Raw genomic sequence first — 57,144 nt, 5'->3', positions numbered from 1 at the left:
GGGAAGTTCGGCGCCGGAGGCCTGCTGTTCCTGGTACCAGCGGGGGCCGTCCAGATACTCCTTGAGGTCGGCGGAGGCCTCGGCCAGGCGGCCCAGGTACTCCTCGTCCCGGCCCAGTTCGGCCAGGCGTCCGGCGGTCAGGGAGCCGAGCAGCCGTACGGGGTCGGCGTCCGCGGGCCGCCACGCCTCGGGGTCGGCGGACCGGAACAGCTCGCGGGTCTCGGTGTGCCACGACCAGCGCAGGTTGCGCGCGAGGTCGTGGAGGGGTCGGAGGGGTTCGGGGAGGACAGGACGCACGGTGAATCGACGAATGGCCTTCACGTACTCCACCTTTACAGGGGACTTGCGCATCCGAGGGGACGCACCACGGTGTGCGTCCTTTCCGTCACCCCTGACGGTAGCGGCCGTCCGTGGCGGCCTGCCACGGCGCGCGGACGGCTCACCGGAGCCGAGGACGGCCCGCGCGCGCCGCCCACATGAGCCCCACGCGCACTGCGCACCCTCTTCCACCTCATCCTTCACCTGCGGGTTTGGCCGATTTCCTTCCCGTACGCAGCCTTGTGGACCTTCCTGACACAGGGAAGGCTGCCGTGTGGCGCCGCAGAGCGGGTATCCGGAACCTGTGAGGGCGCTTCGGTCTCCCGTACGCCGTGGGGCGCACGCCGGGCGCCACCGGACCCTGACCCGTACCTGACCGAGCGGTTACGACCGAGTAGTTAACACGGCGCCGGATTTCCCGGGAGCGAACGTGGGGAAGGCTTTCCCGGTGCGCCCCAGGTTTCTTCCCGGCACCTCCCTCTACGCAGCACGACCCGGCCCGCACACCCTCCCCGGCGCATCCGAAACATGCGCGAAACCCCCGCGACCCATCCATTCGAGTGCCATTCGAGTGAACGCGGACAGGAGCGGCCATGCCCACAGCCCGTCAGCCGACAGCTGAGCAGCTACAAAGGACAGATTCCCATCTTCGCGGCACGCGCGGTCGGTCCTCCGCGTCCGTGCCGTCACTCCCGCACACCGAGCTCCTCCAGCCCCCAGGTGATTTCATGATCGGTCGTATTCCCGTCCTGGACGTCCGTCCCCTCGTCGACTGCGGCAGACGGCCGGCGAAGGCGGTCGTCGGTGAGACCTTCCAGGTCACCGCCACCGTCTTCCGCGAAGGCCATGACGCGGTGGCGGCCAATGTCGTCCTGCGCGATCCGAGCGGACGGGTGGGACCGTGGACCCCGATGCGTGAGCTGGCGCCGGGCACCGACCGGTGGGGCGCGGAGATCACGCCGGACTCCGAAGGCCGCTGGACGTACACCGTGGAGGCGTGGAGCGATCCGGTCGCCACCTGGCGCCACCACGCGGCGATCAAGATCCCGGCGGGCATCGACACGGATCTGGTGCTGGCGGAGGGCGCGGCGCTGCTGGAGCGGGCCGCGGCCGGCGTACCGAAGAAGAACGGCCGCGAGGCGGTGCTCGCCGCCGTGGACGCGCTGCGCGACGCCGGGCACTCACCGGCCGCACGGCTGGCCGCCGCCTGGACCCCGGCCGCCGAGGCCGTCCTCGGCCGGCACCCGCTGCGTGAACTGGTCACCCGCGCCAAGCCGCTTGCGGTGCGTGTGGAGCGCGAGCGGGCGCTGTACGGCTCCTGGTACGAGCTGTTCCCGCGCTCGGAAGGCGCGAAGCGGGTGCCGGTGGATCCGGCCGACACCTCGCCGGACGCCGAGACCCGGCTGGCCAGCGGCACGTTCCGGACGGCGGCCGAGCGGCTGCCGGCGGTCGCCGCCATGGGGTTCGATGTCGTGTACCTGCCTCCGATCCATCCGATCGGGACGACCCACCGCAAGGGCCCGAACAACACGCTGACGCCCGGTGAGCACGATCCGGGCGTGCCGTGGGCGATCGGTTCGCCGGACGGCGGCCACGACGCGATCCATCCGGAGCTGGGCACGCTGAAGGACTTCGACCACTTCGTCGAGGTGGCCCGCAACCTGCGGATGGAGATCGCGCTGGACTTCGCGCTCCAGTGCTCGCCGGACCATCCATGGGTCAAGGACCACCCGGACTGGTTCCACCACCGGTCCGACGGCTCGATCGCGTACGCCGAGAATCCGCCGAAGAAGTACCAGGACATCTATCCGATCGCCTTCGACAAGGACATGCGCGGTCTGGTGGCGGAGACGTCACGGATCCTGCGCTTCTGGATGGACCACGGCGTACGTATCTTCCGCGTCGACAACCCGCACACCAAGCCGGTGGTGTTCTGGGAGAAGGTGATCGCGGAGATCAACGGCACCGACCCCGATGTCATCTTCCTGGCGGAGGCGTTCACCCGCCCGGCGATGATGCACACGCTGGGCGCGGTCGGGTTCCAGCAGTCGTACACGTACTTCACCTGGCGGAACACCAAGCAGGAGCTGACCGAGTACGTCACGGAGCTGTCCGGCGAGACCGCCTCGTACATGCGACCCAACTTCTTCGTGAACACTCCGGACATCCTGCCGGGCTACCTCCAGCACGGCGGCCGCCCGGCCTTCGAGGCCCGGGCCGTACTCGCCGCCACCCTCTCCCCGGCCTGGGGCGTCTATGCGGGATTCGAGCTGTGCGAGAACACTCCGGCCAAGCCGGGGAGCGAGGAGTACCTGCACTCGGAGAAGTACGAACTGCGCCCGAGGGACTGGGAGTCGGCGGAGCGCGAGGGCCGCACGCTGACGCCCCTGATCACCTCGCTGAACCGGATCCGACGTCGCAACCCCGCGCTCCAGCAGCTGCGCGAGGTCCACTTCCACCACGCCGACAACGACTCGCTGATCGTCTACAGCAAGCGTTCCGGTTCGAACACCGTTCTGGTGGTCGTGAACCTCGACCCTCACCACACCCAGGAGGCCACGGTCTCGTTGGACATGGAGCGGCTCGGCCTCCAGGGGCATGAGCGCGTACCGGTGCGCGACGAGCTCACCGGCGACACCTATCACTGGGGCAGGGCCTTCTATGTGCGCCTGGAGCCGGGCATCACGCCCGCGCACATCGCCGTCCTGCGACCGTCCCCGCCGACCGGAGGGTCACCCACACCATGATCGTCAATGAGCCTGTCCACGACACGTTCGAGGACACACCCGCCAAGGACCGTGATCCCGACTGGTTCAAGCGCGCCGTCTTCTACGAGGTGCTCGTCCGGTCCTTCCAGGACTCCAACGGCGACGGAATCGGCGACCTCAAGGGCATCACCGCCAAGCTGGACTACCTCCAGTGGCTCGGTGTCGACTGCCTCTGGCTGCCGCCGTTCTTCAAGTCGCCGCTGCGCGACGGCGGTTACGACGTCTCCGACTACACCGCCGTGCTGCCGGAGTTCGGCGACCTCGCCGACTTCGTGGAGTTCGTGGACGCCTCGCACCAACGGGGCATGCGCGTCATCATCGACTTCGTCATGAACCACACGAGCGACCAGCACGAGTGGTTCCAGCAGTCCCGCACCGACCCGGACGGGCCGTACGGCGACTACTACGTCTGGGCCGACGACGACAAGCAGTTCCAGGACGCCCGGATCATCTTCGTCGACACCGAGACGTCCAACTGGACCTTCGACCCGGTCCGCAAGCAGTACTACTGGCACCGCTTCTTCTCGCACCAGCCGGACCTCAACTACGAGAACCCGGCGGTCCAGGAGGAGATCCTCGCGGCCCTGCGGTTCTGGCTGGACCTCGGCATCGACGGCTTCCGGGTCGACGCGGTGCCCTACCTCTACCAGCGCGAGGGCACCAACTGCGAGAACCTCCCCGAGACCCACCACTTCCTGAAGCGGGTCCGCAAGGAGATCGACGCCAACTACCCGGACACCGTGCTCCTCGCCGAGGCCAACCAGTGGCCGGAGGACGTCGTCGACTACTTCGGCGACTACGAGGCCGGCGGCGACGAGTGCCACATGGCGTTCCACTTCCCGGTCATGCCGCGCATCTTCATGGCCGTGCGCCGCGAGAGCCGCTACCCGGTCTCCGAAATCCTGGCGAAGACCCCGGCGATCCCGAAGAACTGCCAGTGGGGCATCTTCCTGCGCAACCATGACGAGCTGACCCTCGAAATGGTCACGGACGAAGAGCGCGACTACATGTACGCGGAGTACGCCAAGGACCCGCGGATGCGCGCCAACATCGGCATCCGCCGGCGCCTGGCCCCGCTGCTGGACAACGACCGCAACCAGATCGAGCTGTTCACCGCGCTGCTGCTGTCGCTGCCCGGCTCCCCGATCCTCTACTACGGGGACGAGATCGGGATGGGCGACAACATCTGGCTGGGCGACCGGGACGCGGTCCGCACGCCGATGCAGTGGACGCCCGACCGCAACGCCGGGTTCTCCTCCAGCGACCCGGGACGGCTCTACCTGCCCACGATCATGGACCCGGTCTACGGCTACCAGGTCACCAACGTGGAAGCGTCGATGGCCTCGCCGTCCTCGCTGCTGCACTGGACGCGGCGGATGATCGAGATCCGCAAGCAGAATCCGGCCTTCGGGCTCGGCGAGTACACCGAGCTGCCGTCCTCCAACCCGGCGGTGCTGGCGTTCACCCGCGAGTACAAGGACGACCTCGTCCTGTGCGTGCACAACTTCTCGCGGTTCGCGCAGCCGACGGAACTCGACCTGCGATCGTTCAACGGACGTCATCCGGTGGAATTGATCGGCGGGGTACGCTTCCCGGCCATCGGCCAGTGGCCCTACCTGCTGACACTGGCCGGACACGGCTTCTACTGGTTCCGGCTGCGCAAGGACGCGCCGCCGGCCTGATGCGTTCGCGACCCGTGCGGGACGGTTTCCGCCGTCCCGCACGGGGCACCCGTCCGGTACCGGGCCCTCCCGGCCCAGCGCTCCACGGTTCGGCCGTTCGAGTCCGTAAGCACCTTCCTCTCCCGACACGTCCCGCACAGCCGGACAGCCATTGCCGCAATCCGGGACACTCTTCGCATCCTGTGTGCCCGGGGAAAGGACGCGATGCCATGTCGGAGGCTGCATCCACTCACGTCGCCCTGGCGAAGAGCACGAGGAACAGCGCAACCCCCAGCAGTACGGTGGACGGCGCTCTGCTGCCGTCCCTCGCTCCCCTGCTCCATGAATGGCTGCCCCGGCAGCGATGGTTCGCCGGAAAGGGCCGGCCGGTCACCGGCTTCGTCCTGGTCGCGGCCACCGAGATGCTGCCGCTGGACGGCAGCGCCGGACCCGGCCTGCTCCATCTGCTGGTCCGGGCCCAGCAGCCGTCGCCGCCGGACCGCCCGGCGGACGACTGCTACCAGATCCTCATCGGCGTACGGAGTTCGCTGCCGACCACGCTCGCCGGAGCGCTGATCGGCCGGGTGGAGCACGGACCGCTGGCCGGGCGGACCGTCTACGACGCGCTGCACGACCCGCGCCTGGCGGACCTTCTGCTGGAACGGTTCCGCGTATCGGGAACCCTCGGCGCTCTCCGCTTCGAGCGGACCGCCGCGATCCCGGCCGGGCTGCCGCCACGGGTGCTGGACGCCGAGCAGTCCAACACCTCGCTCGTCTACGGCGATGCGTACATCCTCAAGATCTTCCGCCGGGTCTTCCCGGGCACCAACCCGGATCTGGAGCTGCCGCTCGCCCTGGCCCGCGAAGGATGCGAACGAGTGCCGGCACCGGTCGCCTGGTTCGAGGCCCCCGGCCCGGAACCGCTCACGCTCGGTGTCCTCCAGCCGTTCCTGCACGGCGCCCGGGACGGCTGGCAGCTCGCGCTGACCGCGCTCACGGCGGGCCGCGACTTCGTGCCGGAGGCGCGGGCGCTGGGCCGGGCCACCGCCGAGGTGCACACCGCGCTCGCCGCGGCCCTGCCCACTCCGCCGCTGCACGGGACGCAGACCCGGCAGCTGATCGCGCAGATGACCCAGCGTCTGGAGGCCGCCGCGCAGGCGGTACCCGCTCTCGCTCCGTACGTCCCGGCCCTGCGCACCGCGTTCGACGCCGTCACGGCGCTCGGACACCGGGGCGGCGGGTGGGCGCGGCAGCGGGTGCACGGCGATCTCCACCTCGGCCAGGCGCTCCGCTCGCCGGACGGCTTCTGGTCGCTGATCGACTTCGAAGGCGAACCGGCCCGCCCGCTGGACGAGCGCCGCCGCCCGTCACCGCCGGTCCGCGATGTGGCGGGCATGCTGCGCTCCTTCGACTACGCGGCCCGCTCGCACCGCCCGTGGAACCCGGAGTGGGCGGCGCGCTGCCGGGCCGCCTACTGCGAGGGGTACGCGCTCGCCTCGGGCGCCGATCCGCGCGGCGAGCCGGAGCTGCTGCGCGCCCATGAGACCGACAAGGCGGTGTACGAGGTGGTGTACGAGGCCCGGCACCGTCCCGACTGGCTGCCGGTCCCGATGGCCGCCATCCAGCGCCTGGCCCAGTCCGCAGCGGCCTGAGCCGTACTCCCCTTCCCCTCCCTCTTCTCTCCCCTCCGACCTCTCCGAGGAGGCAGTCCCTGTGACCGCCCGCAAGCCGTCCCGCAAGGGATCCCGTAAGACCGCCGAAGCCGCCGCCCCTGAAGCCGTGAGCGTGGAGACCGCGCCCGCGCCCGTCCCGGTGGAAGCCGTCGAGCCCGCCGCGACGACGACCGAGCCCGCACCTGAACCCGCGCCCGCCAAGCGCGCCCGGCCCCGCCGTACGGACGCCGTCCCGACGCTGCCCCGGCAGGCCGGCGACGCGAGCGCCCGTCCCGCACCGGCTCTGGACCTCGCCGACCGCGGCCGGCTGCTGGCCGGTGACCACCACGACCCGCACTCCGTGCTCGGCGCCCGTCCGATCCCGGGCGGCGTGCTGGTCCGCGCGCTGCGCCCGTTCGCCCGCTCGGTGACGGTGCTGGCCGAGGACGTGCGGGCCGAACTGCACGACGACGGGGACGGGTTCTTCTCCGGCGTGCTGCCGGTGAAGGAGGTCTCGGCCTACCGCCTCCAGGTCGCGTACGACGACAACACCATCGAGGTGGACGACCCGTACCGCTTCTGGCCCTCGCTCGGCGACCTCGACCTCCACCTGATCGCGGAGGGCCGCCACGAGGAGCTGTGGCGGGCGCTCGGTTCGGAGCCGATGGTCCACCAGGGCGTGGCCGGGACCCGGTTCACGGTGTGGGCGCCGAACGCGCGCGGTGTACGGGTGAGCGGTGACTTCACCTACTGGGACGGCACGGGCACGCCGATGCGTTCGCTCGGGTCGACCGGCGTGTGGGAGCTGTTCCTGCCCGGCGTCGGCGAAGGCGCGCTCTACAAGTACGACATCTGCCGCCCGGACGGCTCGCACACGGTCCGGGCCGACCCGATGGCCCGCCGCACCGAGGTCCCGCCCGCGACCGCCTCCATCGTCACCGCCTCGCACCACGAGTGGCGGGATGCGGACTGGATGGCGCACCGAGGCGACCGCCCGGTCCACGAGGCGCCGTTCTCCGTGTACGAGGTCCATCTGGCTTCCTGGCGACCGGGCCTGACCTACCGTCAACTGGCCGATCAGCTCCCCTCGTACGTCAAGGACCTCGGCTTCACGCACGTCGAGCTGATGCCGGTCTCCGAGCACCCCTTCGGCGGCTCCTGGGGCTACCAGGTCACCGGCTTCTACGCGCCGACCTCCCGGATGGGCACGCCGGACGACTTCCGGTACCTGGTGGACGCGCTCCACCAGGCCGGTATCGGCGTCATCATGGACTGGGTGCCGGCCCACTTCCCGCGCGACGACTGGGCGTTGGCCGAGTTCGACGGACGTCCGCTCTACGAGCACGCCGACCCGCAGCGCGCCGCGCACCCGGACTGGGGGACGCTGGAGTTCGACTACGGGCGCACGGAGGTACGTAACTTCCTGGTCGCCAACGCCACGTACTGGTGCGAGGAGTTCCACATCGACGGGCTGCGGGTCGACGCCGTCGCCTCGATGCTCTACCTCGACTACTCCCGCGAGGACGGCCAGTGGTCGCCCAACGACCAGGGCGGGCGCGAGAACTGGGACGCGGTCGCCTTCCTCCAGGAGATGAACGCGACCGTCTACCGCCGTAATCCGGGCGTCGTCACGATCGCCGAGGAGTCCACCGCCTGGGACGGCGTCACCCGGCCCACCGACAGCGGCGGCCTGGGCTTCGGGCTGAAGTGGAACATGGGCTGGATGCACGACTCGCTGCTGTACGTGGCGAAGGAGCCGGTGCACCGCAAGTACCACCACAACGAGATGACGTTCTCGATGGTGTACGCGTACAGCGAGAACTACGTGCTGCCGATCTCGCACGACGAGGTGGTGCACGGCAAGCAGGCGCTGGTGGCGAAGATGCCCGGCGACTGGTGGCAGCAGCGCGCCAACCACCGCGCCTACCTGGGTTTCATGTGGGCCCATCCGGGCAAGCAACTCCTCTTCATGGGACAGGAGTTCGCGCAAGGCGCGGAGTGGTCCGAGGGCCACGGCCCGGACTGGTGGCTGCTGGACCCGACGTACGAGGCCTCCAACGACCACCGCGGTGTGCGGAACCTGGTCGGCGACCTGAACGCGGTGTACGGCGCGGTGCCCGCGCTGTGGCAGCGCGACACGGTGCCGGAGGGGTTCAGCTGGGTGGACGGCGGCGCGGCCGAGGACAACGTCTTCGCCTTCCTCCGCTACGACGCGGACGGCCAGCCGCTGCTCGCGGTCTCGCACTTCTCGCCGGTGGTCCGGCGCGACTACCGCCTCGGCGTGCCGGAGACCGGGACGGAGGGCTGGGTGGAGGTCCTCAACACGGACGCGGACCGGTACGGCGGCAGCGACGTACGCAACGAGGACCCGCTGAAGGCCGAGGCGGTCCCGGCACACGGCCGCCCGTCCAGCATCTCGCTGACGCTGCCGCCGCTGGCGACGGTGTGGTTCCGGCCGGCGTGAGGGCCTGAGCCCGGCCGGCCGCCCACGAGGGCCCCGTTCCGCGTCGGGGGCGATGCGGAACGGGGCCTCGTCTGTGGCCGCCGCTCGCGCGGGGGCCGGGCAAGGACACCCGTACCGGGGGATACGGGTGTCCTTGGTGGGGGGTGTCGCAGTGGCTTGGACGCGTCCGTCAGACCCTGGTGGGCTCGGCTGCCGTCTCGCGCGGTTCGGGGACGTCGGTGGAGGCGGCCGGGCCGCCGTGGTCGTCGTCGACCAGGGTCCGCTCGTCGAACGGGATCCGGCCGGCGAGGACCTGGCCCACGCGCTCCTTGTCGATCTCCTTGGTCCAGTGGCCGACCAGGACCGTGGCGACCGCGTTGCCCGCGAAGTTGGTCAGCGCGCGGGCCTCGCTCATGAAGCGGTCGATGCCGACGATCAGGCCGACGCCGTCGACGAGTTCGGGCCGGTGGGACTGGAGGCCGCCTGCCAGGGTCGCGAGGCCGGCGCCGGTCACGCCCGCCGCGCCCTTCGAGGCGATGACCATGAAGACGAGGAGCGAGATCTGCTCGCTCGCGCTCAGCGGGTCGCCCATCGCGTTGGCGATGAAGAGCGAGGACATCGTGAGGTAGATCGCGGTGCCGTCGAGGTTGAAGGAGTAGCCGGTCGGCACGGTGATGCCGACGACCGGCTTGCTGACGCCGAGGTGCTCCATCTTCGCGATGAGCCGCGGCAGCGCGGACTCGGAGGAGGAGGTGGAGAGGATCAGCAGGAACTCGCGGCCCAGGTACTTCAGCAGCGAGAGCAGGTTGACTCCGGCCACCAGGCGCAGGATCGCGCCGAGCACCACGAAGACGAAGAGACCGCAGGTGACGTAGAAGCCGATCATGATGATGGCCAGGGACTTCAGCGCGTCGAGACCGGTCTCGCCGACCACCGCCGCGATCGCGCCGAACGCGCCGACCGGCGCCGCCCACATGATCATGGCGAGGATGCGGAAGACCAGCCGCTGGATGTGCGTGATGCCGCGGATGATCGGCTCGCCGGCCGAGCCCATCGCCTGGAGCGCGAAGCCCGCGAGCAGCGCGACCAGCAGGGTCTGCAGCACCTCACCCGCCGTGAAGGCGGAGACGATGGTGGTCGGGATGATGCCGAGCAGGAAGTCCACGGTGGACTCGCCGGCGCCGGACGCCTGCTTCTCACCGGCGGCGCGGGCCGCCTCGGTGATGTGGAGGGTGGAGCCGGGCTCCAGGAAGTTGCCGACCAGCAGGCCGATGGCGAGCGCGACGGTCGACATGACCAGGAAGTAGCCGAGCGCCAGACCGCCGACCGCGCCGACCTTGGCCGCCTTGCGGACCGAACCGACGCCCAGCACGATCGTGCAGAAGATGATCGGCGAGATCATCATCTTGATCAGGTTCACGAAGCCGGCGCCGATGGGCTTGAGCTCGACGGCCACCCCGGGGGCCGCGAAGCCCACCAGGATGCCGAGCGCCACGGCGGCGATCACGGCGATGTACAGGTAGTGGGTACGGTCCCGTTTTTTGGCTGCCACGGCCATCGTGGGGCTCCTCGGCTCGGTCAGGGGTGTGCACCCCCGTCCCTGGGGGCTCCGGTGACTATCCACCGCCCTGTGACCCCGGTCACCCTTGCGTTCATATCGTTCACGGGCGCTTTCGAGCCACTGGGTCCAGGTGTTCCGGCGAGGCAGACTGTGGGGCATGCGCCTCCCCCGTACCCGTCCTCGCAGCCTGGCCGGCCAGCTCTTCGCGATGCAGGTCGTGCTGATCGCCGCCGTGGTGGCCGGATGCGCGGTCTTCGCCTACGTCTCCGGCTCCGCGCAGGCCGAGCAGACCGCGGCCCGGCAGGTGCGGGCGGCGGCGCTGGCGGTGGCCGATTCTCCTTCCGTACGGGAGGCCATCCGCACTCCGGACCCCTCCGCCGTACTCCAGCCGTACGCGGAACAGGTGCGCCGGGACACCGGAATCGCCTTCGTCACGATCATGGACACCGAGCGGAAGCGGTGGACGCACCCGGACGCTTCGCTGATCGGCGAGACCTTTCTCGGCCACACCGAGGAGGCGCTCGCCGGAGAGACCTTCACCGAGACGTACACGGGCACGCTCGGCCCGTCGATACGCGTGGTCACCCCGGTCCGCGACGGCGCGGAGATCGTCGGCCTGGTCAGCGCGGGCATCACGGTTGACCGGGTCTCCTCGCAGGTACGCGAACAGCTCGGCGCGCTCGCGCTGGCGGCGGGCGGGGCGCTGGCGCTCGGCGGGATCGGTACGTACGTGATCAACGCGCGGCTGCGGCGCCACACGCACGGGATGAACGCGGCCGAGCTGAGCCGGCTGCACGACTACCACCAGGCCACGTTGCACGCGGTGCGCGAGGGGCTGGTGATGCTGGACGGACAGCGGCGGATCGCGCTGATCAACGACGCCGGGCGCGAGCTGCTCGGGATCGACCCGGAGACGGAGGCGCTGGGCCGGACCGTGGACGAGCTGGCGCTGCCGGCGCCGCTGACGGGGGCGCTGCTGGCGTCGGAGGCGCGGGTGGACGAGCTGCATCTGACGGCGGAGCGTGTGGTGGTGGTCAACACCCGTCCGGTGGTGGGCGGTGAGCGGCGCGGCACGGTGGTGACCCTGCGGGACCACACGGAGCTCCAGGCGCTCACCGGTGAGCTGGACTCCGAGCGCGGCTTCACGCAGGCCCTGCGCTCGCAGGCCCACGAGGCGGCGAACCGGCTGCACACGGTGGTGTCGCTGATCGAGCTGGGCCGGGTGGAGGAGGCGGTGGAGTTCGCCACGGCGGAGCTGGAGCTGGCGCAGGTGCTGACCGACCGGGTGGTGGGCGCGGTCGAGGAGCCGGTGCTGGCCGCGCTGCTGCTCGGCAAGGCGGCCCAGGCGAACGAGCGCGGCGTGGAACTGGAGCTGGCCGAGGACAGCCTGATCGACGACGGAGCGCTGCCCGCCTCGCTGGCCCAGCGCGATCTGGTGACGATCCTCGGCAATCTGATCGACAACGCGGTGGAGGCGGCATCGGAAGGGGATTCGGTGGTGGCCGTGCCGGCGCCTCGTGCGGCTGCGCCGGGTGGTGGCGGACGGGCCCGGGTCACCGTGACCGCGCTCGCCGACGACCGGGAGCTGCTGCTGCGGGTCTCGGACAGCGGCGCGGGCATCGGGCCGGAGGAGGCGGACGAGGTGTTCCGGCGCGGCTGGTCGACGCACGGTTCCGGGCGCGGGCTCGGCCTCGCGCTGGTGCGGCAGGCGGCCCACCGCAACGGCGGGTCGGTGGAGCTGGACCGGGCGCCGGAGGGCGGCGCGCGGTTCACCGTACGGCTGCCGCTCCGGGACCGTAAGGCCACGGAGGTGACCGCGTGATCCGGGTCCTGGTGGTGGAGGACGATCCGGTGGCCGCCGACGCGCACCAGATGTACGTGGAGCGGGTCGCCGGCTTCACCGTGGCCGCCGTGGCCCACACGCGTGCGGAGGCCGTACGGGTCCTGGAGCGCACGCCGGTCGACCTGCTCCTGCTCGACCTGTACCTGCCCGACGGCCACGGGCTCGGGCTGCTGCGCTCGCTGCGGGCCGCCGGGCACGGCGCGGACGTGATCGCGGTGACCTCGGCGCGGGACCTCGCGGTGGTGCGGGAAGGCGTGTCGCTGGGGGTCGTCCAGTACGTCCTGAAGCCGTTCACCTACCCGACGCTGCGGGACCGGCTGACGCGGTACGCGGAGTTCCGGGGCGCGGCGGGTGAGGCGAGCGGACAGGAGGAGGTGGACCGGGCGCTCGGCGCGCTGCGGGTCAGCGAGCCGGCCGCGCTGCCGAAGGGGCTCAGCGGGCCGACCCTGGAGGCGGTGACCCGGGTCCTGCGGGAGTCGGCGGAAGGCGTGACGGCGGCGGCCGCCGGCGAGCGGCTCGGGATCTCGCGGATCACCGCGCGCCGCTATCTGGAGCACCTGGTGACCGTCGGCAGCGCGGCGCGCCGTCCACATTATGGGCAGGTCGGCCGACCGGAGCTCCACTACCGCTGGCTGGCCGGCGGCCGCTGAGGCCGACCGCCGGAAACAAACCGCAAGCGCTTGCCGCAAGGGCGCACGGAGACAGTGGCGGTGAAATACCGGCGGTAGGGAAAGCGCTGGTGGGACCCATGATTGCGTACCGCCCGCCCGGTTCGCGCTAGGAGGTTCCTACGAAGCGTGTTCTGTACAGAACAGACCGTAGCCAGGACGGAAATGGACTCCTACGGTGGGGCCGTGCACCCCACCCCGCCCTTCAACGCCCCCGCCGCGCGCCGTCTCCGCGAGGCACTGGGCATGGCTCCCGGACATGTCGCCTACGGCCTCGCCGCCCAGTACGGGCTCCGGGTACCCGCCGAGACCGTCGTCGCCTGGGAGCGCGGCCTGGCGACGCCCGGCGAACGCGAACTGACCGCCTTGGCCGGCGTCCTGTGGTGCGCCCCTGGCGAGCTGCTGGCCGCCGCCTCCACTCTGCGCGAGCACCGGATGAGCCGGGAGCTCTCGGTGGACGACCTGGCGCGGCAGCTCGGGATGACCGGAGCCTCGTACCTGCGGATGGAGGAGACGGGGCGCTGGAAGGGGAACGAGCGCCAGTCCGCCGCGCTGTGCCGGGCGCTCGGTCTGTCACCGGCCCAGTTCCTCACGGCGACCGGCCGCGACGAGGAGCTGGCCGAGCTGCTGACGAGTGCGGTCACCACGCGCTGGCAGGCGTACGTGCGCCCGGTGGCGAAGGTCGTCCCGCTGGACCGCGCGAAGATCCAGGACGTGCTGGAGCAGCTGCACGCCGACTACCAGGCGCTGATGGTCTCCACGCTGAGCTGGAGCAGCACGGGCCAGGAACGGTCCGGGGCGACGGGCGACGCGGGACGGGCGTTCCTGGCCCGGGTGGTGGACCAGTTCTGGCGGACGGCCGGGGTGTGAGCCGCGTGCGCGGTCGTACGGCCGGAGTGTGAACCGCGTACGTACGCGTCCGGACGTACAGGTCTAGAACACCGACTCCGCCTCGTACATCCGGTCCAGCGGCACCGTCTTCAGCTGCGTGACCGCGTCCGCGAGCGGCACCATGGCGATGTCGTTGCCGCGCAGGGCGGTCATCCGGCCGAAGTCGCCGCGGTGCACCGCCTCCACCGCGTTCCAGCCGAAGCGGGTGGCGAGGACGCGGTCGTACGCGGTGGGCGTGCCGCCGCGCTGGACGTGGCCGAGAATGACCGGTCGGGCCTCCTTGCCGAGCCGGGTCTCCAGCTCGACGGCGAGACGGTTGCCGATGCCCTGGAAGCGCTCGTGGCCGAACTGGTCGATCGCGCCCTTCGCGTACGGCATCGAGCCCTCGGCCGGGTGCGCGCCCTCGGCGACGCAGATGACCGCGAACTTCTTGCCGCGCGCGAACCGCTCCTCGACCATCTTGACCAGGTCGTCGACCTGGAAGGGACGCTCGGGCAGGCAGATGCCGTGGGCGCCGCCGGCCATCCCGGACTCCAGCGCGATCCAGCCCGCGTGGCGGCCCATGACCTCGACGACCATCACCCGTTGATGGGACTCGGCGGTCGTCTTGAGACGGTCTATGGCCTCCGTCGCGACGCCGACGGCCGTGTCGAAGCCGAAGGTCCGGTCGGTGGCGGAGATGTCGTTGTCGATGGTCTTCGGGACGCCGACCACCGGCATGCCCGCGTCGGAGAGCATCCGGGCCGCCGTCAGCGTGCCTTCGCCGCCGATCGGGATGAGCGCGTCCAGGTCGTAACGGCGGGCCAGTTCCTCGCAGTTCTCGGCGGCCTCGCGCAGCCGGTCACGCTCCAGGCGGGCCGAGCCGAGGATGGTGCCGCCACGGGCGAGGATGCCGCTGACCGCGTTGAGGTCGAGCGGCCGGACATGGCCGTCGAGCAGCCCCTTGAAGCCGTCCTCGAAGCCGATGACCTCGTCGCCGTGGCCCACGACGGCCCGGTGGACGACCGACCGGATCACTGCGTTCAGGCCGGGGCAGTCGCCGCCCGCGGTGAGAATGCCGATGCGCATCGAGGTGTGTCTCCTGCTCGTTAGTCGCGCTGTTCCAGGAGGCCGACCGAGGCGGCCCCCCTGCCCTGAACCAGCTCGATTGTCCCACGACCGGCACGGACCCCGCGCTTTCGGCCGGGCCGGGGCAAGGATCCGGCAGCGGGTAGGAGGTGTTCGGAGGCCGAAATCCTCCGGCGGGCGGTATAGCGGCCCGCGCAGGTATCGTCAAGAGGCAATGCAGGCCAACGGCCGCACCCCTCGGAGCGCCGGGGACAGCGCGGGGAGGATCCCCACGTCCTGGACGGACCGCGGGTCGCGGCACCGCACAACGACGGGAGAGCACGCGTGGCGCGCAGCGTGTACGTGACCGGGATCGACCGGGGGGACGGCCGGCAGGTCGTCGAGCTCGGAGTCATGGAGCTACTGACGCGTCAGGTGGACCGGGTCGGTGTCTTCCGTCCGCTGGTCCACGACGGGCCCGACCGCCTCTACGAGCTGCTGCGGGCCCGCTACCGGCTCTCGCAGAGCCCCGCATCCGTCTACGGCCTGGACTACCACGAGGCCTCCGCCGTGCAGGCGGAGAAGGGGACCGACGAGCTGGTCTCACTGCTGGTGGACCGCTTCCACCAGGTGGCCCGCGAGTACGAGGTGGTCCTCGTCCTCGGCAGCGACTTCGCCGCCACCCAGCTGCCGGACGAGCTGGCACTGAACGCGCGCCTGGCCAACGAGTTCGGCGCCTCGGTGATCGCGGTCGTCGGCGGCAAGGGCCAGACGGCGGAGTCCGTGCGCGCCGAGACCCGTAACGCCTACCGCGCCTACGCCGGCCTCGGCTGCGACGTGCTGGCGATGGTGGTGAACCGGGTCGCGCCGGAGGACCGGTCGGTGATAGCGGAGCGGCTGGCGGCCCGGCTGCCGGTGCCCGTCTCCGTGCTGCCGGACGACCCGGCGCTCTCCGCTCCGACGGTCGCGCAGATCACCGCCGCGCTGGACGGCACGGTGCTGCTCGGCGACGACTCCGGACTGGCGCGGGACGCGCTGGACTTCGTCTTCGGCGGTGCGATGCTGCCGAACCTGCTGAACGCGCTGACGCCCGGCTGCCTGGTGGTGACGCCCGGCGACCGGTCCGACCTGGTGGTGGGTTCGCTGGCCGCGCACAGCGCCGGGACGCCGCCCATCGCCGGCATCCTGCTGACCCTGAACGAGCGGCCCGGCGAGGAGATACTCACGCTGGCCGCACGCCTCGCACCCGGGACCCCGGTCGTCTCGGTGGCCGGCGGCTCGTTCCCGACGGCGGCCGAACTCTTCACGCTGGAAGGGAAGTTGAACGCGACCACGCCTCGTAAGGCGGAGACCGCGCTCGGCCTCTTCGAGCGGCACGTGGACACCGGCGCGCTCCTCGAGCGGATCTCGGTGGCGCGCAGCGGCCGGGTCACGCCGATGATGTTCGAGCACGAGCTGCTGGAGCAGGCCCGCTCCGACCGCAAGCGCGTGGTCCTGCCCGAAGGCACCGAGGAGCGCGTGCTGCGCGCGGCGGACGTGCTGCTGCGCCGGGACGTCTGCGACCTCACACTCCTCGGCAACGTGGACACGATCCGCAAGAAGGCCGCCGACCTCGGCATCGACCTCGCCGAGACCCAGATCATCGACCCGCACACCTCCGAACTGCGCCAGGCCTTCGCCGAGCGGTACGCCGAACTGCGCGCGCACCGCGGAGTGACGGTGGAACTGGCGTACGACGTGGTGTCCGACGTCAACTACTTCGGCACGCTGATGGTGCAGGAGGGCCTGGCCGACGGGATGGTGTCGGGCTCGGTGCACTCCACGGCCGCCACCATCCGTCCGGCCTTCGAGATCATCAAGACCAAGCCGGACGCCTCGATCGTCTCGTCCGTCTTCTTCATGTGCCTGGCCGACAAGGTGCTCGTGTACGGCGACTGCGCGGTCAACCCGGACCCGAACGCCGAGCAGCTCGCGGACATCGCGGTGCAGTCGGCGGTGACGGCGGCCCGCTTCGGCGTCGAGCCCCGGATCGCGATGCTCTCGTACTCCACCGGCACCTCCGGCTCCGGCGCGGATGTCGACAAGGTGCGCGAGGCGACCGAGCGGGTACGGGCCGAGCGGCCGGAGCTGCGGGTGGAGGGGCCGATCCAGTACGACGCGGCCGTCGAGCCCTCCGTCGCGGCGACGAAACTGCCGGAGTCGGAGGTGGCCGGCCAGGCCACCGTCCTGATCTTCCCGGACCTGAACACCGGCAACAACACCTACAAGGCCGTGCAGCGCTCGGCGGGCGCGGTGGCGGTCGGCCCGGTGCTCCAGGGGCTGCGCAAGCCGGTCAACGACCTGTCGCGCGGCGCGCTCGTCCAGGACATCGTCAACACGGTGGCGATCACGGCGATCCAGGCGCAGAGCGAGGAGCGCCCCGCATGACGACTTCCTCCATCCCCCAGCACGAAGGTACGGCCTCTGTGGAACCGCATCGCGTCCTCGTCCTCAACTCCGGCTCGTCCTCGGTGAAGTACCAGCTGCTCGACATGCGCGACCGCTCGCGGCTCGCCTCCGGCCTGGTCGAGCGGATCGGCGAGGAGACCTCCCGCCTGGTGCACACGCCGCTGGCCGGCGGCGGCGCCGAGCCCCGGGAGCGTACGGGCAAGATCGCCGACCACGACGCGGCGCTCAAGGCGGCGGCCGAGGAGCTGGCGGCGGACGGCCTCGGCCTGGACTCCCCCGAACTCGCCGCGATCGGCCACCGGGTGGTGCACGGCGGGCTGAAGTTCTCCGCGCCGACGGTGGTCACCGACGAGGTGCTGAAGGAGATCGAACGCCTGGTCCCGGTGGCTCCGCTGCACAACCCGGCGAACATCACCGGCATCCGTACGGCGCAGGCGCTGCGGCCGGACCTGCCGCAGGTGGCGGTCTTCGACACGGCGTTCCACACGACGATGCCGGAGGCGGCCGCGCGGTACGCGATCGACGTGGAGACCGCCGACGCGCACCGGATCCGCCGCTACGGCTTCCACGGCACCTCGCACGCGTACGTCTCGCGCAGGACGGCCGAGCTGCTGGGCAAGGCGCCGGAGGACGTCAACGTCATCGTGCTGCACCTGGGCAACGGCGCCTCCGCCTCGGCGGTCGCGGGCGGGCGGTGCGTGGAGACGTCCATGGGGCTGACCCCCCTGGAAGGGCTCGTGATGGGTACGCGCTCCGGGGACATCGATCCGGCGGTCGTCTTCCACCTGAAGCGGGTGGCGGGCATGTCGACGGACGAGGTCGATGTCCTGCTGAACAAGAAGAGCGGGCTGGTCGGGCTCTGCGGCGACAACGACATGCGGGAGATCCGCCGCCGGATCGAGGAGGGCGACGAGCAGGCCGCGCTCGCCTTCGACATCTACATCCACCGGCTGAAGAAGTACATCGGCGCGTACGCGGCGGTGCTCGGCCGGGTGGACGCGGTGGCGTTCACGGCGGGGGTCGGGGAGAACTCGGCTCCGGTGCGGGAGGCTGCCATCGCGGGTCTGGAGGAGTTCGGTCTCGCGGTGGACGCCGGGCTCAACGCCGTACGGTCCGGTGAGCCGCGGCTGATCTCGCCGGAGTACGCACGGGTGGCGGTCGCCGTGGTGCCGACGGACGAGGAGCTGGAGATCGCCGACCAGACGTTCGCGCTCGTCGAAGGGCCGTAGTCCACGGTTCGGACAGGTCGACAACTGAGCACCCCCGCGCCCCTTTGTATCTTCCACCAGACGGAATATTCCGCAGCGAAACAAACCGATAGGATCCGCCTCATGCGCCGTTCCAAAATCGTCTGCACCCTCGGTCCCGCCGTCGACTCCCATGAGCAGCTCGTCGCTCTGATCGAGGCCGGCATGAGCGTGGCCCGTTTCAACTTCAGTCACGGCTCCCACGAGGAACACCAGGGCCGTTACGACCGTGTCCGCAAGGCGGCCGCCGAAACCGGCCGCGCGGTGGGCGTGCTCGCCGACCTCCAGGGCCCGAAGATCCGGCTGGCGAAGTTCGCCGAGGGACCGGTCGAGCTGGTCCGCGGGGACGAGTTCACCATCACCTCCGAGGACGTCCCGGGCGACAAGTCGATCTGCGGCACGACCTACAAGGGTCTGCCCGGCGACGTCACCAAGGGCGACCCGATCCTGATCAACGACGGCAACGTCGAGCTGAAGGTCGTCGAGGTCGTCGGCCCCCGGGTCAAGACCATCGTCATCGAAGGCGGTGTCATCTCCGACCACAAGGGCATCAACCTGCCCGGCGCGGCGGTGAACGTCCCGGCCCTCTCCGAGAAGGACATCGAGGACCTGCGCTTCGCTCTGCGGATGGGCTGCGACCTGGTCGCCCTCTCCTTCGTGCGGGACGCCGACGACGTCAAGGACGTCCACAAGGTGATGGACGAGGAGGGCCGTCGGGTCCCCGTCATCGCCAAGGTGGAGAAGCCGCAGGCGGTCGAGCACATGGAGGGCGTCGTCATGGCGTTCGACGGTGTGATGGTGGCCCGTGGCGACCTGGCGGTGGAGTACCCGCTGGAGAAGGTCCCGATGGTGCAGAAGCGCCTCATCGAGCTGTGCCGCCGCAACGCCAAGCCGGTGATCGTGGCGACCCAGATGATGGAGTCGATGATCACCAACTCCCGCCCGACCCGCGCCGAGGCGTCCGATGTCGCCAACGCGATCCTGGACGGCGCGGACGCGGTCATGCTGTCGGCCGAGTCGTCGGTGGGCGCGTATCCGATCGAGACGGTCAAGACGATGTCGAAGATCGTCTGCGCCGCCGAGGAGGAGCTGCTCTCCAAGGGCCTCCAGCCGCTGGTCCCCGGCAAGAAGCCCCGTACGCAGGGCGGCTCGGTGGCCCGCGCGGCCTGCGAGATCGCGGACTTCCTGGACGGCAAGGCGCTGGTCGCCTTCACCCAGTCCGGCGACACCGCCCGCCGCCTCTCCCGCTACCGCGTGGCCCAGCCGATCCTGGCCTTCACCACGGACGAGTCCACCCGCAACCAGCTCGCGCTGAGCTGGGGCGTCGAGTCGCACGTGGTCCCGCACGCGGACAACACCGACGCGATGGTCGACCTGGTCGACGCGGAGCTGCTGAAGCTGAACCGCTACAACAACGGCGACACGATGGTCATCACGGCCGGCTCGCCTCCCGGCATCCCGGGCACCACGAACATGGTCCGGGTGCACCACCTGGGTGGCGAGGAGAGCTAGTTCGCCTTCGTCGTACGACCGTGGGCCGTACCCCTGGCATCAGGGGTACGGCCCACGGCTCTGTGCGGCTCCCGGACGGGATCAGGTGGCGGCGGGCCAGCTGCGGCCGCCGTCCAGGTAGTTCTGCAGGCCCGGGACCCTGAGCGAGCCGCCGAACTGGCCTGCCTGGACGACCTTCACCTTGGTGAAGAAGGCGAAGGGCACGTTCAGCGGTGGCGGAGTCCGCGGGTTGAAGGTGATCGGGATGAGGCCGAAGAGGTTGCCCTTCAGCTCCTCCGTGTACATCGTCACCGTGCCGTTGCGGATGGTCGACGTGGAGCCCGGCCGCGACTTCACATGGCCCGTCGTGCCCGCCGGTCCGACGGTGAGCTGGTGGAGGTCCTTGATGTCGATGGAGCTCGCGGTGAACTTGAGCACCTTCTTGATCGAGCCGTCCGCCCTCTTCACCTCGACGATGCCTTTGTAGTCCAGGCCGTTGAGCGTGAGCAGCGAGGACTCCAGGACCCACGGATCGGCCGGGAGCAGCGGGATGCCGGGCTCCAGGGTCGCGGCGGCGAGGGCCTCCGGGTCGGGCTCGGGGCAGGGGAAGCGCGGCTTGGCGCCGTCCGGGATGTCCTCGTCCTTCTTGGGGTCGAGTCCCTTGACGTCGTCGTCCAGCTCCTTGACGTCCTTGCCGGCCTTCTCGGCGGCTTCGCGGATCGCGTCGGCCGTCTTGTCGGAGGCGTCCTTGGCTGGATCCTTCGACGGGTCCTTCGGCGCTTCCTTCTCCGGGGCCTTCGGCTTGTCGGCCGGCTTCGGGGACTCGGCCGTGGGGCTCGGGGACGGGCTCGCCGTCTCCTCGGGCTTCTCCTCCGCCTTGTCCTTGCCCTTGTCCGGGTCGAAGAGGTCCTTGAGCGCGTCGCCCAGGCCCAGCGGGTCGAGCGGGTTCTTCGACTTGGTGGGCGTCGGAGTGGGGCTCGGCTCGTCGGCGGGCTTCTCGTCGGCCGTGTCCGGCTTCTGACCCGCGTCCGGCTTCTCGCCGGCCGCCGGGTCCTCGGTGGCCGTACCGCTCTCCGCCGGCTTCGGGGTCGCGCCGTCGTCCTCGCCCGGCTTCTCGCTCTGGTCCGGCTCGTCCGTGGGCGTCGCCGACGGGGTCGGGGTGGCCTTCGGGGACTCGGACGGGGAAGCGGACTCACCGGGCTCGTCGGACCGGGTGACGCACGGGCCCGGGGCGAAGGGGATGTCGGGGTTGCCGTCGGCCATGGCGAGCTTGGGCGTGAGGCCCATGCCGACGAAGACGGCGGTCGGCATCGCGGCGAGCGCGAAGGCCTTCTTGCCGCTCGGCATGTGCAACTTGGTCAGCAGCGACTTCTTGGGGGCCGCGTGGCGGGGCCCTTTGCGTACCGGGAGAACCTCGTCAGCGTGCGCATGCGGCCGCTGTTGCTCGTCACCCCGCACGGTGTGTCCCTCCGTCATGGCCGAAAGCCGCGTCGTGGTCACCCACCTGCTGCTGCGGAACGGTCGCGCCGTGCAGGACGCTCTCCGAGTGCCGCTCGTCCATCGGCAGGGCGGCGGGGACGTCCTGCGGGGCCTCCTCGTCGGCCTTCGGCTCGCCCGGCGCCCAGGAAACGGACAGGGCTCCGCCGATGAGTGCGAGGACGAATCCGATCACGAAGCCGCCGATGTTGGCGACGGGTATGGAGATCAGCGCGAGCAGAATGGCAGCGACCCCGGCGAAGACCCGGACGATGCTGTGGAACCACATCGTCAGGCCCAGCGTGATCAGCAGGACCCCGATGATGAGGGACCCGGCGCCGGCGGTCGTGGACATCGCCAGCGTCATGTTGCCGAGGTGGAGATCGGCGTACGGGAAGTAGGCGATGGGGACACCGCCCAGCATGGTGAACAGACCCGCCCAGAACGGCCGGTTACCCCGCCAGGTACGGAATCCCCGCCGGTAGACGGTGAGGTTGTGCTCGTTCTGCCCTGTGGACTCGGGGCTCATGGAAAACAGCTCCCTGGAACCGGTACTGCGGTGAGAAGAGAAAGGGTGGGCGGCCGGAAGGCTCGCGCGGAGCGTCCCGGCCACCCGGGCGAGCGCTTAGAAGCACTCCTTGACACGGTTGTGCAGCCTCAGCTTCAGGTCACTGAGCTTGAAGGTTCCGGCCGTGGTCGCCCACGCCGTCTGCTTGACCCCGGTCAGGACCGCCGAGTCGGCGCGCTGCGCGAAGCCCTCCGCCTTGGCCTCGGTGCCGGGCTGGACGCCGATGCTCCCCGGCTTGCCCTCCTTCTTCAGAGAGCCCGCCGCGACACCGATGTCGATGTTCTCGAAGTACGCGTCGGCATCGAGCTGGCTCACGTCGAGGTAGAGGTTGGTCGCCACGACCGGGTTCTTCGGATTCGTCCCGGCCGTCAGCTCCAGGCTGACATTGCCGAGGAACGGCACCTTCGGGGTGACCACCGACTGGCACATGTTGGTGATCTCGGCGTAGCTGAAGCCCGAGACCGCGACCGCGTGTGCGGCCTTCTCGCCCTCAAGGTCCTTGCCGACGGCGACGCTGCCGTACTGGACGAAGTCCTTGCCGTCCAGCTTGTCGGTGCTGACCTTGAAGCTCTGGCCGGACACGCTGAAGGACGCGGCAAGGGCGCCCTGCGCGAGACCGACACCCACCGCCGCCGTCGCGACGACGCTGGGCACCATGACCAGAGCGAAACGCTTCCATCTCGTCCCACCGCGAACCTGGGAACTCATAACTTGCTCCTTCTTCTCGGACGTACATCTCCGGGCGGGTGGGAAACCCGTCCTGGGATGGGAGAAGTGCTACGTCCTCGGGAAGGAGAGCGCCCGCGGGCGGAGGCATGGACCGCATCCGCCGCACCGGCGTTCACCCCCGAGCGACAACCACTGGCTGCACGGTGTGTACAGCCGGTCGGACAGGCCCCGTCTGTCGGCGGGAACCCCCCTGTCCACAGCCGGCGGCCACTGCCGCCGACCCACTCGGTGGGGACCCAACAGGCCCTCCCGCACCGGCTGGAGGCCGGGCCGAAGGTATGGGACCGAGCGTGGCCGATCGTGGTGCATTCGGCGCCGTGACACAAGGGGGGTCGTTACTTGCCAGTAACGACCTGATAACCGTGGCGCGACGGGACGACATCATGCGGCCACACAGGGTGGCACGAAAGGGACATCCAAACAGCGGGAAACTTGACGGAAACAGGACAGATCAATCTCTATGACTTACTGCCAGTAACACTTGGTTCCATTGTCAAGTTTTGGTAAAGCAGCGGTGACTCTTAGCGTTCGGACGGCAAAACGGCCGCGATACCCGGAGGGCATCACGGCCGTCTTGTCACATCGGAACAATCGGCTCGCGACCGGAGAAGTTCAGCTCGCCGTCAGAACAGCACGCGCGCCAGCGCGGTGCGGGCGGCGGTGACCCTGGGGTCGTCCGGGCCGATCACCTCGAAGAGCTCCAGCAGCCGCAGCCGGGCGGTGTTCCGGTCGTCGCCGGTGTTGCGGCGGACCGCTTCGACGAGCCGGCCGAAGGCGTCCTCGACATGGCCGCCGACCAGATCCAGATCGGCGGCGGCGACCTGTGCGGCCACATCGCCCGGGTTGTCCGCCGCGGCCTTGCGGACCGCGTTCGGGTCCATCGTCTGGACGCGGGCCAGCAGCTCCGCCTGGGCCAGGCCCAGCTTGGCCTCCGGGTTGCCCGGGTCGTCGGTGAGCACGTTCTTGTACGCCTGCACGGCGCCGCCGAAGTCATTGGCGTCGAGAGCGGAGGCGGCGGCCTCCAGCAGGTGGTCGTACGGGCCGGCCGGCACCTCGGCCGGGACGGCGTCCGGCGAGGCGTCCGGGTCGACGGCGATCCCGGTGAGACCGAACCGCTCCTCGCCGACCTGGATCAGCTGGTCCAGCGTCTCGCGGATCTGGGCCTCGGGGGCCGCGCCCTGGAAGAGCGGGAGGGCCTGCCCGGCGACGACGGCGAAGACCGCCGGGATGCCCTGGATGCCGAACTGCTGCATCAGCATCTGGTTGGCGTCGACATCGACCTTGGCCAGCAGGAAACGGCCGTTGTACTCGACGGCCAGGCGCTCCAGCAGCGGGCCGAGCTGCTTGCACGGCTCGCACCACTCGGCCCAGAAGTCGATGACGACCGGGACCTCGGCGGAGCGTTGCAGGACATCGCGCTCGAAGCCTGCTTCATCGACGTCGATCACCAGGGTGGCGGGCGCCGCGGCGCCGGTGCCTCCGGTACGGGCGGCCTGCGCACGGGCCTGCTCCGCCTTGGCCTTGGCCTCGCCGGCCGCCTTGACAGCGGCGAGGTCGACGACGCCGCTCATGGACATGTTCCTAGGCTGCATACGTACATCCTCCCCCCTGAGCACACCGTTCCGGAAAGCGATGCGGGAACCGGCCAGGTCCGAGGCGCCGGCCGGTGTGCCGGGCGGGCGGACGACGACGGTTCCCGGAGGCCCTGAAGAACCCCGGTGGAACGGATACGGGCCCCGATAAGACCCGGTGGACCGTCCGGATCCCCATCCGGCCGTGTCCGTGCGGCCCCGGGTCCCCACCCGGCGCCTGGGACCTTCGTGAAGGCCCCGGTGGCTGTCGCTCGTTCGTTCCGTGGCGTACGGGGCGGGCCTGCCGCCTTCCTAACGCTACGACCCGTAGCGTAACTGCCGCCCGGCCCACCGGAACAGGCCGTCCCGGTGATCTGTCTCACGGAACCCGGGGCGGAGCGGACGTCCCTACCGGCCGGTATGGTCGCCGCATCATGAGCCGCACCGACCCCAAAGCCACCCGAACAGGACGTCCCCGCTCCACCGAGGCCGATGCCGCCATCCTGGAGGCGACCCGGGCCTCTCTCGTCGATCTCGGCTGGTCGAAGCTGACCATGGGCGATGTGGCGACCCGGGCCGGAGTCGCCAAGACGACCCTCTACCGGCGCTGGGCCGGCAAGAACGAGCTGGTGGTGGACGCGGTGGCCGTCCTCTTCGACGAGCTGGAGCTGCCCGACCGCGGCAGCCTGGCCGGCGATGTGCAGGGCGTGGTGCTCCAGTTCGCCGCGCTGCTGGAGCGGCCGGAGACCCGGACGGCGCTGATGGCGGTGGTCGCCGAGTCCACCCGGGACGACTCGCTGCGCCACCGCATCCGCTCGGCCATCGTGGACCGGCAGAAGCGGCTGGTGCTCCTGGGCCGGGAACGCGCCCAGGCACGCGGCGAGCTGCGGTACGAGGACGACGCCTCGGCCGCCGCCCGCAACGCGGACCTGATCTTCGACGTGATCGCCGGAGCCGTGGTGCACCGCACGCTGGTGAGCGCCGAACCGGTGGACGCCGCGTGGGCGAGCGGGTTCACCACGCTGTTGCTGCTGGGGCTGTCCGGCGCGCAGACGCCTCCTGGCGGCGCTCAGACCTGGTAGCGGCCCGGTGCGAAGAGGTGGAGGTGGTCCGCCACCCAGGCCGACGTGCGCTCCAGCCCCTCCTCCAGCGTGACTTCGGGTTCCCATCCTGCCCACGCGCGGGCCCGCGTGTTGTCCGAGAGCAGCCGGTGCACCTCGCTGCCGGAGGGCCGGAGCCTGGCCGGGTCCACCACGATCTCGGCGTCCCGGCCGGAGGCGGTGATGAGCGCCTTGGCCAGGTCCCCGACCGAGATCTCCCGGCCGGTACCGAGGTTGACGCTCTCGCCCAGCGCCCGGTCGCAGTCGGCCAGTGCCAGGAATCCGGCGGCTGTGTCGGTGACGTACGTGAAGTCGCGGGTCGGGGTCAGCGAGCCGAGCCGGATCTCCCGTGCCCCGGAGTGCAGTTGGGCCAGGATCGTGGGGATGACGGCACGGGCCGACTGGCGGGGTCCGTACGTGTTGAACGGGCGCACCACCGTCACCGGCAGCTCGAAGGCGTGCCAGTGCGAGAGCGCCATCATGTCCGCGCCGATCTTGGAGGCGGAGTACGGCGACTGCGGCTGGAGCGGATGGTCCTCGCCGATCGGGGCCGTGAGAGCGCTGCCGTAGACCTCGCTGGTGGAGGTGTGCAGGAGGCGGCGTACGGAGTGGCGGCGGCAGGCCTCGGCGATGTTCTCGGTGCCGACGACGTTGGTGCGGACGTACGCGCCCGGCGCGTCGTAGCTGTACGGGATGCCGATCAGCGCGGCGAGGTGGAAGACCGTGTCGCAGCCTTCGACGGCGTCCATCACGCGGCCCGCGTCGCCGACGTCTCCGGGGATGAACTCGACCGGGCTGTGCGGGCCTTGGAGGTAGCGGGCGAGGTGGCCCTTGTCGGCGTACGGCTTGTAGTGGACGAACGCCCGTACGCGCGCGCCGCGTCGGACGAGCAGGTCCACGAGGGTGGAGCCGATGAAGCCTTCGGCTCCGGTGACGAGGACGGTCCGGCCGGTCCAGTCGGTGGTGGTGCCGGTCGTGTCGGTCATGCGGTGAACTCCCTTGCGGTGGACGGTTGTACGGCGAGGCGGATGACCGTCTCCGCCAGCAGGTCGGCCGCTCGCGCGTGGTTGCCCGGGTCGGCCGCGCGGCCCATCACGGCGAGCCGCGCCGGGTCCGCGAGCAGCGGGTCGATCAGTTCGGCGAGCCGGTCGGCGGTGGTCTCGGCGTCGGGCACGAGGTGGGCGGCACCGGCCTCGGAGAGGACCCGGGCGTTGTGGGTCTGGTGGTCACCGGGCGCGTGCGGGTACGGGACGAGGACGGCGGGTACGCCGGTCGTCGCCAGCTCCGCGATCGTGGCGGAGCCGGCCCGGCAGATCCGGGAGGTGACCGGGCTGGTGAACGACCTGATCGAGCTGGCCCGGGACGAGGAGCCGCTGCCGCTGCTGGAGGAGGTGCGGATCGCGGAGCTGGTGGAGCGCACGGTGGCGATGGCGCGGACGCACTGGCCGCGCGTCCACTTCGAGCTGTCCACCGGTCCCGGCGCGGCGGAGGCGGTCCGGCCCGGCGTACCGGCGCGGCTGGCCCGGCTGCTGACCAACCTGCTGGACAACGCGGCCAAGTTCAGCCGCCGGACGCGCCGGTGGAGGTGGGGCTGACCGCGTACGAGGGCGGCCTTGAGCTGACGGTACGGGACCACGGGCCCGGGATCGCTCCCGAGGACCTCCCGTACGTCTTCGACCGCGTCTACCGCGCCGAGGCCGCCCGCGCTCTCCCCGGATCGGGGCTGGGGCTCGCGATGGCCCGGCAGATCGCCCGCGCGCACGGAGCGGAGCTGACGGTACGGGCGGCGCCGGGCGGCGGGGCGCGGTTCACGGTGGCGTTCGGCGAGGAGGGCCCGTAGGAGCCGAGGGCCCTCCACCGTGGGACCTCGGAAGCCCAGCGCCTCCCTGTTCCCGTGACACTCAGAAGCCCGGCGGCTCCGTGTACGTGCCCCACTCCTCGCGCAGCGCCTCGCAGATCTCACCGAGCGTGGCCTCGGCCCGTACCGCCTCCAGCATCGGCGCGATCAGGTTCGAGCCGTCGCGGGCGGCGGCCAGCATCGCCTCCAGCGCGGCGCTCACCTTCGCGTCGTCGCGGGCGGCCTTGCGCGCGGTGAGCTGGCTGACCTGGTCGCGCTCGACCTCGTGACTGACCCGGAGGATCTCCAGGTCGCCGGTGACCGAGCCGTGGTGGACGTTGACGCCGACGACCCGCTTGTCGCCCTTCTCCAGGGCCCGCTGGTACTGGAAGGCGGACTCGGCGATCTCGCCGGTGAACCAGCCGTCCTCGATGCCGCGCAGGATGCCGGAGGTCATCGGGCCGATCGGGTGCTGCCCGTCGGGATGGGCCCGGGTGCCGCGCTCCTTGATCTGGTCGAAGATCTTCTCGGCCTCGGCCTCGATCCGGTCGGTGAGCTGCTCCACGTACCAGGAGCCGCCCAGCGGGTCGGCCACATTGGCGACGCCGGTCTCCTCCATCAGCACCTGCTGCGTGCGCAGCGCGATCTCGGCGGCCTGCTCGGACGGGAGCGCGAGGGTCTCGTCGAGAGCGTTGGTGTGGAGCGAGTTGGTACCGCCGAGCACGGCGGAGAGCGCCTCGACGGCCGTCCGTACGACGTTGTTGTACGGCTGCTGCGCGGTGAGCGAGACCCCGGCGGTCTGCGTGTGGAAGCGGAGCCACTGCGCCTTGTCGGTCTTGGCGCCGTACGTCTCCTTCATCCAGCGGGCCCAGATGCGGCGGGCGGCGCGGAATTTGGCGATCTCCTCGAAGAAGTCCAGGTGCGCGTCGAAGAAGAAGGAGAGGCCCGAGGCGAAGGTGTCGACGTCCAGGCCGCGCGAGAGGCCGAGCTCCACGTAGCCGAAGCCGTCGGCCAGCGTGTACGCCAGCTCCTGCGCGGCCGTGGCTCCGGCCTCGCGGATGTGGTAGCCGGAGACGGAGAGCGGCTTGTAGGCCGGGATGGAGGCGGCGCAGTGCTCCATCAGGTCGCCGATGAGGCGCAGGTGCGGCTCGGGCTGGAAGAGCCACTCCTTCTGCGCGATGTACTCCTTGAAGATGTCGGTCTGGAGCGTGCCGTTGAGCACGCCCGGGTCGACGCCCTGGCGCTCGGCTGCGACCAGGTACATGCAGAAGACCGGGACGGCCGGGCCGCTGATCGTCATGGAGGTGGTGACGTCACCGAGCGGGATGTCCTTGAACAGGATCTCCATGTCGGCGGCGGAGTCGATGGCGACCCCGCAGTGGCCGACCTCGCCGAGCGAGCGCGGTTCGTCGGAGTCGCGCCCCATCAGCGTCGGCATGTCGAAGGCGACGCTGAGTCCGCCGCCGCCCGCCGCGAGGATCATCTTGTAGCGCTCGTTGGTCTGCTCGGCGTTGCCGAAGCCGGCGAACTGGCGGATGGTCCAGGTGCGGCCCCGGTAGCCGGTCGGGTGCAGGCCACGGGTGAACGGGTACTCGCCGGGCCAGCCGATCCGCTCGAATCCCTCGTACGTGTCGCCGGGACGGGGCCCGTACACGGGCTCCACCGGGTCACCGGAGAGCGTGGTGAAGTCCGCGTCCCGCTTGCGGGCCTTGTCGTAACGGGCCTGCCAGCGGAGGCGGCCTTCCTCGATCGCGTGAGCGTCCATGCTTCGAATTTACTAGGACGTCCTAGTAAATGTCGATGGCAAACCGCCCGGCGCTTCGCGCGGGGCGGTGGGAGTGCCGTGCCGGTCAGGCTTTCGCGGGCGCCGGAGCGGTCGCGTCGATCAGCTCCTGGGCCTCGCGGCTCACCTTCGGCTCGACGAAGAAGGAGGCGAAGGGGATGCAGCCTGCGGCCAGCACCCACAGGAGCTTGCCGAACGGCCACTTCGCCTTGGAGCCGAGGTCGAAGGCGAAGATGACGTAGACGATGAACAGCACGCCGTGGATCTGGGAGATCACCATGGTGTCGCCGGTGTCGAAGACGTACTTCGCGATGATCGCCACCGTGAAGACGAGCAGCCAGATGGCGGTGACGTAAGCCATCACCCGGTAGCGGGTGAGCACGTTCTGTTTCATGGACACGAGCGTAACGGGACGGCCGTGCCGATCTTCGCGCGGGCCCTCCGTCGAAGAGACAGCCTCGTTCACCCTTCGTCGAAGTCCTCCGCCGCCACCCGCAGCGGCCGGAGCATCGCGAAGATCTCCGCGCACTCCTCCGCGTCGTACGCACCGAGCCCGAAGTCCATCGCCATCAGCTCCTCGGTGGCCGACTCGACGACCTCGCGGCCCTTGTCGGTGATGGAGGCGAGCGTGCCGCGGCCGTCGTTGGGGTTCGGGCGCTTGCTGACCAGGCCGGACTTCACCAGCCGGTCCACGGTGTTGGTGACCGAGGTGGGGTGCACCATCAGCCGCTCGCCGATCTTGGACATCGGCAGCTCACCCGCCTTGGAGAAGGTGAGCAGCACCAGGGCCTCGTACCGGGCGAAGGTCAGACCGTACGGCTTGACCACCGCGTCCACCTCGGCGAGCAGGATCTGCTGCGCCCGCATGATCGAGGTGATCGCCCCCATGGAAGGCACGGGCCCCCAGCGCTGATGCCAGAGTTCCTCGGCACGGGCGATGGGATCGAAAGGAAGGCTGAGCGGCTTCGGCACGGCACCGACCTTACCGACTGGTCACATGCCGGTCAGCCCTGTCTCGCCTTTCGGTATCGGACAGATGTCCGGGGGCCGTTCGGCGGACCTCGGCGACGACGAGGAGCGTGACGACGGTACCGATGATTCCGGATCCGGCGACCACGTGGTGCACCGGGAAGAACTCGGCCGCGAGCCCCGCCAGCGCCATCCCGGCACCCTGGATGGTCATCAGCCCGGCGGTGAGCAGCGTCATGGCCCGGCCGCGCAGCTCCGGCGGTACGGCGTCCACGAACCACTGGTCGAGCCCGATGACGTACGCCGCTCCCATCCCGGCCAGCGCGAGTGCGGCCAGCGCCAGCGGCAGGCCGGGCCGGACCGCGTACACCACCAGCGGCAGCAGGCCGACGGCGGCGAGCGGCAGCACGATCCGGGAGCGGGTACGGGGCCGGAGCGCGGACCCCACGAAGAGTTCGGCGCCCACGTGGCCGACGGCCATCGCGCAGAGCAGCAGCCCGAGCGCGGCCGGACCGGCGCCGGTCTCGGCCACGTACGGAGCGGCGAGCGCCTCCGGTGCGACCACGAACATCGCGGGCAGCCAGAGCAGGAGCAGCAGCGCCCGGATGCGGCGGTCGCCCAGGACCAGCCGGGCCCCGGAGAGCGACTCCCTCAGCAGCTTGGTGGAGCCGCTCACGGCGCGGGCCGGGCGGTTGCGGGTGCCGAGGCGGAGGAGGGCCGCCGAGCAGAGGAAGGTGACGACGGTGACGGTGATCGCGCCGCGCGGAGAGAGCACGGTGAGCAGCGCGCCGCCCGCGCCGAAGCCGATGAGCATCGCGCTCTGCGAGACGATCCGCAGCAGAGAACGGCCGAGGACGTAGAGGTCGCCGTCGCCCAGGATGTCGGTGAGCGCGGCCATCCGGGTCCCGGTGAAGATGGGCGCGATCGCGGCGACCAGGCAGCGCAGCGCGAGGAGTCCGGCGACCGGAGTGGCGGGCAGCAGCATCACGGCGACGCAGACCGCGCAGAGCAGGTCGCAGACGACCAGGACGCGGCGGGCCGGATAGCGGTCGGCGACGCCCGCGAAGAGCGTCCCGCCGATGACGTACGGGAGCAGCCCGAGCGCGAACGTCAGCGCGCTGAGCAGCGGGGAGCCGGTGAGGTCGTAGACGAGGACGGTGAGCGCGAGTTCGCTGACGACGACGCCGAGGAGCGAGAGCAGGTGCGCGGCGAAGACGGCCCGGAACTCGCGGACGCGGAAGACGGCGCGGTAGCCGGCGGGCGGAGTGGAGGAGGACACCTGGGACATGGCAGGAGCCTGGAGCGGGACGGCCGCGCGCCCTAGACTTTCGGCTGAGGACGAATCTTCGACGACTGGACGGAGGCCGGTATGCCGTTCCGGCTGCACTTCGACGAGAGCGACCTGCTGCGCTGCCGGTTCGCGCTCTCGCCGCTGGTCGAGACCCAGGAGGCGGTGCGCACGCTGGCCCGTCACCACCGCCACGGCTACCACCTGCCGTGGCTCCGGCGGATCCGGGACGCGGCGGCGGCGCTCGACCTCGAACCGCTGTGGCTGCTGATGCCGGACGGCGGCCACAACCCGGACTTCATCTGCCCGCCGCCGATCGGGCCGCTCGCCACGTTCGCGGAGGAGATCGCGGGCGTGCGGGCGGTCGATCCGGCGGTGGCGCGGGCGGACATGGAGCTGGCGCTGTCGGCACGGCCCGGCGCCCGGGAGTCGGTGACGGGCCGCCGCCTGCTGGCCGATCCGGCACGGACCGTGCGGGAGCTGGCCGATCTGCTGGAGCGGGCCTGGCAGGCGCTGATCGAACCGTACTGGCCGAGGCTGCGGGCGCTGCTGGAGGCGGACATCGCGTACCACTCGCGCAAGCTCGCGGACAGCGGGCTCGCGGGACTGCTGGGCGAGGTGAGTACGCAGCTGAGCTGGAACGGTTCGACGCTCACCGTCAAGGGCACGCGCGGCGACCACGAACAGGTGCTGGGCGGGCAGGGCCTGGTGCTGATGCCGAGCGTCTTCGTCTGGCCCGAGGTGGTGGGCGGCCACCTGGAGCCGTGGCAGCCGGGGCTGATCTATCCGGCGCGCGGGATCGGCGGGCTGTGGATCGAGGCCGGCGAGCGGACACCGCAGGCGCTGGCCAGGCTGCTGGGCCGGGTCCGGGCGGATGTGCTGTGCGCACTGGACGAACCGGCCGGCACGAGCACTCTGGCCCACCGGCTCGGCCTCGCGCCGTCCTCCGTATCGGCGCATCTGTCGGTGCTGCGCGAGGCGGGACTGCTGACGTCGCGGCGGTACGGACACCAGGTGCTGTACGAGCGGACGCCGCTGGGGATCACGCTGGCGGCCGGCGTCTGAGCGGAGACCGGCCGGGCTCACGCCGGCCGGTTGCGGACCAGTTCGCGCCGCCACCCGAGCGGACGCCGGTCACGGATGGTGTCGTGGAGCCGCCCGAGCGAACGCCCGGTCACGGGTGGTGTCGCGGAGCCGCTCGAGCGGACGCCCGGTCACGGATGGTGTCGTGGAGCCGCCCGAGCGGACACCCTGTCAGGGGTGGTGTCGCGGAGCCGCCCGAGCCGACGCCGGGCACCGATGGTGTCGTGGCGCCACCCGAGCGCGGCCCGGTGACGGATGGTGTCGTGGCGCCACTCCCGGTGACCGGTATGTCACGATTGTCGACGTCTGCCCGCGCTCAGCCTTCCGCTGCGCCGTCCGGCACCACGCCGTCCCGTATCCGTGAGCCACCGCCGTCCGAGGGGGCTGGATGTCCGGCCGTAGAACCGTTTCCAGACACCGCCGTGCCTTCGGGGTTCCCCCCGCCCTGGCCGCCGCCGCTCTCGCGGCCGTCCTCACGGCGGGCTGCTCCGCACCGGGCGGTGCGAGCCCGACGGCCGCCGAGGCCGATCCGGTACGCGGCGAACCGGCGCCGAGCGCGGCCTCGCCGTACTGGGTCGACCCGGACAGCGACGCCTCCCGTCAGGTACGCGCCTGGGACCGGGCGGGCCGGGAGGACGACGCGAAGGCGCTGCGGCGGATCGCCGACCGGCCGGTGGCGCTCTGGCCCGCCTGGGACGGTCCGGGGCCGGAGATCGTGGCCGCCGTGAGGGCCGCGGCCGAGACGAAGAAGACCGTCCTGCTCGTCGCGTACAACATTCCGCACCGCGACTGCGGGCTCTACTCCGCGGGCGGCGCCAAGGACGCGGACGCCTACCGGTCCTGGCTCGGTGAGTTCGCCGAGGCCATCGGCGACGCCCCGGCCACCGTCATCCTGGAGCCCGACGCGCTCCCGCACATCGCGGACGGCTGCACCCCGCCCGAGCACCACGCCGAGCGCCACCAGCTGCTCTCCGAGGCCGTGGACACGCTCAAGGCCAACGCCCGGACCAAGGTCTACCTGGACGCGGGCAACCCGGACTGGATCAAGGAACCGTCCAAGATCGCGGAGCCGCTGCGCCAGGCCGGGATCGACCGGGCCGACGGCTTCTCGCTGAACGTGTCCAACTTTCAGTCGAACGCGAGCGTGAAGGAGTACGGAGACCTCCTCTCCGACGCCGTCGGCGGCGCGCACTACGTGATCGACACCAGCCGCAACGGCGGCGGCCCGCTCACCGGGGACCGCGCCGAGGCCTGGTGCAACCCGCCGGGCCGGGCCCTCGGGACGCCGCCGACCACCGACACCCGCGCCGACCGCCTCGACGCCTACCTGTGGATCAAGCGTCCCGGCGAGTCCGACGGAACCTGCCGCGGCGGACCGGATGCGGGCACCTGGTGGCCGGAGTACGCCTTGGGGCTGGCCCAGCGCGCGAGGTCCTGAAGCGCGCGGTACCAGGAGGACCGGCCGCGGACACCAGGGTCGCCTGACGCGCCACCGGAGACCGCCGCCGGGCCGCCGTCCTCGTCGGCGGCCCGGCCGACGGCACCCGGACAGGGGTCGCCGGCCGGGCCGCCGTGGTCCGGGACAGCGCGGTCAGGTCGCTCAAGCCCGAGGTCGACCCGGTTCAGTCCTCGTCCTCGTCCATGTCCTCGAACGAGGAGTGGAACAGCGCCGCGAAGCTGGGGAACTTCGTCGTATCGCCGTACTTCGGCGTGAACTCGTAGGCGGCCCACTCTCCGTCCGGTCCGACGTCGGTCGGATCGAGCAGCCAGTAGTCCTCACCCTTCGCGATCTCGACGGACCGGCGGAACAGGCTCACATCGTCCTCGTTGCCCGCTATCGAGGCGTACACCTCGATCACACGTCCGCCGTCCTCGCTGTCCCGCATCCACCCGACACGACCGCACGGATGGACACCGTCCACCCAGCCGTCCAGGTGCTCCCATCCGTCGCTCGTCAGGAAGAAGCTCCTCAGGCCCGGCGGCAACCGCAGCCCGATCCGCTCCTCGACTGCCGCCAAGGCATCTTCCCGAGCCGGTTCCGCACCCAGCCGGACGGCGATCCGCTCGCCTCGATCCAGCGCGTCCGCCTGGTCCTCGTCCAGCAACTCGTCCGCGCCGTCATGGTTCATCAGGTACCGCTGTCCGTACTCCTCGAGAAACGCGCGCCAGTCCTGCGGCGTGGTCGGAACGGCGCCAACTGCGTGCATCTCAGGTTCCGTTGTCTCACTCATGTCGACCATGGTGACAAGAGGGTGTGACAACGCCGACGGCCGTACCCTGGGCGAAAGCCCCGGCTCTCAGGATGCCTTGACCCACTTCGCCTCCGACGGAACGCCGTCGGTGTCGGTGACGAAGAGCATGTACCAGCCGGGCGGCACCAGCGTCGCGTCGTCCGGCACGCTCATGCTCACCTCGCCCTTGCCCTTCTTCAAGCCCAGCTCGATGGAGCGCTGCTCCACGTCCGTGGTGTGCGTGACCGCGCTCGGCCGCATCAGCCGGGCCGTCGCGATCCGGTCCGCGTCGGCGGTCCTGAAGGTCGCCGTGGCTCCGCGCTCCACCGCCTCCGGGCCGTCGCCGATCACCGGACGCTTGCCCTTGCCTCGGTGCAGGGCCGGCGGGGTGTAGACCTCCATGCGCTGTTCGAACTTGCCGAGCTTGGTGTTGTCCTTGTCGCCGTAGAGCGAGTCGGAGCCGAAGGTGGCGACCCGGCCGTCCGGCAGCAGCAGCGCCTCGGAGTGGTAGTTGCGGCCGACCGTCGGCTCGGCCGCCTCCTTGAAGGTGTTGGTCTTCGGGTCGTACGACTGCGCCTTGAGGATGTTGCTGTTGCCGCGGCCCCGGTAGTCCTTGGAGCCGCCGCTGGTGAAGACGGTGTCGTCCGGCATGATCACGCTGTTCAGGTAGCGCGTGCCCTGCGGCAGGTCCGGGCCCGGCCTGAACGCCGGGCTGGCCTGCTTGAGGTCGATGACGGCCGTGCGGGCGGTGGACTTCTTGGACTCGCCGACGCCGCCGCCGCCGAGCACCATCACCTTCTGGTCCTGCACGGGCGGCAGCAGCAGCGAGGCCGCCGTCTCCAGCTCGTCGGTGTCGGTCAGGCCGGGCACCTTGGTGAAAGTGTTCTTCCTGATGTCCCAGATCCCCGGCTCGCGGCCCTTGTCGGCCGGTCCGTAACCGGCGTTGGCGCCCGGATAGAAGAGCTTGCCGCCCTTGGTCAGGAAGAGCGCGGGGTAGGTCGGGAAGTAGTGGAAGGGGCCCTTGGACCACTTCTTGGTCTTCGGATCGTAGATCTCGTTGTCGCCCGGCAGGATCGCGCCGACGTCGTCGAGACCGGAAACGGACAGCACGCGGCCGTCCTCCAGGCCGACGAGCGTCGGGTACCAGCGGGCCTCCTTCATCGGGTCGACCTTGATGTACTTCTCCGCCGTCGGGTCGAACTCGTACGCCGCCCTGATCCCCTGGAAGTCCTGCTTGTCCATGGTGATCTTCTCGGCGAGCCCGTACGAGTTGTCGGCCTCCTTGCCCTTCAGCCCGACGATCTCGTACTGCGCGGCGTCGGTCGCCACCGCCTCGACGCCTTCGTTCACCGCCTCCACGAAGACCCGCTGCTCGGCCGCCGTCACCTTCGTCTTCCACGGCTTCATCTGGCCGCTCTCGAAGTAGTCGACCTCGAACTCGCGCTTCGCCTTGTCCACGGTGACGTCGAACTTCGCGACGTACTCGGCGCCGGACGGCGAGCGGAAGACCGTGCCCTTCTTCAGCTTCAGCGGCTTGTCCGGGTTCTCGTTCTTGACCCGCATCCCGCCGCCGGCCCGCTTCACCTTGTCGTCCAGCACCTCGTAGCGCGCGGTGCCGCCGGCGATCAGCAGCCGGCCGTCCGGGAGCTGGGCGTGGCCGCCGCAGAAGAAGTCCTCCGGGGTCGGGATCTTCTGGAAGACGTTCTCGGCCGGGTCCCACAGCACGGTGTCGAAGGTGCCCGCGTCGAAGTTCTTCTCGTCGTTGCCGGAGCCCGCGACGATCAGCACCTTCCCGGTGTGCAGGAGCGCCGCGTGGATCGCGTTGGTGCGGTACTCCTCCGGGATGTCGACGCGCTTCCAGGAGCCGTACTCCGCCTGGTACTTCGGCTGGGCGATCTTGTACGCGTGGTACTGGTCCTCCGCGAAGGAGAGCGCCGCCGGCGCGTTGAGGCCCGCGAGCACGACCACGGCGCCGCCGCCCAGGAGCGTCTTCCGCATCTTCTTCGAAGGCCGGTAGGCCATGGGTCAGTTCCCTCCTGCAGTGGTGGTGGCGGTGGTACCGGCACTCGCGCTGCTGGTCGTGGTCGTCGTGGTGGTCAGATACGTCGGCTCGCGCAGCGCCTGCTGTACGGGGGCGGGTGCGGGCGCCTGTGCGGGCGCGGACGCGAGGACGGCGGTGCGTGCCCGCGTACGCCGGCCCTGCCACTCGGTCCAGGCCCACACCGCGACCGGCGCCAGGGATATCGCGAGGCCGAGCGTCGCCCAGGTCCGCATCGCGACATGCGTGTGGTCCAGGTGGGCCGAGGCGACGAGCGAGGCGAACAGGACCGCGGCCCAGGCCAGATGGATGCGGAAGGTGAGCAGCCGGTCCGGAGATGCCTGGCCGCCCTTCGGCGTGACGACGAACCGGCCCTCCGTGCGCAGCACCGCCGAGCCGAGCGACTTGAGGTAGATCGGCGCCGAGAGCGCGGACATGGCCATCCCGGCGAGACCGCCGGAGCCCTCGGGCTCGTGCGGCGAGACGTTGTGCCGCCGGTTCCAGAGGTAGAGCCCGATCTGGAGGGCCGCCGCGTCGCTGTAGAGCATCAGCCAGATCGAGGCGGCGACCTGGGTGCCGGAGGCGCCGAACCAGAGGAAGAGGACGCAACTGCCGACGCCGAGCAGCCAGTTGACAGCCGTCATCGGGTAGTAGACGAGCATCAGCGTGTAGCTGAGGAGCCGGCCCGGCGGCACCCGGAACAGCGCCTTGCCGTACTGCTTGAACAGCGTCTCGTACGTGCCCCTGGACCAGCGCAGCTGCTGGGTGAAGAAGTCCGTCCAGGAGGCGGGCCCCTCACCGACGGCCAGCACGTCGGGCGTGTAGACGGAGCGCCAGAAGCGGCCGGTGAGCGGGTTGCGGCGGCGGTGGATCTCGAAGCCGGTCGCCATGTCCTCGGTGATCGAGTCGTAGAGGCCGCCGACCTGGCGTACGGCGGCGACGCGTACGACGTTGTTGGTGCCGACGAACATCGGAGCGCCGTAGCGGTTGCCCGCGCGCTGGATCAGCGCGTGGAAGAGGAACTGCTGCGACTCGGCGGCTTTGGTGACGGCCGAGTCGTAGTTCCCGTACACCTGCGGGCCGACGACGAAGGCGACGTCCGGGTCGCGGAAGTAGCCGAGCATCCGTTCCAGGAAGTTGGGCATCGGCACGTGGTCGGTGTCGACGGAGGCGAAGAAGTCGTAGGCGTCGCCGTGGAGCGCGATCCAGGCGTTGTAGTTGCCGTGCTTCGTCTTCGCTTTGTGGACGCCCTTCTTACGGTTCCACTCGGGCACCCCGCGCCGCGTGAAGTGGTGCACGCCGAGCTCCGCGCAGAGCATCCGCGCGGCCGGGTCGTCGCCTTCGTCGAGGAGCCAGATGTCGAGCGGCCCGTCGTGCGTGAGGCGCACCGCGCCCTTCAGGGTGGCGCGCACCATGGAGAGCGGTTCCTTGCCGGGGACGTACGTGGTGAGGAAGGCGACCCGGGTGCCCGGCTCGGGCGTCACGGGTACGGGGTCGCGGGCGACCATCGTCGCGTGCGCGATGGAGACCACGTTGACCAGCATGAAGAGGCCGATCAGGCCGATCGAGACCAGCATCGCGGTGTCGGCGACGACGAGCCACCGCTCGCCGTTCTCACGCTCGGTCCAGTGCGTGGGCCAGACCAGGTAGAGCATCAGGGTGGCGGTGAGCACCGGGGCGAGCGTCATCAGGAGGACGGCCCTTATTCGGTGCTTCTCGCTCGAGAGCAGGGATCGGTACCGGACTCGGTATCCCTCGGGGTCCGGCTCGGTGAGCGGACCCGCGAGCCGGCTGTAGGTGTCGTAGTCGTAGCCCTCCGACCGCACCGTGCCTCCCACTGTCGAACGGGTTGATATCCCCACAGAAGGGGACAGGCAACGGCGTGTCGACTTGGCAGGTCCGAGTGAGGGGTTTTTGATCCGGTACCGGAAAAGCCCCCGGCCGTGTGGCGGCGGGGGCTTATCGGGTGAACGCGGGGCGGTGGACGCCGGACGGTCCGTCAGGGCGCGAGGTGGCGCTCCACCGTCTCGACCTTCGAGGTCAGACCGTCGGTCACACCGGGCCGGATGTCGGCCTTCAGTACCAGGGAGACGCGTCCGGCGCGGGCCTCGACGGCGGCCACGGCGCGCTTCACCACGTCCATGACCTCGTCCCACTCCCCCTCGATGGAGGTGAACATGGCGTCGGTCCGGTTGGGCAGACCCGACTCCCGTACGACCCGCACGGCGTCGGCGACGTACTCGCCGACGTCCTCACCGACACCGAGCGGCGAGACCGAGAACGCGACGATCATGCGCTGACCGTTCCCTCGCGGCGGGCGCGGGCGGCGATGACACCGTCGGCCTCGTACTTCTTGAGCAGCTTGTCGCCGTACAGGCCGCCGAACGGGATGACGGCGAGGAGGAAGAAGAGCGCGACACGCTTGAGCGGCCACTTGGCCTTGATCCAGACGTCCAGCAGGAACACGACGTAGATCGTGAAGAGGATGCCGTGGATCATGCCGAGAGGCGGCATCAGGAAGTCGATGTCCGAGACCCGCATGAGCAGCGAGCCGAAGATGAGGAGCGCCGGGAAGGAGAGCGCCTCGGGAAGCGAGATGAGGCGCAGCCGGTGCAGGGCGGAGGCGGTCTTGATGTCCACAGGGGCACCTTCGATGGGAGGAGGTCGTGTGTGGGCGGTGTCGTACGGGCTTGTGAACGCGGGCACAAGCCGCCCCCATTGTGGCATCGCGCCGGTCCGTCCCGGCCGCCGGGGGCCGCTCATCACCCGGGCGCGCGTATCGCCGCATATCAGGGCCGGTCGGGGCGCGCACCATCAGGGCCGGTCCAGGTACGCGTCAGGGGAGCATCAGGGGCGTAACGGTTCCGTAGGACCTGGCCCGGGCGGCGGGCGGGCGGCTACCTTCGTCGCGTGGCGATGTTCCGACTCCAAGGCAGCAAGACGCTCGCCGTCGATCTGACGGGCGATGCCGTCAAGGCGAAGAACGGCTCGATGGTCGCGTACGACGGCCGGATGAGCTTCAAGAAACTGTCCGGCGGCGGTGAGGGCCTCCGCGGCATGGTGACCCGCCGGCTGACCGGCGAACAGATGGCGTTGATGGAGGTGTCCGGGCAGGGCACCTGCTACTTCGCCGACCGCGCGAGCGAGATCAGCCTGGTCTCGCTGCACGGCGACAAGCTGTACGTGGAGGCGAGCAACCTGCTGGCCACCGGTTCCGGCCTGCGGACCGGGACGACGTTCACCGGGCTGCGCGGCGGCGCGAGCGGCAACGGGCTGTTCACCACCACGGTGGAGGGCACCGGCCAGGCGGCGATCATGTCGGACGGCACGGCGCTGGTCCTGCGGGTGTCCCCGCAGTATCCGCTGATGGTCGACCCCGGCGCGTACATCGCGCACCAGGGCCACCTCCAGCAGCAGCTCCAGAGCGGTGTGAACTTCCGGACGCTGATCGGCGAGGGCTCGGGCGAGGCGTTCCAGATGCGCTTCGAGGGCGACGGCCTGGTCTACGTACAGCCGAGCGAGCGCAACACCGTCGGAGGCGATGTCTGATGCCGTTCCGCGAGATCAACTCCAAGATGGTCGAGGCCACGGTGGTCCCGGGCCAGAGGCTGTTCAGCCAGCGCGGCGCGATGCTGGCCTACCGCGGCGAGGTGTCGTTCACACCGAACATCCAGGGCGGCCAGGGCGGCTTCGCGTCGATGATCGGCCGCCGGGTGGCGGGCGAGGCGACGCCGCTGATGACGGTGGAGGGCTCGGGCACGGTGATGTTCGGCCACGGCGGCCACCACATCCAGGTGATCAACCTGGCCGGCGACACCTTGTACGTGGAGGCCGACCGCCTCCTGGCCTTCGACGGCTCGCTCCAGCAGGGCACGATGTTCATGGGCTCGCAGGGCGGTGTGATGGGCATGGTCCGCGGCCAGGTGACCGGCCAGGGCCTGTTCACCACGACGCTCAAGGGCCATGGCGCGGTCGCGGTGATGGCGCACGGCGGAGTGATCGAGCTGCCGATCGCGCCGGGCCGGGACATCCACGTGGACCCGCAGGCGTACGTGGCCCACCACGGCGACGTACGGAACAAGCTCTCCACGGCCGTCGGCTGGCGGGACATGGTGGGTCGCGGCTCCGGCGAGGCGTTCCAGCTGGAGTTGAGCGGGAGCGGCGCGGTGTACGTCCAGGCCTCGGAGGAGAAGCTGTGAGCACGCCCGTGACCATCGGGGAGAAGCGGATCGAGGAGAAGTCGTGAGTGCCCCTGTGATCTTCGATCCGATGACCCTGCCTTCGGACGACAACGTCAACTCCTACACCTTCTGCGTGGAGCTCAAAGGGAGCCGGTGGTTCCTGCAGAAGGGGAAGATGATCGCCTACTACGGGCAGATCAACTTCGACGGCATCGGGCACGGCCGGTTCGACCGGCTGGTGCGCTCCAGCTTCCACTCTCCGCTGCACGCGAGCGACTGGGTGGTGGCCGAAGGCAGCGGGAAGATGCTGCTGGCCGACCGGGCCTTCGATGTGAACTCCTTCGACCTGGACGAGGGCAACCTGACGATCCGGTCCGGGAACCTGCTGGCGTTCGATCCGTCGCTCGCACTGAAGCAGTCGATCGTGCCGGGCTTCGTGACGCTGATCGGTACCGGGAAGTTCGTCGCCGCGTCGAACGGGCCGGTGGTCTTCATGGAGCCGCCGCTGCGGGTCGATCCGCAGGCGCTGGTGGGCTGGGCCGACTGCCCGTCGCCGTGCCACCACTACGACCACGGGTACATGACGGGCGTGATGGGCGGAATCCGGTCACTGACGGGCATCGGCGGCACCTCGGGCGAGGAGCACCAGTTCGAGTTCGTCGGGGCCGGCACGGTGCTGATGCAGTCCAGCGAGGCGCTGATGGCGGAGCAGGCGACGGGCGCGGTGCCGGGCCAGCCGGGCGTTCCGGGCGGCGGTTCCGTACCGCGCACGCCCGGCCAGCTGGGGGACCTCCAGCGTCGCTTCGGCTTGTGAGCGGTAGGCTGCGGAGTGTGACGTCGAACGTCTGCTCCCAGCCGCCGGTCCTTGCCAACCGGCCTGTCGCCACTCCGGCGGTTCCGGGGTGCGTGTCGTCACACCGCTTAATTTCGTCCGGCTTTCAACATCTTAGGTAGAATCGATATATGGAGACCGAGACGGCCACCCGCTGGCTGAGCGACACGGAGCAGTGCGCCTGGCGCACCCACCTGGACGTCAGCAGGCTGCTGACGCACCAGCTGGAGAAGGACCTCCAGCCGTTCGGCCTGACCATGAACGACTACGAGATCCTGGTCAACCTCTCCGAGTCCGAGGAACAGCGGATGCGGATGAGCGACCTCGCCGCCGCCACGCTGCAGTCCAAGAGCCGGCTCTCGCACCAGATCACCCGGATGGAGACGGCGGGCCTGGTCCGCCGCACCCACTGCGAGTCGGACCGGCGCGGACTGTACGCGGTCCTCACCGAGCACGGCGCCGAGACCATGCGCACGGTCGCTCCGCACCACGTGGAATCGGTGCGCCACCACTTCATGGACCTGCTCTCGCCGGAGGCGCTGGCGGAGCTGCACGCGGCGCTGACGCCGATCGCGGAGCACCTGCGCGGGCGGCGCGGGAAGCCGTGACGCGTACGGCCTGACCGGCGCCTTCACGGGGCCGGTCAGGCCGTGGCGGCGTACGGCTCCGGTCACACCGCGCGCGGCAGCCACAGCCAAAAGGCCGCGCCGCCTTCCGAAGCCCGGTGGACCGTGAGCGTGCCGCCGTGGCGCGCGGCCACGTCCCGGGCGATGGCGAGGCCGAGACCCGCGCCGCCGTCGTCGCGGCTGCGGGCGTCGTCCAGCCGGACGAACCGCTCGAAGATCCGCTCCCGCTCGTCCTCCGGTACGCCGGCCCCGTCGTCGCGGACCTCCACGCGCACGCCGGACCCGTCGGCCGCCACCGACACGGCGACGAGCCCCTCCGCGTGCCGCTGAGCGTTGTCCAGCAGGTTGCCGACCACTCGCGCCAGCTGCCCGCGCGACCCGTTCACCTCGTACGACGCGTCCTCGGCCACCTCCACGGTCACCGGAATCCGGTCCCCGGTCCGCTGCGACACCTCCTCGCGCACCAGCGCCCCGGCCTCGAGCCGCGCGGCGCCAGGCTTCTCGCCCGCGTCCAGCCGGGCGAGCAGCAGCAGGTCGGCCGCCAGCGCCTGGAGGCGTACGGTGTCGGCGACCGCGCCCGGCAGGTCCAGCAGCTCCGGGTGGGCCTCGGCCACCTCCAGCTGGGTACGGAGCGAGGCGATCGGTGAGCGCAGCTCGTGGGAGGCGTCCGCGACGAACCGCCGCTGCCGGTCCACGGACGCCTCCAGGACGGTGAGCGTCTCGTTGGTCGTCCGGGCCAGCGCGGCGATCTCGTCGCGTGAGTCGGGTTCCGGAACGCGGCGGGCCAAGTCCTCGGATGCGGTGATCGCGGCCATCTCGCGGCGGATGCCTTCCACGGGCCGCAGCGCGCGCCGGGTCACCAGCCAGGTCACTCCGGCCACGACGGCCAGCAGGACCGGCAGCCCGGTCAGCATGGCGCCGCGTACCGTGTTCACCGCCTCCTGCTCGGCGGCGAGCGGCGCGCCGGCGTGGACGGTGAGGGTCAGCCCGGCGGGCGTGGTGGCCTCGACGGCGGCGAACCGGTAGTCGGCCCGCTTGCCGCCGACGGTGGCGGTGCCGTCGGAGAAGTCCGGGTCGTCGGAGGAGACCTCACCGCGGGCGGGCCGCGCGTTGGCGCCGCCGCCGTCGTCGTCATCGTCGTCGTCGTCACCGGGCGAAGGTGTGGCGCCGACCGAGGCGGAAGGTACGGGGCTGACGCCCGGCGACCGGGTCCCGGAGACGGCTTGGAGCCCCTTCGAGACGAACACCACCCGGCCCTCCTCGTCGGTGACCTGGACCGGGTGGTCCTCCTCGTCGTCCAGGTCGAGATCCTCGTACCGGGTGTCCAGGGCCAGCTGACCGGCCACCTCGCGGGCGGCCACCTCCGCCTGGAGGTCCGCCTGGTCGATCAGGTTGGTCCGCAGCACGGCGAGCACGGCGAGCCCGGCCGCGACCAGGGCCACGGCGACGACCAGGGTGGCGCCGATGGCGGCCCTGGCCCGTACGGACCTCATCCCGCCTCCAGCCGGTAGCCGGCGCCACGCACCGTCACGATGGAGGAAGCGCCCAACTTGCGGCGCAGCGTGGAGATGTAGACCTCCACGATGTTCGGGTCGCCGTCGTAGGCGAAGTCCCAGACGTGTTCCAGGATCTCGGCCTTGCTGACCACCTGGCCCGCGCGCAGGGCCAGTTGCTCCAGGACCGCGAACTCCTTGGCAGTAAGGGTGTATTCGTCCTCGCCGCGGTGGACGCGGCGGGCGGCGGTGTCGATACGGAGGCTGCCGACGGTGAGGACCGGCGCGGCGGTCCCGGCGCCGCGTCGGCGCAGCAGCGCTCGCACCCGGGCGACGAGGACGACGTAGCTGAAAGGCTTGGTCAGGTAGTCGTCGGCGCCGGTGTCCAGCCCTTCGGCCTCGTCGTACTCGCCGTCCTTGGCGGTCAGCATGAGGATCGGCACCTCGTGTCCGGCGGCGCGCAGGGCACCGCAGACCCGGTAGCCGTTCATGCCGGGCAGCATGATGTCCAGGATGACGAGGTCGTAGCCGCCTTCGCTCGCCCGGTGGAGCCCTTCCAGCCCGTCGTGCACGACGTCCACGGCGAAGCCCTCGGCGGTGAGTCCGCGGGCGAGGGCCACCGCGAGACGCTTCTCGTCCTCCACGATCAACAGGCGCATGCGCACAGCCTCGCAAACTCCACCTGAAGACGCCTTCAGGTGGCTTCAGGCTGCGTTCAGCATCAGGTCGGCAGTGTGGACCCCGTCAACCAGCACAGCAGCTCTCGGGGAGGAACCTCATGAAGCGCAACGTCACCATCGCAGCCGTCACCGCCGCCGTTCTCATCGGCGGCACGGCCGCCGCCACCGTCGCCTTCGCGGACGACGACGGCGACCGCCGGACCGGTACGACGACTCAGCAGCCGACGGTGGGCACGGACCGCTCGGACGACAACCGGGACGACGACCGCTCCGGCAACAGCGGCAACGCCAAGACCACCCGCGTCACGCTCGACCAGGCCGTTGCGGCCGCACTGAAGAGCGTTCCCGGCACGGTCACGGAGGCCGGGCTGGACGACGACGGTGACGACGACGACAACGGCCGCACGGTCTGGGAGCTGGACGTGTACGGCTCCGACAAGACCTGGCACGACGTCACGGTCGACGCCACCGACGGCAAGGTCCTCAAGACCCGGGACGACGACGACAACGACGACCGCGACCGCAGCGCGCCCCGCTCCTCCGCCGTCACGCTGAACCAGGCGGCGGACGCGGCCCTGAAGACCGCGCCGGGCACCATCACGTCGATCGACCTGGACGACGATGACGACGACGGCCGCCGGGGCAACGTCCTGCGCTGGGACGTCGACATCACCGGCAAGGACGGCAAGCAGCACGAGCTGAGGGTCGACGCGAAGACCGCCAAGGTCACCGTGGACCGCGACGACGACGGTGACGACGACCGGGACGACCGCGCGGACGACCGCGACGACCGGAACGACGACCGCGACGGCGACGAGGGCTGACGCACCGCGCACAAAGGCCCGTACGCGAGAAGGCCCCTGGAGAGCGGCACACGCCGCTCTCCAGGGGCCTTCACCGCATGTTCAGGCGCCCTCGGTCAGCCCCGCCACCAGCTCGTCCGCCGCCGCGTACGGGTCCAGGTCGCCGGCCACGATCCGCTCCGCCAGTGCGTGCAGGCGGCGGTCTCCGCGCAGGTCCGCGATGCGTTCGCGGAGCGCCGTGACCGCGATCGTCTCGACCTCGTGGGAGGCGCGGGCCGTGCGGCGCTCGGCCAGGACGCCGTGCTCCTCCATCCAGGCGCGGTGCTTCTCCAGGGCCTCGACCAACTCGTCGATGCCCTCGTTCCGGGCCGCGACCGTCTTGACGATCGGCGGGCGCCAGGCGCCGGGAGCGCGGGATTCGCCGAGGCCGAGCATGTGGTTCAGCTCGCGGGCCGTGGCGTCGGCGCCGTCTCGGTCGGCCTTGTTGACCACGTAGACGTCGCCGATCTCCAGGATTCCGGCCTTGGCCGCCTGGATGCCGTCGCCCATGCCGGGCGCGAGCAGGACGACGGAGGTGTCGGCCTGGGAGGCGATCTCCACCTCGGACTGGCCGACGCCGACCGTCTCGACCAGGACCACGTCGCAGCCCGCCGCGTCCAGGACCCGGATCGCCTGCGGGGCCGACCAGGCGAGGCCGCCGAGGTGGCCGCGGGTGGCCATGGATCGGATGTAGACGCCGGGGTCGGAGGCGTGGTCCGACATCCGGACCCGGTCGCCGAGCAGCGCGCCGCCGGAGAACGGCGAGGACGGGTCGACGGCGAGGACGCCGACCCGCTTGCCCGCGCGGCGGTAGGCGGAGACGAGCGCGGAGGTGGACGTGGATTTGCCGACGCCCGGCGAACCGGTCAGGCCGACGACGTACGCATGGCCCGCCAGCGGGGCCAGCGCCGCCATCACCTCGCGCAGCTGCGGCGACGCCCCCTCCACCAGCGAGATCAGCCGGGCCACCGCACGCGGCCTGCCTGCTCGCGCCTGCTCGACCAGCGTGGGGACGTCCAGGTCCACGTTCACCGCTCCGTTCTCGCCTTGCCTCGCCTTGTCTACGTACGGGGTTACTTGCCCGGGACGCGGATGATCAACGCGTCACCCTGGCCGCCGCCACCGCAGAGCGCCGCAGCACCCGTGCCGCCGCCGCGCCGCCGCAGCTCCAGCGCCAGGTGCAGGACGACCCGGGCGCCGGACATGCCGATCGGGTGGCCGAGCGCGATGGCGCCGCCGTTGACGTTGACCTTGTCCGAGCTGACGCCGAGGTCCTTCATGGACTGGACGGCGACGGCGGCGAACGCCTCGTTGATCTCGATCAGGTCGAGGTCCTCGACGCTCAGGCCGTCCTTCTGCAGCGCGTGCCGGATGGCGCTGGAAGGCTGCGACTGGAGCGAGTTGTCGGGGCCCGCGACGTTGCCGTGGGCGCCGATCTCGGCGATCCACTCCACGCCCAGCTCCTGCGCCTTCGCCTTGCTCATCACGACGACCGCGGCGGCGCCGTCGGAGATCTGCGAGGAGGTGCCCGCGGTGATCGTGCCGTCCTTGGCGAAGGCCGGACGCAGCTTGCCGAGCGACTCGACGGTGGTCTCGGGGCGGATGCCCTCGTCCTTCGCGAAGACGACGGGCTCGCCCTTGCGCTGCGGGATCTCGACCGGGGCGATCTCGGCCTCGAAGATCCCGTTCTTCTGCGCGGCGGCGGCCCGCTGGTGGGAGAGGGCGCCGATCTCGTCCTGAGCGGCGCGGTCGAGGCCGAGGCGGCTGTTGTGCTTCTCGGTGGACTCGCCCATCGGGATGTTCTCGTACGCGTCGGTGAGACCGTCGTACGCCATCGAGTCCAGCATCTCGATCGCGCCGTACTTGTAGCCCTCGCGGGACTTCGGCAGCAGGTGCGGTGCGTTGGTCATGGACTCCTGGCCGCCCGCGACCACGACGTCGAACTCACCGGCGCGGATGAGCTGGTCGGCGAGCGCGATGGCGTCGAGCCCGGAGAGGCACACCTTGTTGATGGTGAGCGCGGGCACGTTCATCGGGATGCCGGCCTTGACGGCGGCCTGGCGGGCCGGGATCTGGCCCGCGCCGGCCTGGAGCACCTGGCCCATGATCACGTACTGGACCTGGTCGCCGCCGATCCCGGCCCGGTCCAGGGCCGCCTTGATCGCGACGCCGCCGAGGTCGGCCGCGGAGAAGCTCTTCAGCGAGCCGAGGAGACGGCCCATGGGCGTCCGGGCGCCCGCGACGATCACTGAGGTGGTGGTACCGGTCGTTGCTGGCATGGGCACGGCCCCTTGGGATCGGATGTGAACGAGGGTTTACCTGAATGTACTGAGCACTCACGCGCCAGTCATCCGGCAGCCGGTGTGACGGCGCGCACGTTGTGTAACCGTGGCGGGAGCGGTGGCGCGAAGCCATGCTGAATCCATGCTGACGCGTATCGACCACATCGGGATCGCCTGCTTCGACCTGGACAAGACGGTGGAGTTCTACCGTGCCACGTACGGATTCGAGGTGTTCCACAGCGAGATCAACGAGGAGCAGGGCGTCCGGGAGGCCATGCTCAAGATCAACGAGACCTCGGACGGCGGGGCTTCGTACCTCCAGCTGCTGGAGCCGACCCGCGAGGACTCGGCCGTGGGCAAGTGGCTGGCAAAGAACGGGGAGGGCGTCCACCACATCGCCTTCGGTACGGCGGATGTGGACGGCGACGCCGCGGACATCCGCGAGAAGGGCGTCCGCGTGCTGTACGACGAGCCCAGGACGGGTTCGATGGGCTCCCGTATCACGTTCCTGCACCCCAAGGACTGCCACGGCGTCCTCACCGAACTGGTCACGAGCAACCCGGAGCACTGACCCGGCACATACCCGGCCCGGTAGAGTGGGCGGTTCCGGGCCGGGGCCGGGTCGGGGCCGTACCGCGTCCTCGTCGTTCGTCTGTCACCATTCCCCGGGGGACCGCTCGCCGGCGAGGGATACTCGTGGCGAGTTGCGACCAGGGTTGGGGTTTCCCCTGCTCGAACAGAGTTGAGAGCTCGGGAAGGATGGGACCGCGCAGTGCGGGGCTACGAAAGCCAGGAGAGCCACCGAGCTGAAGACGACCATCTCTCGCGGTTCGAAGCCGAGATGGACCGGCTGAGGACCGACCGCGAGAAGGCCGTCCAGCACGCCGAGGACCTCGGTTACCAGGTCGAGGTCTTGCGCGCCAAGCTGCACGAGGCGCGGCGCAGTCTGGCGACCCGTCCCGCCTACGACAGCGCGGACATGGGCTACCAGGCCGAGCAGATGCTGCGGAACGCGCAGATCCAGGCCGAGCAGCTGCGCAGCGACGCCGAGCGCGAGCTGCGCGAGGCGCGGGCCCAGACGCAGCGCATCCTCCAGGAGCACGCCGAGCACCAGGCGCGTCTCCAGGCGGAGTTGCACAACGAGGCCGTCCAGCGCAGGCAGCAGCTCGACCAGGAGCTGGCCGAGCGCCGGCAGACCGTCGAGTCGCACGTCAACGAGAACGTCGCCTGGGCCGAGCAGCTGCGGGCCCGCACCGAGTCGCAGGCCCGCCGGCTGCTGGACGAGTCCCGCGCCGAGGCCGAGCAGGCGCTCGCCGCCGCCCGGGCCGAGACCGAGCGGCTGGCGCAGGAGACCCGGCAGCGCGTCGGCTCCGAGGCCGAGAGCGCCAGGACCGAGGCCGAAGCGATCCTGCTGCGCGCCCGCAAGGACGCCGAGCGCATGCTCGGCGCGGCCTCCGCGCAGGCCCAGGAGGCGACCAGCCACGCGGAGCAGCTGCGCTCCAGCACCACGGCGGAGACCTCGCAGGCCCGCCAGCAGACGGCCGAGCTGAACCGGGCCGCCGAGCAGCGGCTCCAGGAGGCCGAGACCCGGCTGCGCGAGTCCCGTCTCGAGGCCGAGAAGGTCCTCGCCGAGGCGAAGGACGCGGCCGCCAAGAAGCTGGCCGCCTCGGAGTCGCAGAACGAGCAGCGCACGCGTACGGCCAAGTCGGAGATCGCCCGGCTGGTCGGCGAGGCCACCAAGAGCGCCGAGACGCTCAAGGAGGAGGCCGAGCGGGCCCTCGTCGACGCCCGGGCCGAGGCCGACCGGCTGGTCGCCGAGGCGGCCGAGAAGGCCCGTACGGCGGCCGCCGAGGACGCCGCCGCCCAGCTCGCCAAGGCCGCCCGCTCCGCCGAGGAGGTCCTGACCAAGGCCTCCGAGGACGCGCGGTCGACGACGAAGGCCGCGAGCGAGGAGGCCGAGCGGATCCGCCGCGAGGCGGAGGCCGAGGCGGACCGGCTGCGCGGCGAGGCCGCCGAGCAGGCGGACGAGCTCAAGGGCGCGGCCAAGGACGACACCAAGGAGTACCGGGCCAAGACGGTCGAGCTCCAGGAGGAGGCCCGTCGGCTGCGTGGCGAGGCCGAGCAGCTGCGCTCCGAGGCGGTCGCCGAGGGCGAGCGGATCCGTGGCGAGGCCCGCCGTGAGGCGGTCCAGCAGCTGGAGGAGGGCGCGCGCAAGGCGGAGGAGCTGCTGACCGAGGCGCGCTCCGACGCGGACGAGCTGCGCACCAAGGCGAACGGCGAGAGCGAGCGCATCCGCGCCGAGGCCGCCGAGCGCGCGGCGACCCTGCGCAAGCAGGCCGAGGAGACGCTGGAGCGCACCCGCGCCGAGGCCGACAAGATGCGGGCCGAGGCCGAGGAGCAGGCGGCGGCCACCACCGCCGAGGCCGAGCGGGGAGCCGCCGGGCTGCGCGAGGAGACCGAGCGCGCGGTCGCCGCGCGGCAGGCCGAGGCCGCCCACGAGCTGAACCGGGTGCACACCGAGGCCGAGGCCCGGCTCGCCGGTGCCGAGGAGGCGCTCGGCGAGGCGCGTACGGAGGCGGAGCGGCTCCGCCGCGAGACGGCCGAGGAGGCCGAGCGGCAGCGCGCGGAGGCCGCCGAGCGCGTCCGTACGCTGACCGAGCAGGCCGAGGCGGAGGCCGAGCGGCTCCGTGACGAGGCCGCGGCGGACGCCTCGCAGTCCCGTGCCGAGGGCGAGAACATCGCCGTACGGCTGCGGAGCGAGGCCGCCGCCGAGGCCGAGCGGCTCAGGACCGAGGCGCAGGAGAGTGCCGGCCGGGTGCGCGCGGAGGCGGCAGCGGCCGCCGAGCGGGTCGGTGCCGAGGCGGCCGAGGCGCTGGAGGCCGCGCAGGAAGAGGCCTCACGCCGTCGCCGCGAGGCCGAGGAGATCCTCGGCGCGGCCCGTACGGAAGCGGGCCAGGAGCGCGAGCGGGCCCGCGAGCAGAGCGAGGAGCTGCTGGCCTCCGCCCGCAAGCGGGTGGAGGAGGCACAGGCCGAGGCGCAGCGGCTGGTCGCGGAGGCGGACGCCCGTGCGACCGAGCTGGTCTCGGCGGCCGAGCAGACCGCCCAGCAGGTACGCGACTCCGTCTCCGGTCTCCAGGAGCAGGCCGAGGAGGAGATCGCCGGGCTGCGCTCGACGGCGGAGCATGCCGCGGAGCGCACCCGCAACGAGGCGCAGGCGGAGGCGGACCGGGTCCGCGCCGACGCGCACGCCGAGCGGGACCGCGCCTCCGAGGACGCGAGCCGGCTGCGCCAGGAGGCGAACCAGGAGGCCGCGCGGCTCCGCCAGGAGGCCCACGAGGAGACCGAGGCCGCCAAGGCGCTGGCCGAGCGGACGGTCTCCGAGGCGATCACCGAGTCCGAGCGGCTGCGCGCGGACACCTCGGAGTACAGCCAGCGCGTCCGTACGGAGGCGTCCGACGCGCTCGCGTCGGCGGAGCAGGACGCGGCGAAGGCCCGTGCCGAGGCCCGGCAGGACGCCAACCGGATCCGTTCGGAGGCGGCGGCCCAGTCGGACCGGCTCATCGGTGAGTCGACGACCGAGAGCGAGCGCATCCGCCAGGAGGCGGCCCAGGCGTCCGAGCAGCTCGTCGTGGAGGCCACCACCGAGGCCAACCGGCGCCGCAAGGACGGGGGCGAGCAGGCCGACCGGCTGCTGGCCGAGGCCACCGAGGAGGCCGAGCGGCTCCGTACCGAGGCGGCCGAGCACCTCGGCTCCGCGCAGGAGCACGCCGCCCGCACCAGCGAGGAGGCCGAACGGCTGCGCACGGAGGCGGAGTCGGTCTCCGAGGAGCTGCGCTCGCAGGCCCGCCAGGAGGCGGACCGCCTGCTGGACGAGGCGCGCGAGGCGGCGGCCAAGCGCCGGGCGGACGCGGCCGAGCAGGCGGACCAGCTCATCAACAAGGCCCGCGAGGAGGCGCTGCGTACGGCAACCGAGGCCGAGACGCAGGCCGACACGATGGTCGGCGCGGCCCGCAAGGAGGCCGAGCGCATCACCTCCGAGGCGACGGTCGAGGGCAACACCCTGGTGGAACGCTCCCGTACGGACGCCGACGAGCTGCTGGTCGGCGCGCGGCGCGACGCGACCCAGATCCGGGAGCGGGCCGAGGAGCTGCGGGCCCGGCTGGAGAGCGAGATCGAGGAGCTCCACGAGCGGGCCCGCCGCGAGACGTCCGAGCAGATGAAGACCGCCGGCGAGCGCGTCGACAACCTGATGAAGGCGGCGACCGAGCAGCGCGACGAGGCCGAGGCGAAGGCCAAGGAGCTGATCGCGGAGGCCAATTCGGAGGCGAGCAAGGTCCGGATCGCCGCGGTGAAGCGGGCCGAGTCGCTGCTGAAGGAGGCCGAGACGAAGAAGGCCGGGCTGATCCGCGAGGCGGAGAAGCTGCGGGCGGACGCGGCGGCCGAGGCGGAGAAGACGGTCGCCGAGGGCAAACGCGAGCTGGATGTCCTGGTGCGCAGGCGCGAGGACATCAATACGGAGATCTCCCGTGTCCAGGACGTGCTGGAGGCGTTGGAGTCTTTCGAGACTCCGGGCGGCGGCGCGAAACCGGTGCCCGGTCAGCAGGGCGGCGGCAAGGCTCCCGCCGCGGCGGGCACGCGCTCGGGAGGCAAGTCCTCGGAGCGGTAGGTCCGACAGGCAGCGGCAGGTCCGACAGCCAGCGGCAGGTCCGGCGGACATACGGAACCGACGAACGTACGGGATCCAACAGATGTACGGGGGAGAAACGGGGGAGGCGGCAGGCGTTCGGGGGCGCGTGCTCGTCATGGACATTCAACCCTTCGAGTGGCAAGCACTCCGGGGGTCAGCCACTCAAAAGGGGTGTCATTCTCCAGATCAAACCGACATCTGCACGCTGACACGCCGCCATGGCCCCTAGGATTCCCCTATCACCTCACCGGTCTCATTCGACAGGAACCCCATGAGTGACCCTTCCTCCCCCTTCGGCTTCGAGCTCGTGCGACGTGGTTACGACCGCGGTCAGGTGGACGACCGCATTACCAAGCTCGTCGCCGACCGTGATAGTGCCCTGGCCCGCATCACGTCTCTGGAAAAGCGCATCGAGGAACTGCACCTCGAAACGCAGAACGCCCAGGCCCAGGTGAACGACGCCGAGCCGTCGTACGCCGGCCTCGGTGCCCGTGTCGAGAAGATCCTCCGCCTCGCCGAGGAGGAGGCCAAGGACCTGCGTGAGGAGGCCCGTCGGGCCGCCGAGCAGCACCGCGAGCTGGCCGAGTCGGCCGCCCAGCAGGTGCGCAACGACGCCGAGTCCTTCGCGGCCGAGCGCAAGTCGAAGGCCGAGGACGAGGGCGTCCGCATCGTCGAGAAGGCCCAGGGCGAGGCGAACACGCTCCGCTCCGACGCCCAGAAGGACGCCCAGCAGAAGCGCGAGGAGGCCGACGCCCTCTTCGAGGAGACCCGCGCCAAGGCCGCGCAGGCCGCCGCCGACTTCGAGACGAACCTCGCCAAGCGGCGCGAGCAGTCGGAGCGCGACCTCGCGTCCCGTCAGGCCAAGGCCGAGAAGCGCCTCGCCGAGATCGAGCACCGCGCCGAGCAGCTCCGCCTGGAGGCCGAGAAGCTCCGTACGGACGCTGAGCGCCGGGCCCGCCAGACGGTGGAGACCGCGCAGCGCCAGGCCGAGGACATCGTGGCCGACGCCAACGCCAAGGCCGACCGGATCCGCAGCGAATCGGAGCGCGAGCTGGCGGCGCTCACCAACCGCCGCGACTCCATCAACGCGCAGCTGACCAACGTCCGCGAGATGCTGGCGACGCTGACCGGTGCCGCGGTGGCCGCCGCCGGCTCCCCGGTGGACGACGAGCCCGCCCAGCGTGGTGTTCCGGCCCAGCAGACCCGCTGACCCCGGAGCGGTTCCTTCCGCGCGCCCGGTTCCGCCTTTGTGGTGGCGCCGGGCGCGCGGCCGTTCTAGCGTGTGCGCATGATCGAGCTCGAAGGACTGACCAAACGGTTCGGCAGCAAGGTTGCCGTCGACCATCTGACGTGCCAGATCAGACCGGGCATGGTGACCGGCTTTCTGGGCCCCAACGGGGCAGGTAAATCCACCACGATGCGGATGATGCTCGATCTGGACAACCCGACCAGCGGTACGGTGCGCATCGACGGCAAGCCGTACCACGAGTTGCCGGAACCGCTGAAGTACATCGGGGCGCTTCTCGACGCCAAGTCGATGAACGGCGGCCGCAGCGCGTACAACAACCTGCTCTGCCTGGCGCAGAGCAACCGCATCCCGAGCAGCCGGGTCTCCGAGGTGCTCGACACCGTCGGTCTGAGCGCGGTCGCGAAGAAGAAGTCCAAGGGCTTCTCGCTCGGCATGGGCCAGCGCCTCGGTATCGCCTCGGCGCTGCTCGGCGATCCGCGGATCCTGATGTTCGACGAGCCGGTCAACGGCCTCGACCCCGAGGGCATCCACTGGATCCGCAACCTGATGAAGACGCTCGCCACCGAGGGCCGGACCATCTTCGTCTCCTCGCACCTGATGAGCGAAATGGCGCTGACGGCGGACCACTTGATCGTGATCGGCCAGGGCAAGCTGCTCGCCGACACCTCGATGGCGGACTTCATCCAGGAGAACTCCCGTAGTTACGTACGGCTGCGCTCACCGCAGCGGGAGCGGCTGCGGGACGTGCTGCACCAGGAGGGGTTCACCGCCGTGGAGGCGGACGGCGGCACGCTGGAGATCGACGGCGCGACCACCGAGGAGCTCGGTGAACTGGCGGCCCGTCACCAGCTGGTGCTGCACGAGCTGAGTGCGCAGCGGGCCTCGCTGGAGGAGGCGTTCATGCAGATGACCGCCGGTTCCGTGGAGTACCACGCGCACTCCGGGCCGGGCGGGACCGAACCTCCGCCGGCCGTGGACGCGGGCTGGGGCGAGGGCTGGCAGAAGCCGGGCGGGACCACCGCTCCCGGATCCACCGACGGCACCGAGAACAAGGGGGCCTGACGACGATGGCTTCGGTACCCGCGGTCCTCAACTCCGAGTGGACCAAGATCCGTACGGTCTCCTCCACCACCTGGACGCTCATCAGCGCGTTCGTCGTCACGGTCGCCATGGGCGCGGGCGTGAGCGCCTTGGTGAACACCACGTTCGACGATCTCTCCGAGGCGGAGCGGCTCACCTTCGACCCGACGCTCGTCAGCTTCTCCGGGACGGTCCTCGGCCAGCTCGCCATGATCGTGTTCGGCGTGCTCGTGGTCGGTACGGAGTACAGCTCCGGCATGATCCGCACCTCGCTGGCGGCCGTGCCGCAGCGCGGCACGCTCCTCTTCAGCAAGATCACGGTGGCCGGCGCGCTGGCCCTCGTGGTCGGCCTGCTCACCAGCTTCGTCTCGTTCCTCCTCAGCCAGGCCGTGCTGGGCGACCGGGGCACCGACCTCGGTGAGGAGAACGTGCTGCGGGCGGTGGTCGGCGCCGGGCTCTACATGGGGTTGATCGCCATCTTCTCCATGGGCGTCGCGGCGATGCTGCGCAGTCCCATGCTGTCGATGGGCATCCTGATCCCGTTCTTCCTGCTGATCTCCAACATCCTGACCGCGGTGCCGTACGCCAAGGACGTCATCCGCTACTTCCCCGACCAGGCCGGGGCCAGGATCATGCAGGTCGTCCCGGAGGCGATGGGCAGCGATCCGTCGCCGTACGGGCCCTGGACCGGTATGGCGATCATGGTCGCCTGGGTGGCGGCGGCGGTGCTCGGCGGCTACCTGGTGCTGAAGAACCGGGACGCGTAAACGCTGTAACGGACCGCTCGCGGGCTGTGCGGAACTTGGCCGGAACCGTCAGGCCCTGGTTATCCTCCTATCTCTTACGGGGGTGTGCGGCCTGGCGGCCCGAGCCCCGAACGACAGAGTGAGTCGATGGGGCTGGAGAATGATCGAGGCAGTCGGCCTGACCAAGCGCTACGGCGCGAAGACGGCCGTGGACGACCTTTCCTTCCAGGTGCGGCCGGGGGCCGTCACCGGCTTCCTCGGTCCCAACGGGTCGGGCAAATCCACGACCATGCGGATGATCCTCGGCCTGGACCGGCCGACGGCGGGCCATGTGACGATCGGCGGGCACCCGTACCGGAGCCTGCCGAACGCGCCGCGCCAGGTCGGCGCGCTGCTGGACGCCAAGGCGGTGCACGGTGGCCGGACCGCGCGCACGCATCTGCTGTCGCTGGCCCAGCTGGCCGGGATCCCGGCCCGGCGGGTGGACGAGGTGCTGGGCGTCGTGGGGCTCCAGGACGTCGCCAAGCGCCGTTCCAGCGGCTTCTCGCTCGGCATGGGGCAGCGCCTCGGGATCGCCGCGGCGCTGCTCGGCGACCCGCAGGTGCTGCTCTTCGACGAGCCGGTCAACGGTCTGGACCCGGAGGGCATCCACTGGGTCCGCAACCTGATGAAGACGCTGGCGGCCGAGGGCCGCACGGTCTTCGTCTCGTCCCATCTCATGAGCGAGATGGCCCTCACCGCCGACCACCTGATCGTGATCGGCCGCGGCCGGCTGCTCTCCGACATGAGCGTCACCGACTTCATCTCGGCGAACTCCGCCGACTTCGCCCGGGTCCGGGTTCCCGAGAACAGCTCCGAGGAGCGGGAGAAGCTGACGTCCTCGCTCATCGAGGCGGGCGGCAGCGTGATGTCAGAGCCGGACGGCGCGCTGCGCGTCACCGGCCTCCCGCTGCCGAGGATCAGCGACCTGGCCCACGGCGCCGACGTACGGCTCTGGGAGCTGTCGCCGCACCGGGCCTCGCTGGAGGAGGCGTACATGCGGATGACGCAGGGCGTCGTGGACTACCGCTCGACGGACGACGCCAAGGCGGGCCTCCTGGAGCCTCCGCAGGGGCCGTACGGGCCCTCGTACGGCTCCTACGGTGACGCGCCCGGCGGCTACGGCCCCGGACAGCCCCAGCCCGCGGAGGTGCCGCAGCAGAGCTGGTACGCCCCGCCGCCGCCCGGCCAGAACCCGTACGCGGCCCCGGCCCCGGCCACCGCACCCGAACCCTCCCCCGCCGACGCGGCCGGGACGAAGACCAGCGAGGACCCCCGATGACGACGCCGGCCGCCGAGCAGGCCCACCAGCAGCCGGAGCCCGGGCGGCCGGGCGGTCCGCTGGGGTACTACGAGTCGCCGATCCCGATCCGCCACGCCACGCTCGGCGACGCGATCGCCTCGGAGTGGACGAAGATCCGTTCCGTCCGCTCCACGCTCTGGACGCTCGGCGTGATGATCGTGCTGATGGTGGCGATCGGGCTGATGTCCGCGCTGCTGATCGCGGCCGCCGACACCGATCTGGCCGGTGAGCCGGTCGTGGCCCTCGGCTTCTTCGGAGTGCTGCTCGGTTCGATCTGTGTGATCACCCTCGGCGTGCTGACCATCGCCTCCGAGTACAGCACCGGCATGATCCGTACGACGCTGACGGCCTGCCCCAGCCGGGCCCGGGTGCTCACGGCGAAGGCCATCGTCT

Annotated in this window: 46 protein-coding genes and 2 pseudogenes (2 of these 48 running past the window's edge); 26 read left to right on the top strand and 22 right to left on the bottom strand. The window is 70.9% G+C overall.

Translation table 11 applies throughout. From position 1 onward, the window contains the following. A protein-coding gene (glgP, locus tag ABZ267_RS03645; RefSeq protein ID WP_356748123.1) for an alpha-glucan family phosphorylase crosses the window boundary here: on the bottom strand, positions 1–321 show its 5' portion. Its footprint begins 2,352 nt before the window's first position; 321 of the gene's 2,673 nt are visible here — the first part of the coding sequence; it begins with the start codon at positions 319–321; its stop codon lies beyond the left edge, outside the window. Between the two features lie 725 nt (positions 322–1,046). On the opposite strand from glgP, the gene ABZ267_RS03640 reads away from it, so the two are divergent. The 4 genes from ABZ267_RS03640 (at position 1,047) to glgB (ending at position 8,863) form a co-directional block, all read left to right on the top strand. Next, a complete protein-coding gene (locus ABZ267_RS03640) occupies positions 1,047–3,065 on the top strand; it encodes an alpha-1,4-glucan--maltose-1-phosphate maltosyltransferase (RefSeq protein WP_356748121.1) in 2,019 nt (672 codons plus the stop codon). Further along, entirely contained in the window at positions 3,062–4,768 is a 1,707-nt protein-coding gene (treS, locus tag ABZ267_RS03635) for a maltose alpha-D-glucosyltransferase (RefSeq protein WP_128851048.1), read from the top strand. The genes ABZ267_RS03640 and treS overlap by 4 nt, the downstream gene beginning before the upstream one ends. 209 nt (positions 4,769–4,977) lie before the next feature. Continuing rightward, positions 4,978–6,399 (top strand): maltokinase, encoded by a 1,422-nt coding sequence (locus tag ABZ267_RS03630; protein WP_356748119.1) that lies wholly within the window; start codon positions 4,978–4,980, stop codon positions 6,397–6,399. Positions 6,400–6,460: 61 nt separating this feature from the next. Further along, positions 6,461–8,863, top strand: coding sequence for a 1,4-alpha-glucan branching enzyme (gene glgB, locus ABZ267_RS03625; protein ID WP_356748117.1), 2,403 nt, complete (start codon positions 6,461–6,463; stop codon positions 8,861–8,863). Positions 8,864–9,032: 169 nt separating this feature from the next. On the opposite strand, the gene ABZ267_RS03620 is transcribed toward glgB, so the two are convergent. Next, positions 9,033–10,400 (bottom strand): cation:dicarboxylase symporter family transporter, encoded by a 1,368-nt coding sequence (locus ABZ267_RS03620; protein ID WP_356748115.1) that lies wholly within the window; start codon positions 10,398–10,400, stop codon positions 9,033–9,035. Between the two features lie 160 nt (positions 10,401–10,560). On the opposite strand from ABZ267_RS03620, the gene ABZ267_RS03615 reads away from it, so the two are divergent. From ABZ267_RS03615 to ABZ267_RS03605, 3 genes are all read left to right on the top strand, one after another. After that, positions 10,561–12,225, top strand: coding sequence for a sensor histidine kinase (locus ABZ267_RS03615; protein ID WP_356748113.1), 1,665 nt, complete (start codon positions 10,561–10,563; stop codon positions 12,223–12,225). After that, complete coding sequence (locus tag ABZ267_RS03610; RefSeq protein WP_356748111.1) at positions 12,222–12,896, top strand: response regulator; 675 nt, start codon at positions 12,222–12,224, stop codon at positions 12,894–12,896. Before ABZ267_RS03615 ends, ABZ267_RS03610 begins: the two co-directional genes overlap by 4 nt. A gap of 183 nt (positions 12,897–13,079) precedes the next feature. Beyond that, a complete protein-coding gene (locus ABZ267_RS03605) occupies positions 13,080–13,784 on the top strand; it encodes a helix-turn-helix transcriptional regulator (RefSeq protein WP_356748109.1) in 705 nt (234 codons plus the stop codon). A gap of 63 nt (positions 13,785–13,847) precedes the next feature. On the opposite strand, the gene ABZ267_RS03600 is transcribed toward ABZ267_RS03605, so the two are convergent. Beyond that, the gene (locus tag ABZ267_RS03600) at positions 13,848–14,873 is read right to left on the bottom strand and encodes an ATP-dependent 6-phosphofructokinase (RefSeq protein ID WP_356748108.1); all 1,026 of its coding nucleotides are present in this window, start codon (positions 14,871–14,873) and stop codon (positions 13,848–13,850) included. 324 nt (positions 14,874–15,197) lie between these two features. On the opposite strand from ABZ267_RS03600, the gene pta reads away from it, so the two are divergent. The 3 genes from pta to pyk all read left to right on the top strand — a co-directional run bounded on the left by pta (position 15,198) and on the right by pyk (position 20,059). Continuing rightward, positions 15,198–17,279, top strand: a complete 2,082-nt coding sequence (gene pta / locus ABZ267_RS03595) for a phosphate acetyltransferase (protein WP_356748106.1) — start codon at positions 15,198–15,200, stop codon at positions 17,277–17,279. Beyond that, on the top strand, positions 17,276–18,529 hold the full coding sequence (locus tag ABZ267_RS03590; protein ID WP_356748104.1) for an acetate kinase: 1,254 nt from the start codon (positions 17,276–17,278) through the stop codon (positions 18,527–18,529). Before pta ends, ABZ267_RS03590 begins: the two co-directional genes overlap by 4 nt. Before the next feature lie 102 nt (positions 18,530–18,631). Then, complete coding sequence (gene pyk / locus ABZ267_RS03585) at positions 18,632–20,059, top strand: pyruvate kinase (RefSeq protein WP_356748102.1); 1,428 nt, start codon at positions 18,632–18,634, stop codon at positions 20,057–20,059. An 81-nt stretch (positions 20,060–20,140) separates the two neighbouring features. Here pyk and ABZ267_RS03580 read toward each other — a convergent pair whose 3' ends face one another. The 4 genes from ABZ267_RS03580 to ABZ267_RS03565 all read right to left on the bottom strand — a co-directional run bounded on the left by ABZ267_RS03580 (position 20,141) and on the right by ABZ267_RS03565 (position 24,403). Then, positions 20,141–21,496, bottom strand: a complete 1,356-nt coding sequence (locus ABZ267_RS03580; protein ID WP_356748361.1) for a hypothetical protein — start codon at positions 21,494–21,496, stop codon at positions 20,141–20,143. Beyond that, entirely contained in the window at positions 21,486–22,043 is a 558-nt protein-coding gene (locus tag ABZ267_RS03575; protein ID WP_356748100.1) for a DUF6114 domain-containing protein, read from the bottom strand. The genes ABZ267_RS03580 and ABZ267_RS03575 overlap by 11 nt, the downstream gene beginning before the upstream one ends. A 96-nt stretch (positions 22,044–22,139) precedes the next feature. Beyond that, positions 22,140–22,790 carry a DUF6230 family protein gene (locus ABZ267_RS03570; RefSeq protein ID WP_356748098.1) on the bottom strand — a complete coding sequence of 217 codons (651 nt, stop codon included), beginning with the start codon at positions 22,788–22,790 and terminating at the stop codon, positions 22,140–22,142. A 644-nt stretch (positions 22,791–23,434) separates the two neighbouring features. After that, positions 23,435–24,403 (bottom strand): tetratricopeptide repeat protein, encoded by a 969-nt coding sequence (locus ABZ267_RS03565; protein WP_356748096.1) that lies wholly within the window; start codon positions 24,401–24,403, stop codon positions 23,435–23,437. A gap of 413 nt (positions 24,404–24,816) precedes the next feature. Here ABZ267_RS03565 and ABZ267_RS03560 point away from each other — a divergent pair, with 413 nt between their 5' ends. Beyond that, a complete protein-coding gene (locus ABZ267_RS03560; RefSeq protein ID WP_356748094.1) occupies positions 24,817–25,464 on the top strand; it encodes a TetR/AcrR family transcriptional regulator in 648 nt (215 codons plus the stop codon). Here ABZ267_RS03560 and ABZ267_RS03555 read toward each other — a convergent pair. Both ABZ267_RS03555 and ABZ267_RS03550 read right to left on the bottom strand, forming a co-directional pair. Further along, complete coding sequence (locus ABZ267_RS03555) at positions 25,452–26,468, bottom strand: GDP-mannose 4,6-dehydratase (RefSeq protein WP_356748092.1); 1,017 nt, start codon at positions 26,466–26,468, stop codon at positions 25,452–25,454. The genes ABZ267_RS03560 and ABZ267_RS03555 overlap by 13 nt on opposite strands. Further along, positions 26,465–26,797 (bottom strand): annotated as a pseudogene (locus tag ABZ267_RS03550) (glycosyltransferase); the annotation flags it as partial. The gene ABZ267_RS03555 and the pseudogene ABZ267_RS03550, both read right to left, overlap by 4 nt. On the opposite strand from ABZ267_RS03550, the pseudogene ABZ267_RS03545 reads away from it, so the two are divergent. Next, a pseudogene (locus tag ABZ267_RS03545) lies at positions 26,790–27,322 on the top strand (sensor histidine kinase); the annotation flags it as partial. The pseudogenes ABZ267_RS03550 and ABZ267_RS03545 overlap by 8 nt on opposite strands. Before the next feature lie 61 nt (positions 27,323–27,383). On the opposite strand, the gene ABZ267_RS03540 reads toward ABZ267_RS03545, so the two are convergent. The 4 genes from ABZ267_RS03540 to ABZ267_RS03525 all read right to left on the bottom strand — a co-directional run bounded on the left by ABZ267_RS03540 (position 27,384) and on the right by ABZ267_RS03525 (position 31,359). Further along, positions 27,384–29,084, bottom strand: coding sequence for a methylmalonyl-CoA mutase family protein (locus tag ABZ267_RS03540; RefSeq protein ID WP_356748091.1), 1,701 nt, complete (start codon positions 29,082–29,084; stop codon positions 27,384–27,386). Positions 29,085–29,169: 85 nt separating this feature from the next. Continuing rightward, positions 29,170–29,496, bottom strand: coding sequence for a DUF3817 domain-containing protein (locus ABZ267_RS03535; protein ID WP_356748089.1), 327 nt, complete (start codon positions 29,494–29,496; stop codon positions 29,170–29,172). Between the two features lie 68 nt (positions 29,497–29,564). Further along, a complete protein-coding gene (locus ABZ267_RS03530; RefSeq protein WP_356748087.1) occupies positions 29,565–30,074 on the bottom strand; it encodes a MarR family transcriptional regulator in 510 nt (169 codons plus the stop codon). Positions 30,075–30,084: 10 nt separating this feature from the next. Continuing rightward, positions 30,085–31,359: an MFS transporter gene (locus ABZ267_RS03525; protein ID WP_356748085.1), complete on the bottom strand. Its 1,275-nt coding sequence runs from the start codon at positions 31,357–31,359 to the stop codon at positions 30,085–30,087. Between the two features lie 81 nt (positions 31,360–31,440). On the opposite strand from ABZ267_RS03525, the gene ABZ267_RS03520 reads away from it, so the two are divergent. Then, entirely contained in the window at positions 31,441–32,424 is a 984-nt protein-coding gene (locus ABZ267_RS03520; RefSeq protein WP_356748083.1) for a DUF5937 family protein, read from the top strand. Positions 32,425–32,830: 406 nt separating this feature from the next. Continuing rightward, a complete protein-coding gene (locus tag ABZ267_RS03515) occupies positions 32,831–33,880 on the top strand; it encodes a glycoside hydrolase family 6 protein (protein ID WP_356748081.1) in 1,050 nt (349 codons plus the stop codon). Between the two features lie 184 nt (positions 33,881–34,064). On the opposite strand, the gene ABZ267_RS03510 is transcribed toward ABZ267_RS03515, so the two are convergent. The 5 genes from ABZ267_RS03510 to ABZ267_RS03490 all read right to left on the bottom strand — a co-directional run bounded on the left by ABZ267_RS03510 (position 34,065) and on the right by ABZ267_RS03490 (position 39,351). Beyond that, entirely contained in the window at positions 34,065–34,682 is a 618-nt protein-coding gene (locus ABZ267_RS03510) for an SMI1/KNR4 family protein (protein ID WP_356748079.1), read from the bottom strand. Between the two features lie 57 nt (positions 34,683–34,739). Next, entirely contained in the window at positions 34,740–36,695 is a 1,956-nt protein-coding gene (locus tag ABZ267_RS03505; RefSeq protein ID WP_356748077.1) for a galactose oxidase-like domain-containing protein, read from the bottom strand. A gap of 3 nt (positions 36,696–36,698) precedes the next feature. Beyond that, on the bottom strand, positions 36,699–38,537 hold the full coding sequence (locus tag ABZ267_RS03500; protein WP_356748075.1) for a glycosyltransferase family 2 protein: 1,839 nt from the start codon (positions 38,535–38,537) through the stop codon (positions 36,699–36,701). A gap of 173 nt (positions 38,538–38,710) precedes the next feature. Then, positions 38,711–39,004: an MTH1187 family thiamine-binding protein gene (locus tag ABZ267_RS03495; RefSeq protein WP_096628391.1), complete on the bottom strand. Its 294-nt coding sequence runs from the start codon at positions 39,002–39,004 to the stop codon at positions 38,711–38,713. After that, a complete protein-coding gene (locus ABZ267_RS03490; RefSeq protein WP_018509878.1) occupies positions 39,001–39,351 on the bottom strand; it encodes a DUF3817 domain-containing protein in 351 nt (116 codons plus the stop codon). The genes ABZ267_RS03495 and ABZ267_RS03490 overlap by 4 nt, the downstream gene beginning before the upstream one ends. 276 nt (positions 39,352–39,627) lie before the next feature. Here ABZ267_RS03490 and ABZ267_RS03485 point away from each other — a divergent pair, with 276 nt between their 5' ends. The 4 genes from ABZ267_RS03485 (at position 39,628) to ABZ267_RS03470 (ending at position 42,332) form a co-directional block, all read left to right on the top strand. Beyond that, complete coding sequence (locus ABZ267_RS03485; RefSeq protein WP_356748360.1) at positions 39,628–40,260, top strand: AIM24 family protein; 633 nt, start codon at positions 39,628–39,630, stop codon at positions 40,258–40,260. Further along, positions 40,260–40,910, top strand: coding sequence for an AIM24 family protein (locus ABZ267_RS03480; protein ID WP_356748072.1), 651 nt, complete (start codon positions 40,260–40,262; stop codon positions 40,908–40,910). The genes ABZ267_RS03485 and ABZ267_RS03480 overlap by 1 nt, the downstream gene beginning before the upstream one ends. A gap of 43 nt (positions 40,911–40,953) precedes the next feature. After that, entirely contained in the window at positions 40,954–41,706 is a 753-nt protein-coding gene (locus ABZ267_RS03475) for an AIM24 family protein (protein ID WP_356748070.1), read from the top strand. Positions 41,707–41,855: 149 nt separating this feature from the next. Then, positions 41,856–42,332, top strand: coding sequence for a MarR family transcriptional regulator (locus ABZ267_RS03470; RefSeq protein WP_356748068.1), 477 nt, complete (start codon positions 41,856–41,858; stop codon positions 42,330–42,332). A gap of 62 nt (positions 42,333–42,394) precedes the next feature. Here ABZ267_RS03470 and ABZ267_RS03465 read toward each other — a convergent pair whose 3' ends face one another. Continuing rightward, positions 42,395–43,843 carry a HAMP domain-containing sensor histidine kinase gene (locus tag ABZ267_RS03465; protein WP_356748067.1) on the bottom strand — a complete coding sequence of 483 codons (1,449 nt, stop codon included), beginning with the start codon at positions 43,841–43,843 and terminating at the stop codon, positions 42,395–42,397. Next, positions 43,840–44,502: a response regulator transcription factor gene (locus tag ABZ267_RS03460; RefSeq protein ID WP_356748065.1), complete on the bottom strand. Its 663-nt coding sequence runs from the start codon at positions 44,500–44,502 to the stop codon at positions 43,840–43,842. Before ABZ267_RS03460 ends, ABZ267_RS03465 begins: the two co-directional genes overlap by 4 nt. 119 nt (positions 44,503–44,621) lie before the next feature. On the opposite strand from ABZ267_RS03460, the gene ABZ267_RS03455 reads away from it, so the two are divergent. Then, positions 44,622–45,347, top strand: coding sequence for a PepSY domain-containing protein (locus ABZ267_RS03455; protein ID WP_356748063.1), 726 nt, complete (start codon positions 44,622–44,624; stop codon positions 45,345–45,347). Between the two features lie 81 nt (positions 45,348–45,428). On the opposite strand, the gene meaB is transcribed toward ABZ267_RS03455, so the two are convergent. Both meaB and ABZ267_RS03445 read right to left on the bottom strand, forming a co-directional pair. Next, positions 45,429–46,397, bottom strand: a complete 969-nt coding sequence (gene meaB / locus ABZ267_RS03450; RefSeq protein WP_356748061.1) for a methylmalonyl Co-A mutase-associated GTPase MeaB — start codon at positions 46,395–46,397, stop codon at positions 45,429–45,431. 41 nt (positions 46,398–46,438) lie between these two features. Continuing rightward, entirely contained in the window at positions 46,439–47,644 is a 1,206-nt protein-coding gene (locus ABZ267_RS03445; protein WP_356748059.1) for an acetyl-CoA C-acetyltransferase, read from the bottom strand. Between the two features lie 145 nt (positions 47,645–47,789). On the opposite strand from ABZ267_RS03445, the gene mce reads away from it, so the two are divergent. From mce to ABZ267_RS03410, 7 genes are all read left to right on the top strand, one after another. Then, complete coding sequence (mce, locus tag ABZ267_RS03440) at positions 47,790–48,218, top strand: methylmalonyl-CoA epimerase (RefSeq protein ID WP_019762239.1); 429 nt, start codon at positions 47,790–47,792, stop codon at positions 48,216–48,218. 201 nt (positions 48,219–48,419) lie between these two features. Continuing rightward, positions 48,420–52,313, top strand: a complete 3,894-nt coding sequence (scy, locus tag ABZ267_RS03435; RefSeq protein ID WP_356748057.1) for a polarized growth protein Scy — start codon at positions 48,420–48,422, stop codon at positions 52,311–52,313. Positions 52,314–52,605: 292 nt separating this feature from the next. Beyond that, the gene (locus ABZ267_RS03430) at positions 52,606–53,544 is read left to right on the top strand and encodes a cellulose-binding protein (RefSeq protein ID WP_018509889.1); all 939 of its coding nucleotides are present in this window, start codon (positions 52,606–52,608) and stop codon (positions 53,542–53,544) included. 78 nt (positions 53,545–53,622) lie between these two features. Beyond that, on the top strand, positions 53,623–54,645 hold the full coding sequence (locus tag ABZ267_RS03425; RefSeq protein WP_356748055.1) for an ATP-binding cassette domain-containing protein: 1,023 nt from the start codon (positions 53,623–53,625) through the stop codon (positions 54,643–54,645). A 5-nt stretch (positions 54,646–54,650) separates the two neighbouring features. Then, the gene (locus ABZ267_RS03420) at positions 54,651–55,430 is read left to right on the top strand and encodes an ABC transporter permease subunit (RefSeq protein WP_356748053.1); all 780 of its coding nucleotides are present in this window, start codon (positions 54,651–54,653) and stop codon (positions 55,428–55,430) included. A gap of 139 nt (positions 55,431–55,569) precedes the next feature. After that, positions 55,570–56,730 carry an ABC transporter ATP-binding protein gene (locus tag ABZ267_RS03415; protein WP_356748051.1) on the top strand — a complete coding sequence of 387 codons (1,161 nt, stop codon included), beginning with the start codon at positions 55,570–55,572 and terminating at the stop codon, positions 56,728–56,730. Further along, a protein-coding gene (locus ABZ267_RS03410) for an ABC transporter permease subunit (protein ID WP_356748049.1) crosses the window boundary here: on the top strand, positions 56,727–57,144 show its beginning. It continues 440 nt past the right edge of the window; only the first 418 of its 858 coding nucleotides appear in the window; it begins with the start codon at positions 56,727–56,729; its stop codon lies off the right edge, out of view. Before ABZ267_RS03415 ends, ABZ267_RS03410 begins: the two co-directional genes overlap by 4 nt.

Source organism: Streptomyces sp. NPDC006174 (assembly GCF_040614075.1).
Lineage (GTDB): Bacteria > Actinomycetota > Actinomycetes > Streptomycetales > Streptomycetaceae > Streptomyces.
Note: the sequence above shows the minus strand (reverse complement) of the source record. Positions and strands in the feature narration are given on the sequence as shown.

What these genes read in the sequence shown, in the direction of transcription:
- ABZ267_RS03620 (WP_356748115.1), bottom strand. Translation starts at nt 10,400, where the DNA reads ATGGCCGTGGCAGCCAAAAAACGGGACCGTACCCACTACCTGTACATC.
- ABZ267_RS03465 (WP_356748067.1), bottom strand. Translation starts at nt 43,843, where the DNA reads ATGAGGTCCGTACGGGCCAGGGCCGCCATCGGCGCCACCCTGGTCGTC.
- ABZ267_RS03420 (WP_356748053.1), top strand. Translation starts at nt 54,651, where the DNA reads ATGGCTTCGGTACCCGCGGTCCTCAACTCCGAGTGGACCAAGATCCGT.
- pyk (WP_356748102.1), top strand. Translation starts at nt 18,632, where the DNA reads ATGCGCCGTTCCAAAATCGTCTGCACCCTCGGTCCCGCCGTCGACTCC.
- ABZ267_RS03460 (WP_356748065.1), bottom strand. Translation starts at nt 44,502, where the DNA reads ATGCGCCTGTTGATCGTGGAGGACGAGAAGCGTCTCGCGGTGGCCCTC.
- ABZ267_RS03575 (WP_356748100.1), bottom strand. Translation starts at nt 22,043, where the DNA reads ATGAGCCCCGAGTCCACAGGGCAGAACGAGCACAACCTCACCGTCTAC.
- ABZ267_RS03455 (WP_356748063.1), top strand. Translation starts at nt 44,622, where the DNA reads ATGAAGCGCAACGTCACCATCGCAGCCGTCACCGCCGCCGTTCTCATC.
- ABZ267_RS03495 (WP_096628391.1), bottom strand. Translation starts at nt 39,004, where the DNA reads ATGATCGTCGCGTTCTCGGTCTCGCCGCTCGGTGTCGGTGAGGACGTC.
- ABZ267_RS03615 (WP_356748113.1), top strand. Translation starts at nt 10,561, where the DNA reads ATGCGCCTCCCCCGTACCCGTCCTCGCAGCCTGGCCGGCCAGCTCTTC.
- ABZ267_RS03510 (WP_356748079.1), bottom strand. Translation starts at nt 34,682, where the DNA reads ATGGTCGACATGAGTGAGACAACGGAACCTGAGATGCACGCAGTTGGC.
- ABZ267_RS03425 (WP_356748055.1), top strand. Translation starts at nt 53,623, where the DNA reads ATGATCGAGCTCGAAGGACTGACCAAACGGTTCGGCAGCAAGGTTGCC.
- ABZ267_RS03605 (WP_356748109.1), top strand. Translation starts at nt 13,080, where the DNA reads ATGGACTCCTACGGTGGGGCCGTGCACCCCACCCCGCCCTTCAACGCC.
- ABZ267_RS03445 (WP_356748059.1), bottom strand. Translation starts at nt 47,644, where the DNA reads ATGCCAGCAACGACCGGTACCACCACCTCAGTGATCGTCGCGGGCGCC.
- ABZ267_RS03415 (WP_356748051.1), top strand. Translation starts at nt 55,570, where the DNA reads ATGATCGAGGCAGTCGGCCTGACCAAGCGCTACGGCGCGAAGACGGCC.
- ABZ267_RS03470 (WP_356748068.1), top strand. Translation starts at nt 41,856, where the DNA reads ATGGAGACCGAGACGGCCACCCGCTGGCTGAGCGACACGGAGCAGTGC.
- ABZ267_RS03590 (WP_356748104.1), top strand. Translation starts at nt 17,276, where the DNA reads ATGACGACTTCCTCCATCCCCCAGCACGAAGGTACGGCCTCTGTGGAA.
- ABZ267_RS03555 (WP_356748092.1), bottom strand. Translation starts at nt 26,468, where the DNA reads ATGACCGACACGACCGGCACCACCACCGACTGGACCGGCCGGACCGTC.
- mce (WP_019762239.1), top strand. Translation starts at nt 47,790, where the DNA reads ATGCTGACGCGTATCGACCACATCGGGATCGCCTGCTTCGACCTGGAC.
- ABZ267_RS03640 (WP_356748121.1), top strand. Translation starts at nt 1,047, where the DNA reads ATGATCGGTCGTATTCCCGTCCTGGACGTCCGTCCCCTCGTCGACTGC.
- ABZ267_RS03630 (WP_356748119.1), top strand. Translation starts at nt 4,978, where the DNA reads ATGTCGGAGGCTGCATCCACTCACGTCGCCCTGGCGAAGAGCACGAGG.
- ABZ267_RS03570 (WP_356748098.1), bottom strand. Translation starts at nt 22,790, where the DNA reads ATGAGTTCCCAGGTTCGCGGTGGGACGAGATGGAAGCGTTTCGCTCTG.
- ABZ267_RS03535 (WP_356748089.1), bottom strand. Translation starts at nt 29,496, where the DNA reads ATGAAACAGAACGTGCTCACCCGCTACCGGGTGATGGCTTACGTCACC.
- ABZ267_RS03565 (WP_356748096.1), bottom strand. Translation starts at nt 24,403, where the DNA reads ATGCAGCCTAGGAACATGTCCATGAGCGGCGTCGTCGACCTCGCCGCT.
- ABZ267_RS03540 (WP_356748091.1), bottom strand. Translation starts at nt 29,084, where the DNA reads ATGGACGCTCACGCGATCGAGGAAGGCCGCCTCCGCTGGCAGGCCCGT.
- ABZ267_RS03430 (WP_018509889.1), top strand. Translation starts at nt 52,606, where the DNA reads ATGAGTGACCCTTCCTCCCCCTTCGGCTTCGAGCTCGTGCGACGTGGT.
- ABZ267_RS03525 (WP_356748085.1), bottom strand. Translation starts at nt 31,359, where the DNA reads ATGTCCCAGGTGTCCTCCTCCACTCCGCCCGCCGGCTACCGCGCCGTC.
- ABZ267_RS03560 (WP_356748094.1), top strand. Translation starts at nt 24,817, where the DNA reads ATGAGCCGCACCGACCCCAAAGCCACCCGAACAGGACGTCCCCGCTCC.
- ABZ267_RS03485 (WP_356748360.1), top strand. Translation starts at nt 39,628, where the DNA reads ATGTTCCGACTCCAAGGCAGCAAGACGCTCGCCGTCGATCTGACGGGC.
- ABZ267_RS03520 (WP_356748083.1), top strand. Translation starts at nt 31,441, where the DNA reads ATGCCGTTCCGGCTGCACTTCGACGAGAGCGACCTGCTGCGCTGCCGG.
- ABZ267_RS03505 (WP_356748077.1), bottom strand. Translation starts at nt 36,695, where the DNA reads ATGGCCTACCGGCCTTCGAAGAAGATGCGGAAGACGCTCCTGGGCGGC.
- treS (WP_128851048.1), top strand. Translation starts at nt 3,062, where the DNA reads ATGATCGTCAATGAGCCTGTCCACGACACGTTCGAGGACACACCCGCC.
- ABZ267_RS03480 (WP_356748072.1), top strand. Translation starts at nt 40,260, where the DNA reads ATGCCGTTCCGCGAGATCAACTCCAAGATGGTCGAGGCCACGGTGGTC.
- ABZ267_RS03600 (WP_356748108.1), bottom strand. Translation starts at nt 14,873, where the DNA reads ATGCGCATCGGCATTCTCACCGCGGGCGGCGACTGCCCCGGCCTGAAC.
- ABZ267_RS03515 (WP_356748081.1), top strand. Translation starts at nt 32,831, where the DNA reads ATGTCCGGCCGTAGAACCGTTTCCAGACACCGCCGTGCCTTCGGGGTT.